Raw genomic sequence first — 51,721 nt, 5'->3', positions numbered from 1 at the left:
CATACGCTTTAAATTCACCAAAATACTTTGTAATCGCTGCCGTCAATGAGGTCTTCCCATGATCAACGTGACCAATCGTACCTATATTAACATGCGGCTTCGTACGTTCAAATTTGCTCTTTGCCATTTGAGCTCTCCATTTTCTGTCCAAAAAAAGGACTAAGTTAAAAATTAATTACACAATCCCAAATTATGCGTATTTCTTTTGAATCTCCAAAGCAACAGCCGAAGGAACAGGCTCATAATGATCAAACTGCATTGTATACTGAGCACGCCCTTGACTCATCGAACGAAGAGTATTCACATAACCAAACATATTTGCCAAAGGAACCATAGCATTCACAACTGTCGCAATACCACGCGCCTCAGTTCCTGAAATTTGACCTCGACGAGAATTCAAATCACCAATGATATCACCCACATAATCTTCTGGCGTAACAACCTCCACCTTCATGATAGGCTCAAGAAGTTGCGCACCAGCTTTTTTTGCACCATCGCGAAAAGCTGCACGAGCAGCAATTTCAAAAGCTAAAACAGAAGAGTCAACATCGTGATAAGCACCATCAACCAAAGTAGCTTTCACACCTAACATAGGGAACCCCGCAAGAGGACCAGACCCCATAACACTTTCAATACCTTTTTGAACACCTGGAATATATTCTTTTGGAACAGAGCCACCAACAACTTTCGATTCAAAAATAAAATCATCACCATCATGAGGCTCAAAAATAATTTTCACACGAGCAAATTGCCCTGCACCACCAGATTGTTTTTTATGAGTATAATCAATTTCTGCAGTCTTTGTAATTGATTCACGATAAGCAACTTGAGGCTGCCCAATATTAGCCTCAACTTTAAATTCACGTCGCATACGATCAACAATAATATCAAGATGAAGCTCACCCATACCAGCTATAATTGTCTGACCTGACTCTTCATCTGACTTAACACGAAATGAAGGATCTTCCGCAGCTAAACGATTAAGAGCTATACCCATCTTCTCTTGATCCGCTTTCGTTTTTGGCTCAATCGCAATCTCGATAACAGGCTCAGGAAATTCCATTCGCTCCAAAATAACAGGCTTTAAAGGATCACAAAGAGTATCACCTGTTGTCGTCTCTTTAAGACCTGCAAGAGCAACAATATCCCCTGCAAACGCTTCCTCAATATCTTCACGAGAATTTGAGTGCATTTGAAGCATTCGCCCCAAACGCTCTTTTTTCTTTTTTACAGTATTTTCAAGAGAAATACCTTTTTGAACCTTCCCAGAATAAACCCGACAGAAAGTTAACGAGCCAACAAAAGGATCATTCATAATTTTAAAAGCGAGCATAGAAAGTGGAGCATCATCTGAAGATTCACGCGTCGTCTCACTTTCAGTTTTTACATCAAGACCACTAATCGCCGCAACATCAACTGGAGAAGGAAGATAAGAAACAACAGCATCCAAAAGAGGCTGAATTCCCTTATTTTTAAAAGCAGTCCCACAAAAAACAGGATGAAATTGAACCCCTATAGTCCCTCTGCGAATAAGAGAAACAAGCTGCTCATTAGTTGGCATAACACCTTCCAAATAAGCCTCTGTTGCAGCTTCATCAACTTCAACTGCCATCTCAATTAATTTTTCGCGATACTCTTCCGCTTTTTCCTGTAGATCAGAAGGAATCTCACTCACTACCGCTGAAGCACCAATAGAACCATCCCACCTCAACGCCTTCATTTCAATAAGATCAACAACACCTTCAAAATCATTTTCAGCACCGATCGGCAACTGTAAAACCAACGCTTTAGCACCCAATCGCGAGCCAACCATCTCCACACTACGATAAAAATCAGCGCCTATTTTATCCATCTTATTAACAAAAACCATACGTGGCACATGATATTTCTCAGCTTGCCGCCAAACAGTCTCTGTCTGAGGTTCTACACCAGCATTTGCATCTAGCAACGCTATCGCACCATCAAGGACACGCAAAGAACGCTCAACCTCAATTGTAAAATCAACGTGCCCAGGCGTATCAATAATATTAAAACGCCGCTTTCTACCATCACGCCCTTCCCAAAAGGTTGTCGTCGCAGCAGATGTAATCGTAATACCGCGCTCCTGCTCTTGCTCCATCCAGTCCATGGTAGAAGCACCATCGTGCGTCTCACCAATTTTATGATTTTTACCAGTATAGAACAAAATACGCTCAGTCATAGTGGTCTTACCAGCATCAATATGTGCCATAATCCCAAAATTACGATAATCTTCAATTTTATATTCGCGAGCCATTGTACTTGCCTTAATCTTTTTAAATACATCTACCAGCGATAGTGAGAGAACGCACGATTAGCTTCCGCCATGCGATGAACATCCTCACGCTTCTTCACTGCAGAACCGCGATTATTAGCCGCATCTACCAATTCACCAGAAAGACGATCAACCATTGTCGTTTCATTACGCCCACGCGCCGCCATAATCAACCAGCGAATAGCAAGAGCTTGACGACGATCTGGACGAACATCAATCGGAACCTGATAAGTAGCACCACCAACGCGACGCGAACGAACCTCAATATGAGGAGCAACATTTTCTAACGCCTGATGAAACAAAGCCACAGGATCTGACTTCACCTTACTCTCTACAGCATCAAGCGCACCATAAACAATACGCTCAGCGACAGATCTTTTACCATCAAACATAATGGCATTCATAAATTTTGTAATAACCAAATCACCGAATTTAGGATCTGGATTAATTTCACGTTTTTCTGCTCTATGGCGACGGGACATCGGCTCTGTCTCTCAATATTATTTTGGACGCTTTGCGCCGTATTTCGAACGACGCTGTTTACGATTCTTGACACCCTGTGTATCAAGCAACCCACGGATAATGTGATAACGAACCCCTGGCAAGTCCTTTACACGACCACCACGAATCATCACAACAGAGTGCTCTTGAAGATTATGCCCCTCTCCAGGGATATAACCAATCACCTCAAATCCATTTGTTAAACGAACCTTAGCAACTTTACGAAGAGCAGAATTCGGCTTCTTCGGTGTCGTTGTATAAACACGCGTACAAACACCACGTTTTTGCGGATTTGCCTGAAGAGCAGGAACCTTATTGCGCTTAACTGGCATCACACGCGGTTTGCGAATTAACTGGTTTACGGTAGGCATACAACCTTCCTCTTTTCGATATACATTCGTCTTACCCACTTGGGCTTTTATTATCTACTCCAAAAATAAACTGGAATAGGCACTTAATTTACACACGAAATCGGGCACCACTGCTACAAACAGCTTACCCGACTACAAGCAGAGAAGGCAACAGCCTCTTGCACTAGCATTTGCTTTTAATCTTCTAAGTAACAACCCCTGCTCAAGATGACCACTAGGATCCCCTTAAATCTAATCACCCTTACGCTGGCTGTGATAGCTTCTAATAGCGAGAACATCTACATTCGTCAAGAACTAAACATCAGAAAATTTATAAAAATGAGAATAAATTAATAAACTTTAAATTTAGCTTTAACAGAAGATCTTGATAAACCAAATTACCATAGTAATATCTCTCATACAATAGAGAGAGCCACTATATATCATAGGTACTACATCTCTTTCGCCAGAGGCACTTAAACGTACGTGCTAATTTACCAATTGTATATATAATATTTTAAGATAAATGATATGAAAATAGCAACGTGGAATATCGCTGGAATAAAAGCACGACACGAAACATTATGTAAATGGCTACAACAAAATCAACCTGATATAGTTTGTCTACAAGAAGTTAAAAGTATCGATGAAAATTTCCCACGCGATGCAATCGAAAGCTTAGGTTATCACATAGAAACGCACGGACAAAAAAGTTTTAACGGAGTTGCGATTCTTTCTAAAAAAACACCAGATGAAGTTATCCGTCGATTACCAGGCAATGATAACGATGAACAAGCGCGTTATATTGAAGCGGTTTATTCAACAAACAAAAAAGTTATTCGTGTTGCATCCCTCTATCTTCCAAATGGAAATCCCGTCAACAGCGAGAAATATCCTTACAAAATGGAATGGATGGAAAGGCTGTACACACATGCAAAATCATTGCTTACATATGAAGAACCCCTTATCTTAGCTGGTGATTACAATGTCATCCCTACCCCATTGGATGCTAAGAATCCTCAAGAATGGAGTAACGATGCTTTATTTCTTTTACAAACAAGACAAGCATTTCAACGCATTGTGCATTTAGGTTTTTATGATGCTATCCGTAGCGTCACAGACGCCCCTTCATTCAGCTTTTGGGATTTTCAGGCAAATGCATGGCGCAAAAATAATGGTATTCGCATTGATCATTTATTATTATCACCAGAAGCTGTTGATCAACTTATCTGTGCATATAGTCAAACAGAAATAAGAGGATATACAAAACCATCAGATCATACTCCTGTTTGGATTCACCTTAATTTCAATGAATAACATTCTTTATTGGGGTAACAAAAGTGCCTCTTCTAAGATAATAAATATGTTACACAGATAATAAATATGTTACACAGCGCATAATAGTATATCTTAAATAACAAAAATAAGAAGTCATCACTAAATGGAGGAAAGAATGAACAAATCATTGTTAATGTTTATTGCAGCAATCGTTATTGCGCAGACAAACGTCGCGTTAGCTGAAAATGACACGCTTGAAAAAATTAAAAAAACAGGAGAAATTACCTTAGGTGTTCGCGAATCATCAGGGCTAGCTTATGCCCTTGGAAATAATCAATATGTAGGATTTCATACAGAGATGGCTATGCATATTATTGATGACATTTCAAAAAAAATTGGAAAACCAATTAAAGTTCACTATATCCCCATCACATCGCAAAATAGAATCCCTCTCTTAAAAAATAAGACCTACGATTTTGAATGTGGCTCAACAACAAACGATATTTTTCGCAGTAAAGAAGCAACATTTGCTTATACTACCTATGTCGAAGAAGTTAAGATTGCCGTAAAGAAAGATTCTAATATCAAGTCCTTTGAAGATTTAAATGGAAAAGTAGTCGCTACCACTACGGGAACAACACCTGTTCAACTTATCCGCAAAAGAAAACGTGCAAAAAATATTAATTTTGATGTCATAAAAGGGAAAGATCATGGAGACAGCTTTCTATTATTAGAATCTGGTCGTGCAGACGCATTTGTTATGGATGCCTCAATTCTTGCTGGACATATTGCTAAATCAAAAAATCCATCTGACTATATCATTCTTGATACTGTACTTTCAGTCGAACCTATCGCCTGTATGCTTCGACTCAATGATAAAAACTTTGAAAAAATAATTAATGATAGTATTGTGCGCCAAATCAAAGACGAATCACTTGAAAAACTTTATGATAAGTGGTTTATGAAACCAATTCCACCTGCCAATACTGTTCTCAACCTTCCTTTGTCTGAATCAACAAAATATGCTTGGGAACATCCAAATAATAAACCTCGCGAAGACTACGCAGAAAATAATTTATAAATAAGCGCAACCACGTTCTTTAAAAATTGAGTATGGTTATATTTTAGTGCGTTTTTCAATAAATTCAGCCATTATAAATATGGCTAGCTTATTGCCCTTTTGCGAATGACTAAAAATTTAGGAAATATCAATCAATGGACTTTTCTTTCCTTTGTACCGATGACCTTAACCAAACACTAGTGGCTGGATGCCTTGGAACTCCTGGTGTGAGTCATACCTATTTAGATACGTTGCTCGATAGCTTAAAAAATACAGTTATATTATCCATTTCTTCACTGACCTTAGCTATAGTTACCGGCATTATTATAGGAACAATGCGCACTCTCCCAAATACTTCCATAACTCGTTGCATATTTCGAACTATTGGTAGTATCTGGGTAGAGGTTATGCGTAATATCCCTCTCCTTGTGCAAGTATTTTTATGGTATTTTGTCGTACCTAAAATTTACCCACCAGCGATGAAACTTTCATCCATTCTCTTAATAACATGTGCCTTGGGTTTCTTTACATCTGCACGCATCGCAGAGCAGATTCGCTCAGGTATTGAAGCTATCCCTTCTGGACAACGCCACGCAGCTATGGCAATGGGCTTTACTACCTATCAAAGTTATCGCTATATCATACTGCCACGTGCTATACGCACGGTCATTCCTCCCCTTACTTCAGAGGCAATGGGCATTGTAAAAAATTCATCTATAGCATTCGCTGTTTCAATAAATGAACTTATGCAATTTCAATATCAGACAATTGAAGAAGTCAGTCATGTTTACGAAAACTATCTGCTTGTTACGATTCTTTATATTTTGATAGCTTTATTTGTATTCATTATTATGACAATAATCGAAAAAATGCTTAAAATTCCTAACTCTCAAACAAAGGGATGTTGAATATGACAAATTTCATAAGCTCTTGGTTTGAATTTCATTCTCCTTTCAATTTTTCAGATTTTGATTTTTCATTTTTTACTTTTGACATATTTTATTCTTATATTCTGTCAGGGTTGCTTTTTAGTATTTTTTTAACCTTTTTTGCAGCAATATTGGGATTTATTTTTGGCACATTATTAGCAATGATGCGGCTTTCTTCTATCAAACTACTCTCTTGGCTCGCAATAATTTACATAACTGCTATGCGCTCAATACCGCTTGTCATGGTTATTTTATGGTTTTTTGTACTTCTCCCGTTCCTGACTGGTACATCAATCGGTGCAAACAAATCAGCATTAATTACTTTTACTGCATTTGAAACCGCTTATTTTGCTGAAATTATCCGTGCCGGCATAAATTCAATTTCACAGGGACAAAAATATGCAGGGCAAGCTCTTGGAATGACATATTGGCAAAATATGTATATTATAATTCTTCCCCAAGCTTTTAGAGACATGATCCCAGTTTTTTTAACCCAAGTCATTATTCTCTTTCAAGATACAACTCTTGTTTATGCAATCAGTGGCAATAGCCTTCTAAATGGTTTTGATATTGTTGCAAACAATTTCGGTGCAAAGCAAGAAGCTTATATCTTGGCAGCCATTTTTTACTTTGTTATTTGCTTTACGCTGTCGCAGATAGTTTTGTATTTACAGAAAAAAATATCCATAATCCGCTAAAGGGGAAAAAATGTCTACTCATATGATCGAAATAAAAAACGTTTCTAACTGGTATGGCGAAATTAATGTTCTTAAAAACTGCACAACCAACATCAACAAAGGGGAAGTTGTCGTAGTTTGCGGACCATCAGGCTCAGGTAAATCAACGTTCATTAAAACCATCAACGCTTTGGTACCTTTCCAGAAAGGTGAAATTTGGATTGATGGAACACCTGTTCATTCAAAACAAACAAACCTCCCTAAACTGCGTAGCCGCGTAGGAATGGTATTTCAACACTTCGAGCTTTTTCCACATTTATCCGTTACAGAAAATTTAACAATTGCACAAATCAAAGTTTTAAAGCGCAGCAAAAAAGAAGCGCTTGAGCGCGGTTTATTATATCTTGAACGCGTTGGACTTACTGAACATAAAGACAAATACCCTGGTCAGCTTTCTGGAGGTCAACAACAACGTGTTGCTATTGCACGCGCCTTAACAATGGATCCACTTGTAATGCTTTTTGATGAGCCTACATCTGCTTTAGATCCTGAAATGGTAGGGGAAGTATTGGATGTCATGATCAGCCTAGCAGAAGAAGGTATGACAATGATTTGCGTAACGCATGAAATGGGGTTTGCTCAAAAAGTATCTAAGCGTGTTATTTTCATGGATCAAGGAAAAATCCTTGAAGATTGTTCATCTAAAGAGTTTTTTTCTTACCCACAAGCCAGAACACCGCGTGCACAAGAGTTTTTGTCTAAAATCCTCAACCATTAGCTATGATATTATGACAAAAATCCCCTCTTGCAGAATCAAACATAAAAGCAAAAGTTTTAAATATCGCACAAACATTGCAATAAAATATGTAAGAATTATTTTTTTATCGGTGCGTTATCATATGTCATCAATCACAAGTGGCAAAAGCGTATTTTTGCATAAACGGATTTAATTTTAATCTGCTTATATTGGCTTTTCATAGGTTGCAGTTAACATCATCGCACTGCTATTATCTTCTTAACCAAAATAAATATTGTATTTCCTGTGCACAATTTTCTCTCTCCTTCCCTTTAAAAATATTTTACTAGATACTTCAAAACTTGATGATTTTCATAAATTATCGCAGCCTACAATAAAGAATATCCATATAAAAAGAATTAGATTGTACAGGTATTGGAAATACTTTTTTATGTCTGTAAGCTTAATCATGTATCAGAAATATAGCTCTAAACAAAAACCAGAAACTTTTTTTAAAGCTATATGCGAAAAATTATACGCCTTATAATTATCTTTAAAGACATCATCATAATCTATGTAAACACAGCCCAGATTCTCACTGACACTATTGCTTTTCATATTAACAGCACAAAAGAATACTAAAATAGCCTAATCTATTTACCCACTTTTATAGGCAAGAAAATCCTCCCCAATAATCATGACTTTCTTCATGCATTAGTTCACTTGTCATCTAAAGTATTTCTTTATCTTATTTCTTATCACTATATTTGCCACAAATTTCTTTATGCGTATCTAAAAGACTCTTTGTTTATAGGAAAAACGAGATATTATGAATATCATCAACTAAATGAAACAGAATAAAAACTATAAATTAAGTCAACCGCTCTAAAGCTATAGATATTTTTGTCTTTGCAGCACGCAACTCAATAATCCTGTTGCGCTCACCCTCGACAACTTCTGGTTTTGCATTTTTTATAAATTTGGGATTATTTAATTTAATTGATATTTTTTCAATATCTTGTTCAATTTTATTGACGTCTTTCATCAAACGAGCATGTTCAGCTTCCAAATCAATCAACTGCCCTAATGGCAAACAAAAAATCGCCTCTCCTAAAATTATTTGCGCTGATACAGCTGGAACTTTATCAGAGAACTCAATTGTCTCAATACGTGCTAATTTTTTAAGAACCGCATCATAACGCTGTACACGATCTCGCGTTACGTCCCCTCCCTCTACAATAACAAGAGGTGCTAACTTAGCCACCGGAATGTTCATTTCAAAGCGTACAGAACGAATCCCTGTAATAACATCAATAAGCCAATTAATATCACAAGCAGCTTCTTCATCTGCAAATGTCACTTCTGGCCATTGTGTCAACGCTAGCATATCTTCACGCTCCATGCCTAACGTTTCTGTAAGGAACCACAACTCTTCTGTCATATGAGGCATAAAAGGGTGAAGAAGCTTATAAACTTCATCCAGAACCCAAGCAGTACATGCCTGAGCTTCACTTTTAGCGCCCTCATCTGAACCTTGAAAGACAGGCTTGAGAAGTTCCAAATACCAATCACATAAGGTATTCCAAATGAAACGATAAAGTGCACTAGCCGATTCATTAAACTTATAATTTTCAATACCCGTAGTTACTACTGCAACAGTTTTAGATAACTCTGTTAAAATCCAACGATTAAGCGCAAGCTTTGCTTTTTCTGGCTTAAAAGTAGGATCGTGCTTAACACCATTCATCTTTGCAAATCGAGTAGCATTCCATAATTTCGTAGCAAAATTGCGGTAGCCTGCAATACGAGAAGGATCAAGTTTTACATCACGACCTTGTGCTGCCATGATAGCCAAAGTAAAACGGAGCGCATCCGCGCTATATTGATCAACGAGCTCCAATGGATCAATAACATTCCCCTTTGACTTTGACATTTTTGCTCCCTTCTGATCACGTACAAGAGCATGTACATAAACAGTAGGAAAAGGAACCTCTCCCATAAAATGAAGCCCCATCATCATCATACGAGCAATCCAGAAGAAAATAATATCAAACCCTGTAACTGAAAGAGATGTTGGATAAAAGGTCGTTAATGCATCTGTTTTATCTGGCCAACCTAATGTTGAAAAAGGCCAAAGCGCTGATGAAAACCAAGTATCTAAAACATCTTGATCACGAGTTAACTTAACCTCTTCACCATAATGAGATAAAGCAGAAGCTAAAGCCTCTTCTTCACTTTTTTCAACAAAAACTGCACCATCTGGACCATACCAAGCTGGAATTTGATGTCCCCACCATAATTGACGAGAAATACACCAAGGTTGAATATTTTGCATCCAATTGAAATAAGTTTTTTTCCAACTATCTGGAACAAATTGCGTTTTCCCTTGACGAACAGCCTCTATCGCTGGTTTAGCTAATTCTGCAGCATTAACATACCATTGATCTGTTAAGAATGGTTCAATAGGCACCCCACTTCGATCACCATGAGGAACAGTATGTGGATGATCATCAACAGTTACTAGATATCCCGCCTCTTTCATCAAAGACACAATCTGATTCCGTGCAACAAAACGATCAGATTGATCTAAACTTTCTACTAATATTTTCAATTCATCTGATAAAGTCAAACCATCAAAAAATGCTTCATTTTCACGTAAAAAAATCTCTGCCTTCTGTGTAAAAATATTGATTAAGCGTAAATTGTTGCGCTGTCCTACTTCAAAATCATTAAAGTCATGTGCCGGTGTAATTTTTACAGCACCACTTCCTTCTTCAGGGTTGGCATAAGTATCACCAACAATTAACAATCTACGACCAACAAGCGGCAAAAGAGCATTTTTACCTATAAGATTTTTATAACGATCATCTTCGGGATTAACCGCAATTCCTGTATCACCAAGCATTGTTTCTGGTCGCGTTGTTGCCACTGTTATAAAAGTTGTATCGTCGCTTGGATCAAAAACTTTACCTTCAAGAGGATACCTAAAATGCCATAAATGCCCTTTAATTTCTTTTTGCTCAACTTCAAGATCAGAAATAGCTGTCAATAATTTAGGATCCCAATTAACTAGACGCTTATCCTTATATATTAATCCTTGTTTATAAAGTGTAACAAACACTTCACGAACAGCCTGAGATAATCCTTCATCCATTGTGAACCGCTCGCGCGACCAGTCACATGAAACACCAAGACGTCGTAGCTGACTAGTAATAACCCCACCAGCCTCATGACGCCATTCCCAAATACGCTCAACAAATTTTTCCCTACCCATTTCTTGACGCGTTGACTCTTGACGCTCTGCGAGTTGACGTTCAACAACCATTTGCGTTGCAATTCCCGCATGATCCATGCCAGGTTGCCATAGCACATTTTTGCCACACATTCGCTGGAATCGAACCACAATATCTTGAATTGTTGTATTGAGCGCGTGCCCCATATGAAGTGAGCCTGTAACATTGGGAGGCGGAAGCATAACACAAAAAGGCTCTGCGCCTATTTTTGAACCAGCTCCCGCTTTAAAAGCTCCACGATCTTCCCACTTTTTCGCAACCTGTTGCTCTACAAAAGCAGCGTCATAGTTCTTCTCTAACATTCTCACCCACTCATTCATAACGCTACTGAAAATACAAGGACAATCATGCTATCTGCAACTTTCATTATCTATAACGATCTCTCAAAACTGTTAACGATCGCTTTATAAAAACAAAATGCAAAATAAAAAATAATGATAAAACAAAGAGTTAAGACATTTTTTTAATCGCCTTGACAATTTCTTCACGTAAAATGTCTTCAAGCAAAACAGGCAACTTACCCTGTAACCATTCTGTTATAGCTGGACGCAATACGTCCTTAGCAATCTTTTCTGCAGAAGAGACACAATACGCAGACAACTTTACGCGATCATCAGTCACATTCTCTGATTGCGATACCAACACTTCATCACTGCACTCGTTTGTTTTATGAATAGAACGCTGTTCTTCAGGGGAAGATTTTATTTTCTGCACATCCATACCTGCTGTATTATTTTCTGTTTCTATGTTTTTTTCCATTTGCGCTAAAGAAAAATCTTTATTCTCAGAAGAAAGACCAATACGGTCAGCCAAAGCTCTCATCGCATCATCAACCGATAAAGTTGTGTCATAGATATCCTCCGACGATGACAATCCTGAACTCTCTGTAACAGTATCCATCGCAACGCCTTCATTTGAAAAGTGATCAGGCTGAATTGCATTCTCTTCGATTATTTCGCGAATAGATGTCAAAATCTCATCCATACTTGGCTCACGTAACACGCTTGAACTCTGTACCATACTAAAAAACCTCTCAAAGATGCAACAAACAGAATCACCATTTCAGTGTAGGCAAAAGAACTATAAGATCAACATACCTCTTTGTCATGAAAATGGTGCTACACACAACTTTCTTCATTTATAAAATAACACCTACTGCTACATTCTCCAACATGTTTAATAACTAACTTGTTGACCTTTGAAATATTGAAACTACTTAGCAATATGGAGGGTTATTTTAAACTCTTAGCGGGTATATTTAATAGTTTTCAAGCCCAAATAACTTGCAGTTAATCGACCAACAGCAGACTGAACACTATAACTCGCAATAACAGCATTGCACTCTGCCATTGCAAGTGCAATTTGAGCGTTAATCAATTGAGTTCGAGAATTTAAGACATCTAATGTAGTTGCTTGCCCTACACGATTTTCTTGAATCCGACCTTTAAGAGCAATTTCAGCAGCACGAACACTTTCACGATAAGCAACGACAGATGCACGTGCACCCTCTAACTGAAACCAAGCAGTAGTAAGCGCCTGTCTTATATTACTACGAGCCAAATCAAGCTGGAGACGAGCATGCCCAAGTTGTTCCCTTGATTGGCGAATCTGTGCAGACGTACGCCCACCTTCAAATACTGGAATACTCACAGACAATCCCACTGATTTAGAAACACCGTCTTCTCCATGACCACTGTAAATCCGATTATAGGAGGTTGTTGCAGAAAAATCCACTTTAGGAAGTAATGCTCCTTCTTTTGCCTTTACATTATAAGAGCTAGCATCGACTAAATATTTTGCATAAAGAATCGCTGGATGCATAACAACACTAACTTTGTAAGCAGCATCAAGATTTATTGGCAAACCTTTTGCCACCAATGGACGTACTAATTTTTCAGGATCAGAACCAATAACTTGCCTATAAGCTGCCTCCGCTGTCTTCACATTAGCACGCGCAAAACTGAGCTCTGAAACAGCAACAGAACGCGCAGCTTGCGCCTGAGAAAGATCAACACGAGCACCCTCTCCCACATCAAGTTTGGCTTGATTGGAACGCACTTGCTCTTCAAGAGCAGCCAAATTTTCTCTACGAAGATCAGCAATACGACGTGCTTGATACACATTGGTATACGCTGTTACAGTATCCAAAAATATATTTTGTTCAGTATTCCGAAGATATTCACGCTGAGCCTGTAGCCTAACCTGAGCTGAAGAAAACATATTTTGCGTAATAAAACCGTCAAATAATCTTTGATTTAATTTTATTCCTATAGATCCAGAAGTACTATAAGAACCTATCATAGGTTTATTGCGCCCATAATTTCCAATTCCTTCAATTTGCGGCAATAACCCCGAACGTGCAATGATCACATCATCACCTAATATACGCACAACTGCACGTTCACTATTCAACTTAGCATTGTGTATATAAGCTTTAGCAAAAGCATCCATCAATGTCTCAGCATAAACCAATCTTGATATAAAAACACTCAAAATTAGCAATAAAAACACCTGAAACTTTTTGTTTATTTTGAACATAATATACACGATAAAAAACCCCACACTAACTCTATAATTATTTTTACTCATAAAATGAGACAAGCACTAAAATACAAAATCAGGCGCTCTTAAAAAACTAGGAAGACATTTGACAGCAAGATTAAAAGCACGACGAGTCGAAATAATTCCATCTGTTTTCATATAAATGCGCGCAACACCAGTATTACCGTGCCCCTCAACCACAACAAGGCGACCCCCATCTTTCATTTGGTCAAAAATATTTTCAGGGACAAAATCGACAGCACCTTCAATAAAAATAAGATCATAAGGACCTTTAGCAGCATGTCCGTGTTCTAAGGGCCCATGCACCACAATCACATTATCACATCGATTACGCTCTAAAATCTTGGACGCTTGTTCAGAAAGAGTTTGGTTACTTTCCAACGCAATCACAGACTCCGCAAGCTTTGAAAGCAATGCCGCACAGTAGCCACTCTTTGCACCAATATCTAAAACGACATCTGATGGCTTTACAGCTGCAAGCTGTAGTAATTTTGCTAAAGACGCAGGCCCCATTAAATAATTCGCAAGCCCCCCCTTTTGCTCTGAACATAAAGCAACATCAGTATCAAGATAACTCAAAGCCTTAACATCTTCTGGGACAAAATCTTCACGCGGAACCGTTAAAAACGCTTCAAGAACTGATAAATCCGTCACATCCCTTGTGCGAATTTGATTGTCAACCATTTTGCGGCGAAGCTCAGCAAAACTTGCAACCATAACCAACCTTTTCCCCCATATATCACAATAATAACTTTACCAAAGCAGCAACAATTAGGATCTAAAATCTTCTACTATAAATGTTACAAAAAAGCGCTCGGCAGTCAACAATTAGATTTTTACCACACCATTAGATTTTAACAGATTTTAATTGCATAATTTTTCACATAAAAAGCATTTTTAATAGGGAAAAAAATAACTTACTTGGGCACATTAACTCTGAAGACATTCTTAGTTAAAATCAGCTGGAGGCCTCGCCCGGAATCGAACCGGGATACAAGGATTTGCAGTCCTCTGCGTAACCATTCCGCCACGAGGCCTTACCAACAAACATAAAGCTGTCAATAAGGGAAGGCAACACATCCGTCAAGGTAAGAAATCTTTTCTGATCTTTTTTCCCCTTCTTATATAACTTTTGACATTTTTTTAAAAAAAAGTAATTTTACTCTTTGCAAATCGGTATCGCTTTGCTATAGCCTTATCAGTTGAATGATTGAGCGCTATTCCTCGGTAGCTCAGTGGTAGAGCAACCGGCTGTTAACCGGTTGGTCGCTGGTTCGAATCCGGCCCGGGGAGCCACTTGTAGCTTGCCATTAGGTTTTGCATAATTTGACACTAGGTTTTGCATCAATTCATTTTTTTCAAAGGATTTTTAAAGGCCTTCAAAGGGGTTTTTTAAGCCCCCCTCAAAGAGAATTGTTTTCTTCTGTTTAAAAATCTACAATTGGTGATGATTAGTTTTTTAGCTACAGTATTATTTGAAGAGCCAAATGTATAAGATGTCGTTACTTCTTTTATATGAAATTGGCTGAAGGTTTTTTGAATCTCTGGCACACCATTTAAAGAAAGAAGGAATTTCCCTTTCAATTGGGAAAGAATCGTTGCCATCACCTGATAATCTTCCCTCTTAAACAAATCCTTTCCGTAACAATCCTCAACACTCCAATAAGGCAGATCAAGATAAAATAAAACATTTGGTCGATCATAGCAAAGCATAAAGTCTGACCAGTTTAACTGTTCAATGGTAACACTTGGCAAGGAGAAATTCTTAAATCATTACCGCTATTATCAAACTTTACCTAGAATGTATCACATTCATTCCCTTCATGATCAATGATGATGGCAGATAAAAACCGATTCGACAATAAAACACCCCATCAAAGCGCTGATGCTGCCCTCATAACCAAAGCTAACCTGTAGATCGCTCTTACTTTGGGGAAATTCTTAAATCATTGCCGCTATCACTAAACTTCTGCCTCAAATGTATCACATTCATTCCCCGCATGATCAATGATGGTGGCAGATAAAAGACGCTGGTAAAAAACCTCATGAACAGGTTGTCACCCACTTTTACCACAATAAAAGGGCGTGTATACCTTAATCCTATAAGCGCCTCACCGTGCTTTTCTTATCAAGCATTGTAAATTCAGACAGGAGAACATGCAAACCACGCGGCAAAAAACTATATCAGGATAGCATAATAACTCTGTTCTTAAATTACAATGAATCCCGCACGGATAACAAATTCATTCGATATTATTTCCAAAACTAGAATGTGGCACCAGCTTTGTAGGTATAAAAAGAGAACTTTGACCAATCATAATTTTTTCTCCATTACTTAAGGGGACATACGTGATAATATTGTTTTAAAAAAAGCGTTATTCTATTTTTGTTGTCCTAAATTCAAAATTGCAAAAAACGAAAAAAGCTCTCTCCTGTATAGCTTTTAAATATTTGACTCAAGCTGCCTTTTTTACTGACTTGCGAGAACGAAAAGATTTTGTACCTCTTACCACTGTTTTTTCTTTTTCGTATCCTTCGCTTGAAGATGAAGAGTTTTTATTCTGTGACTGTGTAGCACTATCTTGGAGACTCAAAAATCGCTTCTGACGTTTAGATTTTTTAAAACGACGCCCCTTACTACTTCCTTTACCATTTTCTTTCTCTTTATTTTTTAGTATAAATGGCTTCTGAGGAAACGCTGCAAACTGCACTGGAATGGATTCACGTACTATTTTCATACGAATCAACTTCTCTACGGCATGCAAGCGCACCCTCTCTACTTTTTCATCAAAAAGTGTGATGGCATTACCAGATGCACCATTGCGTCCCGTGCGACCAATGCGATGCACGTAACTGTCAGCTTCATCTGGCAAGTCGTAATTAATAACATGGCTTATTTCTGGTATATCAATGCCGCGCGCTGCAATATCTGTCGCAACAAGAATTCGCACTGATCCTTCACGAAAAGCTTTCAGCGCACACTGCCGAGCATTTTGTGATTTATTCCCATGAATCGTCGCAACAGAATATCCTACCTTTTCTAAACTACGTGTAACAGAATCAGCTCCATGTTTGGTTCGGGTAAAAACAATAACTGAAGCGAAAACTGGATTTGTCAAAAGTTTCGCTAAAACACTCTTTTTTTCACCCGTAGGAACACAATATATTTTTTGAGCGATGTCTGCAGCTGTAGTTCCTTGTGGAGCAACCTCTATTTTTACAGGATCATTGAGCAGAGTATTTGCAAGTGCTGAAATTTCTTTCGGCATTGTTGCAGAAAAAAGCGCCGTTTGACGCTCCTTATGTAAAAATTTTACAATTTTCTGTACATCATTAATAAAGCCCATATCTAACATACGATCTGCTTCATCCAAAACCAAAAAACGAGACTGAGAAAGATCAATGCACCTTTCACGAACAAGATCTATTAAACGACCTGGCGTTGCTACTAAAATATCCACACCTGCTTCCATGCGTTTAATTTGTTTTAAACGTGACACCCCACCAAAAATGAGACATGTTGAAAGATGCGTTCCTTTTGCAACAATACGAATTGTTTCATCAATCTGCACAGCCAATTCACGCGTAGGCGCCAAAATTAAAGCTCGAGCAGTTCTCGGGCAGCGCTTATTACCCAAAGTCAAAATCTGACTCAAGACAGGTAAACTAAATGCCAAGGTCTTTCCAGAACCTGTCTGTGCAATCCCTAAAATATCGCGCCCTTTCAGCATCATTGGAATAGCTTGCTCTTGAATAAGTTTAGGTTTATTCATACCAGAAATGGATAAGTTCTTAATCAAAAGAGTAGACAAACCCAATTTTATGAAACCATTTTCTCTATCTATATTCAAAATAAAACCTCTCTTCAGTTCAACAACTACTAAAAAAATAATAAATTGAACTCTACCTCAAGAATCCACATAATGGAGAGCTTGACATTTTAAACTTGCGGAGCAAAGCTTGAAATAGCAACTATGCAACCTCAAAATAACTGAAAATAAGGACAAAGGTGCATAAACTTCATCTTACAAAGAACCAGTCATCCAACCCAAACATCTTCACATGTACTATCGTCAGATTACAATAAAAAAGCAAGTACCTTGCAAGATATATTTATCACAGACAAGAAAAACAATATTTTAATCATTTATTTATTATCGTTTCCTTTGGTAAATGTACTTTATCAAAATCAGAGTAAATCTCAAGAAAAACTGGATTATGTATAGTTTTTTGACCCCCATAAATTAAATACCATTGCGTTTGATCAAAAATCGCTAAAGTCTTATATTGAATGATGCGATCTTTCGTCTCAAGCGTAGTTGGAATCAAAGCATAAAAAGTACCGTTATCGGTTTGCAAATAATTTATATTGGTTTCACCTAAAGAATAAGCACCAGCAGGCAAATTCTCAAATTGAACACTCAGCTGTTTAAGAAAATTATTTCGTAAATCATTTTCTGTAGTATTTAATCGGCGAGCCATTTCTTTATAAAGCCGACTGGGCATGTAAGAAAAAATAGATGAAAAATTTTTATTTTTCACAGCATTATTAACATCAATAATTAAATTCAAAAGTTCAGCTTTTTGTATTGCTGTTGGCTCAATTGCTAAGCTCTGTGTGCCAAAATTAAAAAACAAAAACAAACTCAGCATGCAATAAAAAACAGATTTCATCGCTGTATCTCTTATTTCAACTGTTTCTATCAAAATTTTAACTGCTCAGATAACAAAATCAAATAATGTTTGATCATCAGTAATATCACGATAACGCCAACCTAATTCTTGAAACTTTTTTTCTAAAGAATAAAAATTATCGTATTTTTTTGTTTCAATTGCAACCAACACAGAGCCAAAACTTCTAGTTGATTTTTTGAGATATTCAAAACGCACAATATCATCATCTGGAGATAATTGAGCAAGAAAACTACGTAACGCACCAGGATGTTGCGGAAAACTAAAAATAAAATACTTTCTCAAGCCCTGAAACCGCAGAGAACGCTCTTTAATATCTGGCAAACGCTCAAAATCAAAATTACCACCTGAAATAACGAGAATAATTTTTTTTCCCTTTAATTCCTGAGAAGAAATACTGTTAAGAGAATCAAGTGATAAAGCACCAGCTGGCTCAAGCACTATACCTTCAACATTGAGCATCTCAAGCATTGTAGAACAAACCCGATTTTCAGGAACTGTAATAACAGAATCTGGTGAAAACTGTTTCAACATTGTGTAATTTAGCGTGCCAATTTCCGCCACCGCAGCACCATCTACAAATGTATCAATATTTTCAAGTTTGACGCGCTTTCCATTCTTTAAACAAGCAAACAAACTTGCAGCACCTTGCGGCTCAACAAATTGAAGTTTTGTTTTCCAACCATATTCACGTAAAAATTTGCTCACACCACTAGCTAAGCCACCTCCACCTACAGGTACAATCATTAAATCTGGCTCAGTATCTCCATTGAGTTTTTTCCATTGTACAACAGCTTCGCATAAGACTGTCGCCTGCCCCGTAATAATGCGAATATCATCAAATGGTGGTGCCATCACACCACCACCCTCAGCAACAAAGGATTGCGCAGCTGCATAACATTGATCAAACGTATTTCCAGTTAAACGGATATCAATAAACTCTTTACCAAAAATGCGCGTCTTATCAATTTTTTGTTGCGGAGTTGTCACAGGCATAAAAATCACGCCTTTACGTTTAAAATAGCGACAAACAAAAGAAACCCCTTGTGCATGATTTCCTGCTGACGCGCAAACAAATGCAGCATCTTGAGGAATCTTAGCAAGCATTTCTGAAACAAAATTGAAAGCACCACGAATTTTATATGATCGTACTGGTGTTAAATCTTCACGTTTCAGATAAATTTCTGCATCATATTTTTGACTGAGAAAATCATTTTTTTGAAGCGGTGTTTCAGCAAACACATTATGCAAAGCTGTCGTAGCCTTAGTTACGTCATGGATAAATTTGCTCATAACACCAGTCATTTCATGCTACGTTAATATTATACAAATTTCTTCTAGCTATAAAAACAATCATTAGCAATCATTGTCAGTCAAAAAATTATCAAAGAATGAAAAATTTTTCTCTCATTCATTAATTCTTGATTCAATGAAAGATATAGCTTATGAGAGAACTTTCATCGCGGACGTGATGAAATCGGTAAACATAGCAGACTTAAAATCTGCCGGTCTAAGACCTTGCGGGTTCAAGTCCCGCCGTCCGCACCATTTATATGCAAATTTTTTCTTATTTTCTAATAATTCAAGTGACAAGTGAAGCACATTTAGCGCCGTGTTGTGTAATATTGTTACAATGCTGTGATTATGTGAGACGCGAATCATTCATTCTTTTTGAATCAGTGTTTTAGTTACGCTAATAATCCAAAAAGTTTTCATTTTTTAGAATAGAAGTTTTAGTAATTATCCCTCACTTTATCATAATCATTAAAAAATTAATGATCTCTTCTCCACCATAAAATACTATTTTATAGTATAAAAAAAATAAAGGCTCCATTAAAGATGGAACCTCTTAACAATTTAATTTTGCAAAAATTAGAATTTGTAAGCTACACCAACACGAAAATCATTAGTCTTGTAGCCAATCTCCATTTCGTCTCCAAATTTCTTCTTACCAAAATCTGAATAACGATATTCTGCACGCACAATAACATCATTTGTTATCGAAAAATCAACACCACCACCAATAGTATAACCAATCATAGTCTTTGTATCATCTAATGTGCTACTAAAGCTCTCCTCTCCTGTAACTGATACAGACAAGGTATCCTGAAACTGCCCATAAGCAACACCACCAGAAACATAAGGCATAATACGACCAGCAGAAAAACCAACACGTCCCCGTGTAGCACCAGTCCATTTTTGTTTTAAAGTATGACCAAAAGTTATACGATCTTCTGCCTCTCTCTGATCTCCTACAGCTGGAAGAGAAACTTTGCTCGCTCCACTGTTTTCATTCGATTCATCCTTTACAATCTTACTTCCATCAGATTCGCTGGTAATGGTGATCGTTTTTGTATTTTTTCGTCCAGACAAAAGCACATCCGTCTCAACCCCCAAGATAAAACCATTGCCAGAATCAACATTAGCACCTGCATAAAAACCACCTATAAAACCGGAAAGCTCAGGTACATATTTCTTCTCAAGCGGAATCCACTTTTTATTTTTACTATCCTCATTAGGCAAAAGAGGAATTTCCTTATCAGGAACAAATGCAGAAACTTTACTCGAAAAGCCACCAATTTGACCTCCGAAATAAAATCCTGCCCAAGAAAAACTAGGAGAAACAGCGTCTGTTGAAACTGGTAAAGCAACGCGTTCCGGCTGATGAGAAAGCACAACATCTGCTGCCTGCACCACAGACGCTGAGAGAAAAACAGATGCTGTTATTAAATATTTTAACTTCATAATTATACCCCATTGTTGTTATTAAAACACTTATAAAACACATTACAAGTTAATATAAAGTATATTATTTTTTTTAAAACACATAAAAAAATATAAAGTAAAATACAGTTATCAACATATATATTACATAAATTATCAAAATAAAATTTTGGTTAGTTTTTTTATGTTAAGTAATGCCTTAAAATAACACAATTTAATTTTAGCATATTGATACTTATCAAATAGGTTATAAATACACTCTATAAAATATTAGAAAATAAGTTAGCGTGAACGCGTACATTTTTGCTCGCATATGAGTGTTCCTACACCCATTTTTTAAATTTTATTGTAACCTTGGATGCAACTAAAGTTGTGCACAAAAACCAATACATGGATAATGACAATAGCGCCTTTAACCTGCAACACGCTCATCTCATTAATCAATTTGTTTAATTAATATATATAAAAAACTAATAATAAATATTATTTTTTATATAATTATAAAAACTGTTTTTTAAAGAATAATCATATTTATTAAAAAAGTTTATTCAAAAAATAGAATGTATTATGATATCAAAAAGTAAATTATCAATAATAAAGTACTTTAATTATAAAAATAATTCATAATTTAAATAAAAAACTTTATTTAAAAAGTGCTTTACCATTGTTTATTTCTATATTATCCTCTGGCTTTATTGCAAAACGATCCTTATTTGGAAAAGTAATAAAACATCCCTTCGTACAAACTGTAGCAGTTTGATCATTATTGAGAGAAATATTTGATAATGTACTTCCTTCAGCAATGATAAGTGATTGTGCTTTTAAATCAGTATTCTTCACGGTTGCCGCAAAAACAACCACAGTTAAAATATTTAAAAACATAACTGCAACAAAAACATGAACATATTTTAGCATGCTAAGATTCCTTCCTCAGCGAAACGTTTATATAATACAAAGCGAAGAGCATTAGCTACCTTAGAAGTAGAAGTAATATTGGGCACATAAATAGCCAACGTAAATGAAAATTTCTTACTATCAAACGTAGTAAAATTTACCTGTGGTGCTGGATTTTTTAAAACACCCTCTGTCGCTGAAGCAATCTCTAATAAAATTTCCACAACGCGCTCTGGAGAAATATTGGATGAGACATCAACAGGAATATCAATCCGCCCTATTTTGGTACGTCGGGTCCAATTTGTTACATTATTATTGATGAGGCTTGAATTAGGAATAATAACCGTCTTGTGTTGGAATGTTTCAAGTTCAGTTGCACGCACACTAATCTGCTTGACAATACCACCTACAGATCCAGATTCCACGTAATCACCTAATTTAAACGGTCTCCCAACCAAAATAATAAGACCAGATACAAAGTTTTGAACAATATTTTGTAAACCAAAACCTATACCAAGCGAGAGCCCACCAGCAATCAGCGCAAAATTTCTAAGATCCAAACCTGCTGTTGATAATCCTATCAAAGCAGACACAACAACACCACCATAGCTAACCACTGTTTTGATAGAGTTACGCGCACCAGAATCAAATTCTTCACGCACTAATACTATACCATCCAGCCAACTGATAAATCGACGAACAAGGAACAAACAAGCAAGGAAAACAACAATTCCTGCCGCAATAGAAATCAAAGAAATATACACATTTCCAATTTGAAAACCAGTAATTAACTGCCACAACACTGCTCTCAAATCAGAATACGAAAACCCAAACTGAACAACAATCGGCATTGCACAAAACACAACAACAGCTAAATTGAGAAAAACGCTAATAATAATTCCCAATCGATCCATAGTTTTCTTTCCTAAATGCAACCACTGCATTAAAGCTTGACCAACGATTGTTTTCATAAATTGGCCTTTAGATCCAATAGCTTGAGAACTTTTTATTCCCAAATACATTAAAACCAAAAATGCACCACCAATCACAATTTGTTGCATTATAAAACGTGCCAAACCGATATAACCCAAAAAGTCCATTACAATAAGCAACATCCCCAATACAATAAGGGGTGCACGTATATAAAATGGCCAAAATAGTGACTCTCTTTCTTCACTTTGAGAACCTCTACGTCTAAACTGCAGCGGCACAAATGAAATTATAAACAGCAATACCGCCACAACAAAAACAGCAATGAAACTTTTAAAAACTGTCAAAGAGAAAGAAGCAGAAACAACTTGATAAATACTATCGAAAACAGCATCAAATGCCAAAACCCCACCTAAAAAAGTAAGCAATATTACCAATTGTTTTGCTGCTAATGGCGCAATATTGATGAGGCGCACATGTGTCATATTCGATGATAAAAGAACAACAGCTAAACGATTTATAAAAAAGATAAAAATAATTTGATTCCCAATCGCATAAAATACCGTTGTGAGTTTCCCTAAATCCAAACCAAAGCTGCGAAACAAAAAAAACATGAAATAAACGCAAATGATACACACAAGCGAAGGAAAAAGAATTGAAATAAAAGCGACCAATAAGCGCTGTAAATAAGATATTTTCTCATTACCAATACTGTTGGTAACACGACGATGTATACGTATAAGAGCCTTACGAGAAAAGTAAGAAAGACCACAAGCAATAACAATCGGAATCAAAAAAGTAAGAAATAGTTGTAGTAGTTTGAAATGAAAGACAAAGTTCCACCAAGATTTTAACAAAAATACAAAATTAGAGGAAGCTTCTTTGGTCTTTTCAATGAGGCGCTTGAGCATTGATGGCGAAAACTCAAACTTATATGTAAGTGTGCGTTTTAAAAGTTCCCGAGATTGAGCGCTAGCAAATTCGGCCATTCTATTTGTAGCTAGAAACACTTCTTCAAACCGAAGCATTGTATTATTAATCTTAGCCCTTTGCTCTATCAGATTAGAGTGCTCCTGACTTTGATCTTTCAAGTTTTTTTGGTTATCACGAAGCTCTGTTACTTGATCCAGAAGTGCATTAATATCATTAAGGGGAGTACGTAAAACAAATGCTGCTTCTATTGCACGTTTACTTATATCTCTTGCTCGTAACCGCAACTCTGCTAAAGCACGCTCATCTTCTAACTTACGCTCAAAATCTTTTTTTAAAGTCTCTGTATCTTGTTCAAGAGTCTTAGCAATTGACTGCTGTTGTTGAATAACTTTATCAATTGAATACGTAGTGAGTGATTGTCTAGTTATTACTTGTGGTATTAAATGCCCCCATGCACAAGAGCTAAACACAACAATAATCTTAAAAACGAAGAAAAGAATGCGTAATTTTTTTTTAAAAAATGAATACATATCTGCCTTACATAAATATGAGCAATTCCCTCCTGTTTAAAAATATGGCATGAAACAAATATTTTCAACTTCCATAAAATGATCTATAATGGATAATACTAAATTATAAAGCTTTCCCTCATCCTATAATACTGATAAAAGGAAGAATAATAGTAAGCTAAAATAATAAAATAAAGAAAGCATTCTCGTATGTTTTTTTTGCACCTGTATTGCAAAAAAGGAAATTTTCTCTCTTTCACGAATGGGCTTCTTTTGTCCTGCTTTGGCATGTTGCTGAAGAGTGCTCTAGGAGCGAGGAGCAACTTGATCAATCAGCCACATGCCAACGATATTAAAGCTAATACACTTCATCAAGAAAACAAGCGTAATCAATTTAATGTTACAATGGCTGCAAATAAAAAGTTCGTAACACTTCATATAAAATACGTTTTGCCTATTAGTGCTTTTCAAAGCATTCTAATATTGAATACATTTTTAATAACCACTGTAGTTACTTGCGCACAACTTCGTTATCTTCAAATGCAATATTTTTCAAACAAACGCGCTCCTCCCATTGTGTGAGCTATAAAACATTATTCTATTTTATTCCTGCCTTTAACCTTGATAACCATTAGATTACCTATTAGCGGAATATATCATGCGCACACCTATTTGGTTGACTACTCTTTATTGTTTTATCATTTTAAGCAGCATCTACATTGCTTTGCCCAATTTATTTTCGCAAGAACAAATTGAAAATTCAAAATTCTTACCGAACACTCATGTAACACTTGGGCTTGATCTTCAAGGAGGCTCTTCTCTCTTACTCGAAGTCGATACCAAAACATTAAAGCGTGATCAACTACACATAATTTTGGGCAATGTGCGTAATAAACTACGTGAAGAACAAATCCGTACATCAAGTGTCCGCATCATTGACAATAGCGTAGTTGCTATCATTTCTGATCCAACACAAAGTGAAAAAGCTCTTTCTGCTTTAAAGACTTTGATTACACCCATACACAGCAGCTTTGGCACTACAGCCGATGATATTGCTATCAGTGCTCAAAATGAAACTATCCGTGTAATATTAACTGAAGCGAGTATTAAAGACCGTATAAACAATGCTATTGAGCAAAGCTTAGAAATCATCCGTCGTCGTATAGATCAAGTTGGTGTGACTGAGCCTGCCATCCAAAAGGTAGGCACTGATCGTATTATGGTTCAACTGCCTGGTTTACAAGATCCAAAACAATTGCGTGATCTTTTAGGAACTACTGCTAAGATGACCTTTCATCTTGTTCCCCTCAATGTAGATATAAATAATCCACCTGTAGGGGTTTCAGTCCTTCCCGGATATATTGATGATGGACAACGCTATGCAGTTTATGACCAAATCGCTTTGGATGGAAATGTGCTCAAAGATGCTCGTGCAGGCTTCGACCCGCAAATGCCAGGACGTTCTATTATATCATTCACCATGAATTCCACTGGCTCAAAAATATTTGCAGATATAACCCGACAGAACATTAACCGCCCCTTTGCAATTGTTCTTGATAACAAAGTTTTAACCGCTCCCATTATTAATGGTGTTATTCCTAACGGGCAAGGCCAAATTACAGGGAATTTTGACCCCAAAGAAGCATCAACTTTGGCAGCTCTCCTGCGAGCTGGCTCTTTGCCCGCACCACTAACCGTAATTGAAGAGAGGACTGTAGGTCCCAACCTTGGTGCCGATGCCATTCAAATGGGACTTTACACAGGCATTATAGGCTTTGTTCTCGTTACAATTTTTATTTTTCTTCTTTATGGGATGTGGGGTATCATTGCGAACATAGCGTTGGCACTACATACCGTTTTAACACTTGCAGCTCTAAGTCTTCTTGGTGCTACACTTACATTACCAGGAATCGCTGGGATTATTCTAGGTATCGGAATTTCTGTTGATGCCAATATTTTAATCAATGAACGAATCCGCGAAGAAAGCCGAAAAGGGATTAGCGCCTTTGCTGCTTTGGATCGTGGCTTCAAACAAGCTTTTGCGACCATCGTTGATGCTAATGTTACTGCAATTATTGCAACTATTTTGCTATTTTGGTTTGGCACTGGCCCTGTTCGCGGTTTTGCTGTGACAATGTTGCTTGGTATTATCATCTCCATGTTTACAAATATCACCATTGTACGCATCATCATGATTTGGGCCGTGCGTAAGTGGAAAATTAAAACTCTCCATTTTCGCTCTGTTTTCAACATTATCCCCCAAAATACGACTTTTCGTTTTATGAAAGCTCGTTTTATTGGTATCGGTGTATCAATTGTTTTATCACTTGCTTCAGTTTTTTTATTTTTTAAACCTGGCTTAAACTTGGGCATTGATTTTATTGGTGGCAGCCAAATAAGTATTACCACAAAAGCACCTGCAAATTTGGCAACCTTACGCTCAAAGCTTTCCACCCTTAACATCGGTGAAGTGACACTGCAAAATGTTGATAGCGCAAACAATGTTCTGATTCGCATTCAGAAACAAAATGGCAGCGAAGCACAACAAACTATCGCTATTGATAAAGTCAAAAAAGCTATACACAATATCTATCCAGATACTATATTCGATCAAATAGAGGTCGTTGGTCCTAAAATTTCAGGTGAACTTGCCACAGCTGCTTTTACTGCTGTTATTTTAGCAGCGATTGCCATGTCGCTCTATATATGGTTACGCTTTGAATGGTTTTTTGCAATTGGAGCGATCGTTACACTCATCTTAGATACCACAAAAATGATTGGTTTTTTTGCTTTATTTAAACTCGATTTTAATTTAACAGCCATTGCTGCCCTTTTAACAATTGTTGGCTATTCCATAAATGATAAAGTTGTTGTCTATGATCGAATGCGTGAAAATATGCGTCTTTATAAAAAAATGCCACTGCGTGAATTGATTGATTCTTCAATTAATCAAGTTCTTATACGCTGTATCTTTACATCAGCCACCACGGTTTTAGCTATGCTCCCTATGGCGATATGGGGGGGAAGCGCTGTGCATAATTTTGCATTTCCCATGGTCTTTGGAATTATTATTGCAACATCATCTTCAATCTTCATTGCAGCTCCTATTTTATTACTGTTAGGGGATTGGTGGAATAAACGAAATAATCATACAAAAACGCTAAACTAAAATGAAAATACCATGCTAATCCACATGACATGTCACCTTCTTTTTTTCATAAAAAATTATAATCGCTTCAATTAGTTCACTTTTTTGAAAAGAATCGTAGATAATTATGCTCCATGATACGCCACTTATTACAACTATTGTTGCGGGTTTATGTTTAGCATTTCTTTTGGGAATGATTGCTAATCGTTTGCGCATCTCACCACTTGTGGGATACTTATTAGCGGGTGTTATTGTGGGGCCCAATACAGGCGGATTTGAAATAGATTCCATTATTATCAACCAACTTGCTGAAATTGGTATAATTTTGCTAATGTTTGGTGTTGGACTACATTTTTCATTAAAAGATCTTTTATCTGTCAAAGCTATTGCTATCCCTGCTGCTATTGCACAGATGGCATTTTCTACTTTTTTAGGTTTGTTGCTCAGCCTGATTATGGGGTGGGGATTTAGCAGCGGCATCGTTTTCGGTTTAGCTTTATCAACAGCAAGTACTGTTATCCTGCTGCGCGCTTTGCAAGAACGCCATCTTATTGAAACAGAAAAAGGACGTATTGCTGTAGGTTGGTTGATTATTGAAGATCTTGCTATGGTTCTTATACTTGTTCTCATACCGTCACTAGCAGCCATCTTTGGTAATACAAAAAAAGAAGCTATTGATCCTCTTGTTCAATGGCTAGACTTAGATATTAAAGGAATTTTTGGTCTTACCATCTTAAAAGTTATTGTATTTATCGCTCTCATGCTTGTTATTGGGAGACGCGTTATTCCATGGCTACTAAAAGTAAGTGCACAATCAGGGTCACGTGAATTATTTCGTCTCAGTGTCTTTGCAATTGCACTAGGAGTAGCTTTTGGAGCTGCTCATTTATTTGGTGTTTCTCTTTCTCTTGGTGCCTTTTTTGCAGGTATGGTTATGAGTGAATCAGAACTCAGTCATCGTGCAGCAGAAGAATCTTTACCATTGCGAGATGCATTTTCTGTTCTCTTTTTTGTTTCTGTAGGCATGTTATTTGATCCAGGAAAAATATTGACCAACTTTTTTCCTCTCCTCGCAACGTTATTAATTATCATACTAGGAAAATCTATTGTTTCCTTCTTCATCGTTAAAGCTTTTGGTTACTCTAATAAAACTGCTTTAACCATCTCTGCTAGCCTCGCACAAATCGGAGAGTTTTCTTTTATTCTTGCAGGACTGAGTTTGAATTTTGGGCTCTTAAATAACGATGCTCATGACTTAATTCTTGGAGGCGCAATTCTCTCTATCTTATTCAATCCTTTTGTTTTCACCGTCTGTGACAAAATTAAAAAATATCTAGAAAATTTTTCTGCAAATTTACAAGATACACAAACAATTATTAATATTGATCCAGAGGATTCTGACCAAGAATTCGTGCCAATTACTTCAAAAATCAATCATATTGTCGTTATTGGTTATGGTCGTATTGGTAAATATGTTGCACTATCCTTAATGAAGAAAGGTGAACCTGTAATAGTAGTGGAAGAATCAAGACGCCTTGCTGATAAAGCAATTACAGATGGAATCGAGGCAATTTGCGGCAATATCATACAACAAGAAATAATAAACGCAGCCAATATTAATAACGCATGCAAAGTTGTTATTACAATGCGCAACAGTATTGAAGTAGGGCAATGTATAACAAATATACGTGATATTAAGAAAGATATCCCAATCATCACTCACGCACTATCCAATACAGAAACAGCCTATCTCATTGATTTAGGTGCAGATATTGTAGTAACTGATGATGATGAAATCGCTAATGGTGTTATTGAACATGTAACTGGACAACGATCTTTATCACATACAAGTAACCATGAATTAAGTTTATAAAAAGCATAAATACAAACAAAAAGCGGATGACAAAGCATGAAAATAAAGCAATTTATATGGCCATTTATTGGTATTTTAGCAATGCTAATATCTATCCGTATTCTTTATATCAAGTTATCTGCTATTTCTTTCAATGATGTACTAGAACGCCTAAGTAATTTGAATGCACAGCACTGGCTATTAGCCTGTTTATGTTCTCTGATAGCTTATGCTGCTCTCGCTGGGTATGACAGAATTGCCTTGCAACATCTCGGTCATAAAATTTCTTGGGTTTTCATCGCTATATGTTCGTTTACCACTTATGCACTTTCACACAATATCGGTGCTTCAGTTTTTTCCGGTGCAATTGTGCGCTATCGCGCCTATAAAATGAAAGGATTAAGTGGGACAGAAATCGCAATATTAGTAGGATTTTGCTCTTTTACTTTTATAATAGGCACAATCTTACTTTTTGGTATCGTTTTGATTCTGCAGCCTGAAATTATCACTCTCATTCATAAAGATCTTCCTGAATGGCTTGGTACGATGGCTGGTGCAATTTTACTCATCTGCATAGCACTTTACATTTTTGGCAGCTGGCTTCAGTTAAAACCTTTACGTTTAGGCAAGAAAATTCAACTTTCTTACCCCCAGCTGAAAATTGTTATTCAGCAGCTGCTCATTAGCCCGCTAGAACTTTTAGGAGCAGCAGGAATTATATACGCTGTACTTCCGCATAACGCAGATATTCATTTTATTTCTGTTCTTGGTGTTTTTCTTGCATCGTTTACTATAACCATTCTTTCTAATGCCCCTGCAGGAGGGGTTGGTGTTCTTGAAGCCCTATTCATAACAGGTATGCCCAATACAGATCCAACTGATATTATCGCAGCGCTTATTGTATTTAGAATGCTTTATTTGATTATACCGTTTATCCTCTCATTATTCGTTGTAGCAATTTTTGAATTTCAGCAATATCGGAAACGAATACAAAAGGCATCACCTAAATAAAAAAGGACATATCTCCATTATTCTTTTTGCACACACAAATAATAAATAATGGTATCATCTTCGATTTTACATGGAAATTAATGCAATTATTATCCTCACCGTGATCTTCTTTAGCTTTAGTATAAATTTTATACTTGCAATACCTTTATTTCTACAAAAACTCCCTTTTAAAAATATGTAGCAATATTTAATATTTTAATTTTTCTTTAAAAATCTATCCATAAACTTACCTAATAAAAACTATGCGGAAAAGTAACAACTTCTATAACCTTCATTGGATTTTAAATGCAGATATTTAATCACTATTTTGTAGTATAATACACATTGTAACGCTTTTAGCTAAAGAAGGAATAAAAATAAGCTTCGTAAACAATCACACAAAATACAAACAATAATTTCAGAAAATTTGTTATATTAAAAAAACACAAAAAAGTATACACGTGATTATTATTTCATTTACAAATGACTCTGCATTATTTTTCCTCAAATTCCCATGCTGACTATCGATTAAAGCTCTTTTTTATCATAAAAAAAACCACTAAACTTAAATGCTTTCGCATATTTATCACTACGCACTTTAAAATCTTTCATTAAAAATAGTTTTTAAAATAATAACCAAACAGCCACTCCCTCATCAGCTTCCAACTTTCTATAATAATAGTGATAAATTTTTCTCTTTTATTTAGCGCGAATTACTAGTTTTTTTCCTGCAAAACAAGTCGAGAAATAAGAATTTTAGATATATTTCGGCGATCCATTTCTATAACTTTAAAACGCAAACCATCAGATTCAAAGCTTTCACCTTCGTTGGGCAAATGACCAAAACGCCAAAGCATAAATCCTGCTAGAGTAGTATAACGATCTGCTTCATCAACAAGATTACGCTCAAGGTAACCACTTAAACGACGAATATCCGCATATCCCTCAACAAGAAAACTTCCATCTTCAAGCTGTTCTGCTACCACAGGTTGTTCTTCATCATCATCAGGAAAATCCCCTGCAATAGCTTCAAGAATATCTGTCGGCGTTGCAATTCCTTCAAAAGATCCATGCTCGTCAACAATAATTGCAAGCTGAATCGAAGAACGCCGTAATTGCTCCATCAATCGTAAAACGCTTGTATTTTCATGAACAACGAGTGGTTCACGCATAGCTTTTTTCCAATTGATCTTTTTGCCCTCAGCCAAACTCAAAAGAAGATCTTTGGTCAAAGCAACACCAACAAATTCGTCCACTTTTTCACGTGCAAGAATTAAGCGACTATGTTTAACTTGTTGCAACTCTTCACGCATTTCATTTTCATCACTATTTAAATCTAACCACTCAATCTCATTACGTGGCGACATAATAGAGCGGACAGGACGATCTGCCAAATCAAGAACACCACGAATCATCTCCTTTTCTTCTGGTCGAAAAATTTCAGAAGCTGCAGCCTGCTCAACAATCACATCCACAGTTTCACTAAGATTGCCGTCCTTTTTTCCACCCCCTAAAAGCCTCAAAACAGCATCAGCTGTTCGGTTACGTAAATCATTTGTTGTAATCATTTTTTCACGATTATGACGTCCAATTTGATTAAAAGCTTCAATGAGAACAGAAAAGCCTATAGCCGCATACAAATACCCTTTTGGAATATGGAAGCCAAATCCTTCAACAATCAAAGTAAAGCCAATCATCATCAAAAAACCAAGACAAAGAATGACAATAGTATTATGACGATTAATAAAACGCATAAGAGTGCCAGATCCATACATCATCACACCCATAGCAACGATCACTGCTACATACATAACCATTGCTTGCTCTTTGGCAATCATACCTGTTGCAGTGATAATACTATCAAGGGAAAACACTGCATCAAGTACAACGATTTGAACAATTACCTGCCAAAAAACGGCATAAGTAACACCTGTCTCTTTTTCATGCGTGGCACCTTCTAACCTTTCATGTAATTCTAGTGTTCCTTTTGCCAGCAAAAAAGCTCCACCACCAATCAAGATGAAACTATGCCAACTAAACATAAAGGACGAGATAGAAAGAATCATTGTCTCGAGATTCATCACCCATCCAATAACCGTCAAAAGAAAAAGTCGCATAACTAATGCTAAGGTTAAACCTATCAAGCGTGCGCGATCACGCAAATGCAAAGGCAGTTTTTCGGCTAAAATCGCAATAAAAACAAGGTTATCTATTCCCAAAACAATTTCGAGAAAAATTAACGTAACCAAGCCAAACCACGCATTGGGATCAGCGATCCATTCCATCATAGTTCACCCTTTAAAAGCGTCTTGAAAAGCTTAAATGCGTGCGGCTGAGAAAACAAATTCATGAGCTTTCATTCGCACAATTGATCAAAAACATTGAACATCAGATTAAGTTTAGAAGCAGAAAAACACATGGCATTACGTAATAAATGCACATGACTATTGATAAAACTTATAAAATAGAACGGCAAATTATACCGCTTGCAACCACAAGAAGGTTTTTCTGAATTTTGCTCGGGCATTACGCTCGACGATCCTCCAACTACAGTTCCAACTTATAATCAGAACATTTATTTATAGAGACCTCTATAATGGTTCTGTTTTTGTATAAGATCAAGAGGCAGTAGCATATTTTAACTGTACAACCAATTGAGCTATAATTTCTACTGTTTTATACAAAAAATAACGAAACCATCTAGACATCTTTCCTCAAGAGCGTTATAGAGCCACTCGTTCCTATCTTTTAAGAATGAGTGGGTGATTAGCTCAGTTGGTAGAGCAGCTGACTCTTAATCAGCGGGTCGTGGGTTCGATCCCCTCATCACCCACCAATAAAATCAATAAATTAGCAATTTTCCTTCAACCATAAAAAAGTGTTTTTACCTGCTGAATGCTCTATCGCGCCACCCAAATGAAACTATGGGGAGGCTTATAAAGGCAATAATATTTGAATGGCTAACACAATAAAATATCAGTTTGATATCCAATTTTAGACAGGAATATAGGGATGAACTATTAATAGCTGATAATACTGATTCGTGATAATTGATAGATTATCTTTAAAGAAATTTTTTCTATACAGCTATAGCATCAATCTGTTATCCATCGTCACGGTAGAGATTTCATGGATCTTACCTCTTAAGAAAATGTAAACAATGTCTCAAAATAAAATATCTATCTTAAATTCTAAAATACTAAAATTATATTCCTCAATTCAGTAGATGAACGCACAAAATTGTAAAAACTATATCTTTAAAGATATTAAACTGCATATTGAATGAAATTGAAAGAAAATTATACATTAGCTTCAAATTTTAAAAAATGTTTAGCGTTATTTGATAACCAAATGTTTCTTTATTTTACCATAAATGATTTATGTTCCACATTTGAAAATGAGCTAAACTATATTGCTCTGTCATAGTTCGTTTACAATCAAACCAATTTAATCAGTGACATAGCTACTCATGACGTTTTTTATAGATTCTCAGCATTATTTTCACACCTATTTTGGTGTATTAACAGATAAATAATCCTAAAATGCAGATTATCATTTCAAATCTTGTTAGAGGTTTGATTATCACGAATTGGGAAATATTAGGGCATTTAAACATAGCAATAAAATTGACGTTGTTGTGTGCTTTCTTAAATATTTTTATCTCTTTTTATATACCATCGACTATCTTTTTACATCCAAAACATCATTTCGAAGAAACACCTGATCAATGCGAGCACAACAATCAATATGATTTATGAGCTTAGCACCATCATAGGGACATCGGATTAAGTAGAATTTATACTCTCATATGCAAAAACAAAAGGAACTTTTTTGATAGGTATAGTATATTTTTTGCAGTTTTTTTTAGTCTTCTAATGAAAATACCTAAAACTGTACAAAATGAAAGCCAAAACTAACAAAGCTGGTGGAATAGCTATATCTCATCATTCAGCTATTTTAGACAAAACCCAGCACTTTTTATACCTTACCTCATCCAGACGATAACTATGACAACCCCTATAGTTCTCGTTTCTTATACACGAGAAATATTGAATACTGATACCAAAGCTATTGCGATATTTGAAGCACTATAATTCATTGGGCATATTTACGGGCACACTTTTTGCTCCGATACTTTATCAAGCTTTATCAAGAAAAAGCCGCTAGCTACTTTATTCGCTATTATGGCTATAGAGCTTATCATGCTATCAGAAAATGCAAATATTTTAATTGTTGCACCTGTTTATTTCATGATTGGATTCGAGCTTTCAAATTGAACTTTTTCTATTTTTTTGTTTCAACTGTATTGTAATCCTGAACATTAAGGAAAACTTTAAGCAACTTTTAATGGGATCTCTTATCGCCTCATCCTTGATCTATATCTATCTATAAGAATAGATGTTCATGATATATCATTTTAAGTCTATATACCTATCCAGAATATACTTGCTACTATTGTAGTTTTCTTCATCTTGCTTTACAAAAAAGAAAAACAAGCAAAAGAATAAGCTTAATTTAAATACTGTAAATACGCACTACTCTACAAATATCTACAGCACTATCCCAATGTGAGCATATGTTTTTGTCATTCAATTAATTAACCTTTCTTAAAAAAAGAAATTAAACAAATATCAAAATTGGAGATTTCAGTGAATAAAGCATAGATCCATAGAATCTTCTGTATATCATTAAATGCCGGTAGCTTTTTTGCTAAATTACCAAAAAATATTAACGCATCTTTTTAATCAAGCTTCTATTGTAAGAAAGCAATAACATAGTATTTTAAAATTTTTTAATTTGCTGAATCAAAGCTTCTTTACCCAACAAATATAAATTGCTTTTTCGGATTACATAGAAAAAATATGTGATTTTTTTTGCCAGCGAATTGTTTGTTCAACAAACTCATCATTAATAAATAAAATCAATAAGTTAAATTTTTTTCCATCATAAAAAGTATGTTGCTTTCCTGTAGCTTATCAGAAAATTTTGTACCTTTTGATACTAAATTATATTTTTTAGCTTGAAAGAAACTCTTAAAAATCACCACAAAAATGGCAAATCATTTTTGAACTGGATCAATATTTGAGTAAAAATAGTGGCTTTATAATTGATAAAGCTTTGAGTTATAAATGCCACCACTGTACTCAAACCATACAGACTAATCTTAGTATCAATTAGATTCTTGCTGATAGTTGACATGATGCACTAACTCCGTTAGGCTTTTCAGAAAGTAAATCAAGTAAAAATGAGCAAATATTTTCTGACTTTAGTTGCCTCGAGAATGACCGTATATATTTTCTAGGTTATCCCGTATTGGAAATCAGGAAAAGTTTTCTTATCAGTAATTAAGATGTCTATGACATTCAAATAGCCAGCAGGTGGATTTGCAGAAAATTATTGATCGTGCCTAAATAAAAAGAAAAGTGCTAATCACAAAAATGATTTCTTCTGATCCATCTACCGATTTTAAGGATTTACTGCATAGAGATACAAATCTGTATGTTGATGAAAATATCATGTTAACAGTAGCATCTGAAAAGTTTTCTCCCACTCTTTATGAGATTATCAACTTCAACAGAGAATATTTCAGCCAATTTATGGCTTGGCCAAGCTTCGTAAACCATGAAAACGATACATCCAATTTTCTTAACTCATGTCTACGCGCACATAAAAATAATGAGAGTAAAACATACGTTATTTTGTTTAATAACAACCCAGTGGGTTTGCTTTCTTTTAATAGCATCGATAAAGGAAATAAAACCGCATATATTGGATACTGGCTCGATATAAGAGCGCAGGGTAAAGGAATTATCAGACGTGCGATTAAAACATTAATTGATTACTATGCATCACATTGTATTATAAAGCGCTTTGTAATCAAATGCTCCACTGTAAATCAGAAAAGCAATAAAGTTGCTCAGCATTGTGGCTTTATATATGAAGGAACACTTAGAAAGGCGGAATATTTAAATGGAATTTTTCATGATCAAAATATTTACAGCTGGATTTCACCAAATATGTGATAAATTGACCGTAAGCGATTATAACTAAAGTATATTTATAAATATCATGATTATAAATTTGATTAATAAACACTTAAAAAATTAAGTTATAGAAATCTTCAATGTTCACAAAAATTTGCAATAATCAGTTTTATATCTAAAAGATTACGATATCATACCGTTATTTTGCACCTTAAGACAACAATATGTCCATCAGTCATATACAAAGTACTGGAGATAAACTGTTTACAGAATTAAATCTTAGATCTTAGCTATCTTCACACATTCAATAAAAGATGCTCTTTGTTCTGCATAGTAAATTAAACAGTATTAATAGGGTAGCTTTATCTTGCACCATAAGAGTTATAAAAACTTTAACTCACTTCACTAACAAACAAAACGCTTGAATAGCTTGACTCGCTATACACCGAATTTCTTTTAGAATTCATACTTGAAACACACATTGAATGATCGCAATAATTTCTTCTACACAAAATTGCATTTTGCTATAATATATTATGCAATACATAATATTATATTCTCTAAAGTTTGTACCCTAGATTCAATTAATTTGTAATACCTTGTTTGTTCCAAAAACCTTGTAAAATCAGAAGAATAATCTCTATCTTTGTTATGATTTTGCTTTTTAGAAAAATTTTTATCTATTTCCTCAACGTCAACTCCCATAATTTTGGGAAACAACACTGCATAAACAGCTAAATGAGTAGACGAAACATCCCTTTTGTAGTTACTTTATTGTACCACATGATTATTGCGTTCTAAAGGTTTCAAAAATAATTTATTTGAAATCATAAGAATTATTAAAATATTTTTCTCCTTTACGACTCACTCTTAACATGCTTCCATAGAAGGAATTACCTTTTTTTGAGTAATTTTAGTTTTAATAATTAAAGGGAACCTCCCAAAAATGGATTATAAACAAAATTCCAACGAAAATCATCGCAGCAAACTACAACGTGGATTAGATACTCGCCATGTGCAACTCATCGCCATTGGTGGCGCTATTGGAACAGGTCTTTTCATGGGATCAGGAAAAACAATTAGTGTTGCAGGTCCTTCAATTATATTAGTTTACGCTATTATCGGCTGTGTTCTCTATTTTGTGATGCGCGCTATGGGAGAATTACTGCTTTCCAATATACAATACCGCTCCTTTATTGATTTTTCCGCTGATCTGCTAGGACCAGGAGTTGGTTTTTTTATTGGCTGGACTTATTGGTTATGCTGGGTTGTAACTGGAACTGCAGAGATTATTGCTATCATAAATTATACACATTTTTGGTGGCCTTCACTCAATGCATGGGGAATTGCTTTCATTTGTGTTATTTTCTTTTTAATGTTTAATCTTTTAGCAGTAAAACTATTCGGTGAACTTGAATTCTGGTTTGGTCTCATAAAAATCATAGCAATATTAGCATTAATTATTGTTGGATGTTTTATGATTTGTACAGGCTTTACCTCTCCAAATGGCACTGTTGCCTCTCTCAGTAACGTTTGGAACGACGGAAATATTTTTCCTAGAGGGCTTACAGGTTTTTTTGCTGGGTTTCAAATTGCTCTTTTTTCTTTTGTCGGCATCGAGCTTACTGGAACAACTGCAGCTGAAGTCAAAGAACCTAAAAAAATTCTACCAATGGCAATTAACTCAATACCTCTTCGTATTGTACTATTTTATATATTTTCTCTCATTGTGATTATGTCAGTTACACCTTGGGACCAAGTTATTCCAGACAAAAGCCCATTTGTTGCAATGTTTTGGCTTATTGGCATTCCAATAGCTGCTAGCTTGGTAAATTTTGTTGTTCTTACATCAGCAGCATCTTCCGCCAATAGTGGTATTTTTTCTACCAGCCGCATGGTGTATGGGCTTGCAACTAAACGAGGAGCACCTCGTCTTTTTGAAAAACTTTCCAGTAACCGTGTTCCAGCCAATGCGTTACTCTTTTCTTGCATATGTATTTTATTAGGATACACAGTCTCATCGCTATCTTCGAGTGTTATACATGCGTTTACAATTGTAACCACTATCGCATCGATCTTATTTATATTTGTATGGTCTGTAATTTTAATTAGTTATATTATGTATCGTCATAATCGTCCTGCACAACACGCAACTTCCATCTATAAAATGCCAGGAGGCGTTATCGTATGTTGGGCAATTTTAGCGTTCTTTGCTTTCATAATCTTCTTGTTGACGTTAGAAACTGATACTCTAATAGCCTTAAAATATATTCCATTATGGTTTATCTTCTTAGGCGCGATGTATTTAATATTTGCAAAAAAGAACTTTATCAAAGATAAAAAATAAAATTTGTATATAAAAATATACTAATAAAGGGTAACTTTTGTTACCCTTTATTATTTAGTATATACGTTTAAAAATAAAAAATTTAATTACGCTCTTTATTAACCAAAGCGTTAGATTTAATCCAAGGCATCATTGCACGAAGTTTTTTTCCAACTTCTTCAATAGGATGACGGTCATTTAAACGTCGCATAGTTTTAAAATGAGCAGCACCAGCCTTGTATTCTTGAATCCAATTCGATGTAAACCTACCCGTTTGAATATCTTTCAAAATACGCTTCATTTCTGCTTTAGTTTCATTAGTAATTACACGTGGACCAGACATATATTCGCCCCATTCAGCTGTATTGGAAATCGAATAATTCATGTTTGCAATGCCACCTTCATACATAAGGTCAACAACAAGTTTAACCTCATGCAAACACTCAAAATAAGCCATTTCTGGCGCATACCCTGCTTCTGTTAATGTTTCAAAACCTGCACGAACAAGTTCAACAAGCCCCCCACAAAGAACAGCTTGTTCACCAAAAAGGTCTGTTTCACATTCTTCTCTAAAGGTTGTTCCGATGATACCAGCGCGCCCACCACCAATACCACACGCATAAGATAACGCTATATCATGAGCATGTCCCGAAGCATCTTGCGCAACCGCAATCAAGCAAGGAATGCCACCACCATGTTGATATTCATTGCGAAGTGTATGACCTGGACCTTTGGGAGCAATCATTACAACATCAACTGTTTTCTTAGCTTCAATTAAGCCGAAATGAATACTTAAACCATGAGCAAAAGCAATCACTGCCCCATCACGTAAATGGTCATGAATATGCTCTTTATAAATATCAGCCTGCAACTCATCAGGTGTTGCCATCATAATCAGATCTGCCCACTTTGCCGCTTCAGCAACACTGACAACCTCAAAGCCATCTGCAATAGCTTTTTTAGCTGTCACCGAATCTGGACGCAAAGCAATCTGCACATTTTGAACACCAGAATCTCTTAAGTTTAAGGCATGCGCACGCCCCTGTGAACCATAACCAACAATAGCTACTTTTTGTTCTTTAATTAAATTAATGTCCGCATCATGATCATAATAAATATCCATGAAAACACTTCCTTATATTTATATTTAAGCTAAATTTTAGATATTTTTATTGAATAAAAGTCAAACTTCTCATCATCACTTCGTGCATAATAAATAACAAAGTCAATTATTCATAACACTACCGCAATTGAATAGTCTTTACATATTGCATAAAAAAATACGACCCCCCCCAAACCTTGCAAAAACGTATCTAAATCTAAAAGGATAGATTTTACCCGCTGTTCAAAATGATGTATCATACAAGATAAAATTGTGAAGAAGAATATATACTTTATACTCTTCGCTCTACGTAATAAACCCTTATATCCCTAAAATTAAAATACACCATGCAGTCCCTCGAGCATGAACCAAATTAAAGCGGATAGCAAGAAAAATATCATTCACACAATCTTGCGCACTATTTTAAATAAAAACAATATTTTTAAAACTTTATCTTTATTTCTTTTTAAAGACCATATAAGAAGATCTCATTAACCATCTTCACAACTAAGAGCATCTCTACAAAAATATTTAATGCACTAAACCACACAAAAGAATAAAGATTTTAAATAAATAATCAGCCAAATAGTACCACAATGTCATTTATCTTAAGCATATGCAAAACTGTTCTTAAAAAAGATTATGACAATAACCGGATGAACCGCTGAACAGTCTCACGCATTCCATATTCCAATGCGTCGGCAATAAGCCCATGACCAATGGAAACTTCATTAAGCCAAGGAATATGATTAACAAGAGCAGGAAGATTAGTAATTGTCAAATCATGACCTGCATTAACACCTAATTGCAGCTCTTTGGCTTTTGTTGCCGCTAAAATAAGTTTATTCAATTCCTGCTCTTGTTTTGTCTTATCTTTAAACGCACCACCATAAGGTCCAGTATAAAATTCTACACGATCAGCACCAATCGCTTTAGCAATATCAAGACCATCTGTAACAGGATTAGCAAATAACGATACACGAATTTTTTTTTCTTTCAAGCGCTGAACAATGGGCATCAAAAATTCCGCATTATGAATAAAATCCCAACCATGATCAGAAGTTGATTGAGCTGGATCATCAGGGACAAGAGTAATCTGATCGGCATACTTTTCTGCCAAATCCAAAAACGTATCACTTGGATAACCTTCAATATTAAACTCTGCAGTAGGAAAAGCACTAGTAATTAAACAATGTATGTCTGGTAAATCAGCAAAACGAATATGTCGTTCATCTGGTCGTGGATGAACCGTCAAACCTGCTGCGCCAGCTGTGAGCGCTATATGCCCAATATTTTTGATATTAGGCCATGGAAGATTACGCCGATTACGCAAAACAGCAACAGCATTGAGATTAACCGAGAGTTTGACCATCATGCACATTCCCATATATAATTTTAAAGGCAGAAAAAAGATACATACCCCAGCATAATCTTAAACAATAAAAATATTTTTTTCTATCGAACAATTGTCAAATGCTCTGCCGCACGTGTAATTCCAGTATAAAGCCAGCGTGCATACATGTCACGAAATGCAAAACTTTCGTCAAATAAAACCACATTATCCCATTGAGATCCTTGCGCTTTATGAACAGTTAATGCATATCCATAATCAAAATCATCATATCTTTTTTTCAATTGCCATGAAATTTCATTATCAGGATTTTCAAACACTGCTTTTAAAAGCTTAATCTTCACCACTCCACGCTCACTCTCTTCTGGCTTAATGAGAAGATTAATACCCGGTTTCACAGTTTCCTTCTGTGAAGTCATGACTTTCCATAAAGAACCATTCAACAAGCCCTTAGCGGGATCATTGCGCAAACACACAAGTTTATCACCCGCTTGTGGATAATCTGCCGTAAATCCCTTCAACTCACGCAAACGCTTATTATAAAGGTGACGTGTTCGGTTAACTCCTACCAAAAGCTGATCAGCATCCAAAACCAATTGTTGATCCACTTCTTTACGCGTAACAACACGAGCTCTCCCATAGTCACCATAAGCAACATCACGCCCTTCACGCACATCCATTGCTAAACGAACAATCGGATTATCACGCGCTTGTCGGTGAATTTCTGAAAGAAGGAAATCTGGCGTACCATTGGAAAAAAAACCACCTCCTGATATCGGAGGCAACTGACCTGGATCACCAAGAACAAGTATTGGCGTCCGAAAGCTCATTAAATCACGCCCTAATTGCTCATCCACCATTGAACACTCATCGATAATAATAAGCTTAGCCTGTGCTGCCGAACTTCTTCGATTTAGTGCAAATGTAGGCGCAACAGATTTCTTCCCTGTAACCTCATCGGCAACTTCTTCCTCTCCACGTGGACAATAAATCAATGAATGAATAGTACAGGCATTGCTCGCACCTTTAGAACGCAAAACCTGTGCTGCCTTACCTGTAAACGCAGCAAACTGAACAGAGCCATCAACTGTTTCCGCAAAATAGCGAGCAAGTGTTGTCTTCCCCGTTCCCGCATAGCCAAAGAGACGAAAAATAGGAGAACGCCCATCCTTTAACCATGCAGCAACAGCCTTCAATGCATTATCTTGTTCCGGTGAAAACTGCATAATTTATCAAAATAAGATTCGCATAAAAAGAGCAAGTATTTTGAAAACAAAGCAAATACCAACAAAAATCTTTGTCATTAAAATTTTTTGGTACATGGACATCCAACCACTCTTACAATGCTTCCATAATTTAAAAATTTGCACCCACGTAAACTTGTGCAACCATCTGGATCAAATTTCATTTTTATTGATCAAAATATTTTATTCTACAACAACATACAAACAGCAAAACTGATACACACAGTAAACTTAAAAAATTTGCATATAAGCTGCCGCTAAATCATATACGTAACTACAAATACCTTATACACAACACTGTCCTTCAATAGGAATAGCATTCGCAACTGCTTCACCGTTAGCCTCATCAGGCAACAACATATCATTATGCGCACACCCAGACGGAATCATTGGAAAACAATTTTCTAAATTATGAACACGACAATCAAAAAAAACTGGCTTATCACAGTTAATCATCTGCTGTATTTTATCATCAAGCTCATCTGGTTTGGAACAATGAATACCAACCGCTCCGTAAGCTTCCGCCAGCTTAACAAAATCAGGCATTGATTCTGTATAAGAATGAGAAAGACGATTGCCATGCAGTAATTGCTGCCATTGGCGAACCATGCCCATATACTGATTATTTAAAATAAAAATTTTCACAGGTGCATTATGCTGAACTGCTGTTGCAAGCTCTTGAATATTCATCTGAATTGAAGCATCACCAGAAACACATAAAACAAGCGCATCAGGATGTGCGATTTGCACACCAATAGCAGCAGGCAAGCCATAACCCATAGTTCCAAGACCACCAGAAGTCATCCAATGATTGGGTTGATTAAAATGATAATATTGTGCAGCCCACATCTGATGCTGCCCAACATCAGTTGTGATATAAGCGTTCGCATCTTTAGTAAGAGTATAAAGTCGTTCAAGAGCATATTGTGGCATAATAACATCTTTTTTCTTTGCATATGCTAATGAATTCCGAGATTTCCAGCGATTAATTTGTGCCCACCATACATCACGGCTTTCGTTCTTAAATATTGGTTGGCGCATACACAAACGCTGCATCATATCTCCTAAGATATAAGCCACATCGCCCACAATAGGAACCTCCACTTTCACTATCTTATTGATGACAGAAGGATCAATATCAATATGAATAATACGTGCATAAGGCGCAAACGCATCAAGTCTCCCAGTGATACGATCATCAAACCGTGCACCAACAGCCAACATAACATCACAATCGTGCATAGCCATATTCGCTTCATAAGTTCCATGCATCCCAAGCATTCCAAGCCAATTTTTCCCAGAAGCGGGATAAGCGCCAAGTCCCATTAATGTTGAAGTAATCGGAAAGTCCCCTAATTGAACCAACTCACGCAAAAGCTGCACAGCTTCAAGACCTGATGAAATAACACCACCACCAGAGTAAATAACAGGACGTTTTGCTTCTACCAAAAGAGAAACAGCACATTCGATAGCCTTCGTATTTTCTTTCGGTTGCGGATAAGAACGCATAGATGTTAGTATTTGAGGCGCTCTATAAATACCCGAAGCAAATTGAACATCTTTAGGAATATCAACCAAAACTGGTCCTGGACGCCCTGATTGAGCAATATAGAAAGCTTCATGAATGACTGCCGCAAGATCATTTACATCTTCAACAAGACAATTGTGTTTAGTGCAGGATTTTGTAATACTAACCGTATTCGCCTCTTGAAAAGCATTTGTTCCAATCACCGTTGTTGGCACTTGACCAGAAAAACAAACAATAGGAATAGAATCCATTAATGCATCTTGCAGGGGTGTTACAGCGTTAGTTGCACCTGGACCCGAAGTTACAAGCATAACGCCTACCTTCCCTGTGCTGCGTGCATAACCTTCAGCAGCATGACCTGCTGCCTGTTCATGACGCACCAAAATATGCTGAAGTGAATCTTGTTGATAAATGACATCAAAAATAGGAAGGACAGCCCCACCAGGATAACCGAAGAGATGTTTAACCCCTTGATCAATAAGAGCTTGAATTACCATTTCAGCTCCCGACATTCTTGTGCCGTCCGCACTCTCTTTTACTCTTAGATGATCTGTCATTTTTCCCACTCGTATTTTATAGTATAATAAAAAAGGCTCCTAATGGAGCCTATTACACGCAAAAAGCATATATCGTATACCCCCCAATTTTCAATGCATAACGCATCATGAGAAAGATATTCCCTATGGTAAAAACTTTAATTCCATCAATATAAATCGTCAATCAAAAACTACCATTCTAAAAATTTTCCATTTAAAGTGCTCTCTCTTTCTTGAACTACCTTTTAATTTTCTGCAATTCTTTATACGAAGAAATGAGTGTCCATTTCTCATCAAACTGATTGCGAAACCACGTCATCTGCCTCTTTGCATATCGCCTCGTTTGTGTTTTCGCTATTTCAACAGCATCCTCAAAACTTTTATATCCGTCTAAATAAGCCATCAGCTCACGTATACCAATAGCTTTCATCGCCGGCAATAAAGGAGAAAGCATGAACTTTTTCATAGCAAAAACCTCTTCTAAAGCCCCTTTCTCAATCATGCAATGAAATCGTTGATTAATGCGCTCATAAAGCAACTGACGCGGTGGAATAAGAAGAATTTTTTCTGAACAATCTGACGCAATCAAGGGTGTTGTTTTTTTCTTTTGCCACCAACTCAACCTTTTTCCAGTCGCTTCATAAACTTCCAAAGCGCGTATAATACGTTGACCATCTTGCGAGGAAATTTTTTCCGATAAAGGAGTATCAACCTGTAATAACTGGCGATAAAGACTTTCAGCCCCCTCTTCATTAAGCCGAAGTCGCCATTTTTGCCGCACAACATCTGGAACATGAGGAATTTCTGAAATCCCTTCTAAAAGAGCACGAAAATAAAGTCCTGTTCCTCCAACAAAAATAAGTGACTTCGACGTAAATGTAGTTACAATTTTATCAACATCACGTAACCACTGCCCTACTGAATAGTGAAAAGCAGGATTGACATAACCATAAAGATAGTGCGGAACGATTGTCGTATCTGCTTTTGTTGGTCGCGCCGTTAAAATATTCAAAACATCATAAATTTGCATAGAATCAGTATTAATAATGATAGCATCTTTTTCTTGCGCTACTTTCAACGCTAGCGCTGATTTACCGCTTGCAGTGGGACCTGCTATCAATGTGACTGTTCTTTGTGTCATGAATGGAAACCTTTTATGCCCATTAATCAACAATCTATCGTAATACCCATGACTTCTCCAAAATCTAGCACTACACTCAGTATTAGGAATGGTTAAATCCTCAAAGTGAAAATATAAGCGATATCTGCCCACTTAAGTGAGGAGGATATATGGAAGCGACCCTTTTTTTGGCATGATAAAAATTAGCACAACAAAGATTCCCCAAAAAACATAAAAGCAATCCATTTATTTTGAGGTCATCAATTTATAATAAACATTTGCCACAAAAAACTACCCCGCAACTGCTAAAATAAATACCACTTGCAAAATTATTATACAAAATAACGCTAGCTCATCACTTATATCAGGTAATTTTCTCTTTTTATATAAAAAGGGAAGATATCTTTTAACCACGGCATAACATCATATAAATCATCTTAATGATGAAGAGAACAATTTCTAAAAGCTAAATGATTCCGTTTATAAAAACACACAAAAAAATAAAGTGTGAAAACTTTATTAAAACTTTCAAACTCTTTTTGTAAACTTTTTTCTCTTAACAAGAGAGCAAAATAGAGTAAACAATACCTCTAAATTACTGATCTTACATCATCGTTCCGTATAATGAAACTTTCCCAAATCGAAGAGCACTAATCTATTTGGATCGTTACAACTCGTAATTCTCCATCTGAACGAGCAACAACAAATGAGGCGTATTTGCGCCCAGCTTCACGTAATTTGTAAAGCCGTTTTTTTACTTCATCAATCGTTGTAACTGCACTCTGATTGATATCAACAATTACCTCACCAACGCGAATATGTTTTTTATCCGCTACACTATTTTGCGCAACAGATGTCACAACCAACCCACTAAGCTTATCAACAATTGAATAATGCTTGCGCACATCATCCGTCAACTCAGATAATGTCATTCCCATAAATTGCATTACCGTACTTTTTAATACAGCATCACTTTTTTTATCATCAGATCCTTCCAGTGTATTTTCATTTATATCTGTCTCAACCAAACGACCAAGCTTAACTTTTACTGTTTTTTCTTGTCCATTACGAAAAACTGTGACCTCCACCACCTTTCCTGCTGGACTTTCCGCGACTAAACGCGGCAAATCATGCGCGCTTTTAATCTTAACACTCCCAAAACGAAGGATAACATCTCCAACATGCAACTGGCTATTATCTACCTCTGTATGTTTCATTTTTCCTGCAACTAAAGCACCCATAGCATCATCTAGTTTCAAATTTTTTGCAATATCCTCTGTCACTGGTTGAATACGAACAGCCAACCAACCACGCCTTATTTCTCCAAAATCACGCAACTGATTGATAACAGAAAGTGCCAGATCAGATGGTATGGCAAAACCAATACCAATCGATCCTCCAGAGGGGGAAACAATTGCCGTATTAATCCCAATTACCTCACCATTTCTATCAAATAATGGACCTCCAGAATTACCCCTATTAATCGCGGCATCCGTCTGAATAAAATTATCATAAGGACCAGCATTAAGATCACGATTGCGCGCAGAAACAATACCAACTGTTACACTTCCACCAAAACCATAAGGATTTCCGATAGCCATAACCCATTCACCAATGCGCACTTTTTCTGAATCACCAAAACGCACAGCTGTTAATTTTTTTCTTCCTGCTTCCACTTGAAGTAACGCCAAATCAGTTTTACTATCTTTGCCGAGCAACTTTGCTTTTAGCTTTGTACCATCAGTAAAATTAACTACAATATCATCAGCCTCAACAATGACGTGGTAATTGGTAACGATAAGCCCCTTTTGCGCATCAATCACAAAACCAGACCCTAAAGAACGTACCTTTTGAAGTTGGCTACCTTTTTGTCCTTCTTTTGGAGAAAAAAAATCACTAAAATATTCCTGCAATAACGAATCTTGTGGAATAACAGGTACAGAAGTATTTTCATCCTGTTCAGTTCCTTCAATTATCTGCACTGTAGAAATATTCACCACTGTCTTCAAAAGTTCAGCAGCTAAATCAGGAATAGAGGGGGGCATATTGGTGGGTGGAACAGCAGCAGACCAATTCGTTGCTCCTGATAAAAATAAAACAACACAGATAATAACTTTTGTGACAAAATGCTTCAGAGACGTATTTTTATCCATGATATATTTTTAACCAATACTGCAGATAGAACCACTAAATCCATTAATGCGAAATCAGAATAGCCTTATAACATACACTATATCTTCACCATACAAAAACACACACTAAGTCTTTCATGAACAGCTTACAGTCGCAATCCATTGCCCCATTTATTTTTCCACGGATTTTGAACCAATATTACTGAAGCCAGTATTCACTGCTGGAGAAAACGCTCTGTTTTCTTGCGGCGGATTACGAAAATAAAAAAAGAAAGTCTCATTTGGTGAAATCACCATTGGTGTACGCTCCAAATTCCTATACTGTTCCATTGCTAACCAAAAGTCGTAAAAAGATGGATTAGTTTCCCGTGCATTTAATAAAATGCGAATACTTTCAGCCTGACCTTCACCACGAGTAATTTCTGCATCGCGCTTTGCCGCCGCTACAATTTCTTCATATTCACGATTAGCTTCTGCCACGATACGATCCCGCTCTTGCTGACCACGCGCACGAATATTTTCTGCTGCAGCCTCACGTTCAGCTGCCATTTGCCGATATACGTCTTCTGAAACAGCATCCGTCAAATCGGTTTTGCGAATACGCACATCAACAATGGTAATACCTAATGAACCAGCATCTACAGAAAACTGCCTCTGGACTTCAGCCATCATCGCACCCCGTTCATCCGATAAAGCTGCTTTAAATTCTCGCTTACCATAAACGGCACGCAAAGCGTCAATAAAACGTGGCGCAAGATTTTCACGCGCTGCAATGTGTGGACGCCCTGATGCAATACGCTGTAAAAATAACTTAGGATCTGCAATACGATAAATAAAGAACGCATCCACTTCATAATAAGCACCACCACGAACCTGTACAGATTGTGTCGGCACGTCGTAGCGCAACAACCGATTATCGACAATAACCTTCTTATCCAAAAATGGCACCTTCAAATAAATACCAGGGTCAGACTCTACCTTAACGATTTGTCCAAAACGCTTAATTGCCACCTGCTGACGAGGATAGACAATAAAAATGGACATCCACAAAGCCATCAAAACAAGCAATACGGCACTCAATATAAACAAGAAACGAGATTGCTGCATAATTTAGCGTCCTCCAGAAATGCTAAAATCCAATGGCGATACGGGATGCGTTGATGTTGTCTTCGCTTGTTCTGATAAATTTCTCTGTAGTAATTCATTCAGAGGTAAATAAGGTACCACTGGAGAATCTGTTTGATCAAAAACTAACTTATTCGGTGAAGAAAGAAGACGCCCCATCATCTCCATATAAAGACGATAACGAACAGCCTCTGGTGAAATCGCAGCTTCACGAGCTATAGCCTGAAAACGCTCAGCGCGTCCTGTTGCTTCTTCAACCATTTGTGCCTTTTTACCTTTTGCAATTTCCCGTGTGCGCGACGCTTCTCCATTCGCTAAACCAATCTTAGTAAAACGCACACGATTCCCCTCTTCAATCATCCGCCCACGTTCTTGCTCTGCCTGCTGCACAGAATTAAATGCAGCAGCAACCTTAGTGGGAGGAGCAGCTTCACTAATCGATACACGGTTTATCTCAACACCAAGTTGATATTTATCCACTGTCAACTGAATAATCTTTCTAACGTCATCAGCAACTTCTTCTTTTTTATCACGTAAAACATCATCAACAGGACGAGAGCCAATGACTTCACGCATCGCACTCTCAGCAACTTGACGCACCGTCCCCTCTTGATCATTCACATTGAATAAAAATTGACTAGGATGTGAAATTCGATAATAAACAGAAAAGTTAACATTAACAATATTCTGATCACTCGAAAGCATCAAACCTTCACTTTGTTGCATCTGACCAGACTGACCACCAATCGCGATTGTTTTTTCTGTTAAAGGTACCTTCATATAGGTCTCAATTGGCCAAAAATGGAAATGCAAACCATCACCAATAACTTCTGCTTTAGGCACACCAAAACGCAATTCCACAGCTTGTTCATTTTGCTGAACAATATAAATAGACTGGTACAACCAAAAAAATACAGCAAACAAAAACAATAAAACAAAAAGACCACCACCACCAAATTGCTTGAGCTGATCCTGTCCTTTACGCAAAATATCATCAAGGTTGGAATTATTGTCACCACCATTGTTACCACTAGAGCCAAAAAGATTTTTAGATGATGCCTTTTTGTCACCACCAAATCTACTTTTATCGCTATTCCATGGGCCACCGCCATTTTGATTTGTCCAGGGCATCATTACCTCTTTAACTTAGTACCATTAATACCAATCATTTATCTGATCTTATAGGGCGCCTCTTATCTGATTACAATACAATCATTAGTCTTTTCATTCATTAGTCTTTTCATTTAACGATGAATGATTCCCTCGCTCATAGACCACAAAGCGTGTTTGATGACTATCTTTATCTCCGTCTGGAATATATTGTGTCTGCACAATAGTCCATTTTTCTTTATCGAACACAGGAAAAAAACTATCACCTTCAATGGAAGCCAAAATCTCTGTAAGAAATATTTTATCAGCAATATTCAACCCTTGTTGAAAAATTTCACCTCCACCAATAATAAAAATTGCATCTGCACCATTTTGGATAGCTGCATCTTTTGCTATAGAGCAAGCTTGAGCCAAAGAGTGAGCGATAATAGCGCCTTCTGCTGTAAATGTACAATCGCGAGTAATCACAATATTTGTGCGCTTTGGCAAAGGGCGCCCAAGAGAATCCCAAGTTTTTCGCCCCATAATGATGGGTTTACCCAAAGTTAAAGCCTTAAAGCGCTGCAAATCCGTTGATAAGTGCCAAGGCATCGTACCATCACGACCGATAACACCATTTTCTGTAACAGCTGCAATTAAACAAATTGGAAAAGTCATATCGCTACTGATGCCTTTATGTGCGGCTGTGCTTCATAATTAAGCAATTCAAAATCCTCAAATTTAAAAGAAAAAAGATCTTTCACCTCTGAATTTATACGCATCAGTGGCAAAGTATTTGGCACACGAGACAACTGTAATCTAGCCTGTTCAAAATGATTAGAATAGAGATGAGCATCACCGAGAGTATGAATAAAATCACATGCTGTAAGACCGCTTACTTGCGCAATCATCATCGTTAATAAAGCGTAGGAAGCAATATTGAATGGAACACCTAAAAAAATATCCGCTGAACGCTGATAAAGTTGGCAAGATAATTTACCATCAGCAACATAAAATTGAAAAAAACAATGACACGGCGGTAAAGCCATTTCTTCTATTAATGCAGGATTCCATGCAGATACAATCAATCGGCGAGAATGAGGCATTTCCTTAATCATAGTCAAAAGATTACTGATTTGATCAATATGACGCCCATCAGGAGTTGGCCAAGAGCGCCATTGATAGCCATAAATAGGGCCAAGATTCCCCTTTTCATCAGCCCATTCATTCCAAATTGATACACCATGTTCTTTTAACCATGCAATATTTGTGTCACCTTTAAGAAACCACAAAAGTTCATAAATGATCGAACGTAGATGCAATTTTTTCGTTGTCAACAAAGGAAACCCAGCCTGTAAATTAAACCGCATCTGATACCCAAAAACTGATCGCGTCCCCACACCAGTTCGATCTATGCGGTCAGTACCATAATTTAAAACATGGGATAAAAGATCAAGATAAGTTTTCATAGTAAGTATTATGACCGATTCTATTGATTACAGAAAATAAAAATTACAAATTTCATAAAAATACAATTTTAAACATCCCACACAAGAAATTATCATGATATGATTAAAACTTTGACGCAAGTCATAAAATACTGTAATCAGCTTTTTCAGTTTTTAAAGAGTATAATGAAAATTTTGGCGCGATAAATACTGTAATCATCTTCTTTTTTAAAAGGTAAACATACATAAAAGTACAAGAGGGGAAATAATTTTATGGGAAGTCAAACAGCTTTAGCACCAAATGATACAAGAAAACGTGTTTTGTCCATCGTATCTAGCGCATCAGGCAATCTGGTAGAGTGGTATGATTTTTATGTCTATTCTT

General features: G+C 36.4%; 35 protein-coding genes, 4 tRNA genes and 2 pseudogenes. 13 read left to right on the top strand and 28 right to left on the bottom strand.

What is annotated here, in order from left to right; translation table 11 throughout:
- The 4 genes from ACMFKV_RS04685 to rpsL all read right to left on the bottom strand — a co-directional run.
- A partial coding sequence (locus ACMFKV_RS04685) for a GTP-binding protein (protein WP_234924853.1) occupies nucleotides 1-127 on the bottom strand: 127 nt, incomplete at its 3' end.
- A gap of 63 nt (nucleotides 128-190) precedes the next feature.
- A complete protein-coding gene (gene fusA / locus ACMFKV_RS04680; RefSeq protein ID WP_336288299.1) occupies nucleotides 191-2,275 on the bottom strand; it encodes an elongation factor G in 2,085 nt (694 codons plus the stop codon).
- A gap of 29 nt (nucleotides 2,276-2,304) precedes the next feature.
- On the bottom strand, nucleotides 2,305-2,775 hold the full coding sequence (gene rpsG / locus ACMFKV_RS04675) for a 30S ribosomal protein S7 (protein ID WP_336288298.1): 471 nt from the start codon (nucleotides 2,773-2,775) through the stop codon (nucleotides 2,305-2,307).
- 18 nt (nucleotides 2,776-2,793) lie between these two features.
- Nucleotides 2,794-3,165 carry a 30S ribosomal protein S12 gene (rpsL, locus tag ACMFKV_RS04670; protein WP_336288297.1) on the bottom strand — a complete coding sequence of 124 codons (372 nt, stop codon included), beginning with the start codon at nucleotides 3,163-3,165 and terminating at the stop codon, nucleotides 2,794-2,796.
- 510 nt (nucleotides 3,166-3,675) lie between these two features.
- Between rpsL and xth the strand changes: the two genes are divergently transcribed.
- The 5 genes from xth to ACMFKV_RS04645 all read left to right on the top strand — a co-directional run bounded on the left by xth (nucleotide 3,676) and on the right by ACMFKV_RS04645 (nucleotide 7,866).
- Entirely contained in the window at nucleotides 3,676-4,461 is a 786-nt protein-coding gene (gene xth / locus ACMFKV_RS04665) for an exodeoxyribonuclease III (RefSeq protein WP_336288296.1), read from the top strand.
- A gap of 136 nt (nucleotides 4,462-4,597) precedes the next feature.
- A complete protein-coding gene (locus ACMFKV_RS04660; protein WP_336288295.1) occupies nucleotides 4,598-5,503 on the top strand; it encodes a transporter substrate-binding domain-containing protein in 906 nt (301 codons plus the stop codon).
- Nucleotides 5,504-5,637: 134 nt separating this feature from the next.
- Complete coding sequence (locus tag ACMFKV_RS04655; RefSeq protein WP_336288294.1) at nucleotides 5,638-6,390, top strand: amino acid ABC transporter permease; 753 nt, start codon at nucleotides 5,638-5,640, stop codon at nucleotides 6,388-6,390.
- Between the two features lie 2 nt (nucleotides 6,391-6,392).
- Nucleotides 6,393-7,109 carry an amino acid ABC transporter permease gene (locus ACMFKV_RS04650; RefSeq protein ID WP_413154618.1) on the top strand — a complete coding sequence of 239 codons (717 nt, stop codon included), beginning with the start codon at nucleotides 6,393-6,395 and terminating at the stop codon, nucleotides 7,107-7,109.
- 10 nt (nucleotides 7,110-7,119) lie between these two features.
- Entirely contained in the window at nucleotides 7,120-7,866 is a 747-nt protein-coding gene (locus ACMFKV_RS04645) for an amino acid ABC transporter ATP-binding protein (RefSeq protein WP_336288292.1), read from the top strand.
- A gap of 829 nt (nucleotides 7,867-8,695) precedes the next feature.
- Here ACMFKV_RS04645 and ACMFKV_RS04640 read toward each other — a convergent pair.
- The 5 genes from ACMFKV_RS04640 to ACMFKV_RS04620 form a co-directional block, all read right to left on the bottom strand.
- On the bottom strand, nucleotides 8,696-11,419 hold the full coding sequence (locus ACMFKV_RS04640; RefSeq protein ID WP_413154617.1) for a valine--tRNA ligase: 2,724 nt from the start codon (nucleotides 11,417-11,419) through the stop codon (nucleotides 8,696-8,698).
- Nucleotides 11,420-11,567: 148 nt separating this feature from the next.
- Entirely contained in the window at nucleotides 11,568-12,137 is a 570-nt protein-coding gene (locus ACMFKV_RS04635) for a DUF2497 domain-containing protein (protein ID WP_413154616.1), read from the bottom strand.
- Between the two features lie 225 nt (nucleotides 12,138-12,362).
- The gene (locus ACMFKV_RS04630) at nucleotides 12,363-13,706 is read right to left on the bottom strand and encodes a TolC family outer membrane protein (RefSeq protein ID WP_336288289.1); all 1,344 of its coding nucleotides are present in this window, start codon (nucleotides 13,704-13,706) and stop codon (nucleotides 12,363-12,365) included.
- Nucleotides 13,707-13,721: 15 nt separating this feature from the next.
- Nucleotides 13,722-14,396 carry a protein-L-isoaspartate O-methyltransferase family protein gene (locus tag ACMFKV_RS04625; RefSeq protein ID WP_413154615.1) on the bottom strand — a complete coding sequence of 225 codons (675 nt, stop codon included), beginning with the start codon at nucleotides 14,394-14,396 and terminating at the stop codon, nucleotides 13,722-13,724.
- 246 nt (nucleotides 14,397-14,642) lie between these two features.
- Nucleotides 14,643-14,716 (bottom strand) — tRNA-Cys (locus ACMFKV_RS04620).
- Between the two features lie 184 nt (nucleotides 14,717-14,900).
- Between ACMFKV_RS04620 and ACMFKV_RS04615 the strand changes: the two genes are divergently transcribed.
- Nucleotides 14,901-14,975: transfer RNA gene (locus ACMFKV_RS04615), tRNA-Asn, on the top strand.
- A 96-nt stretch (nucleotides 14,976-15,071) separates the two neighbouring features.
- Here ACMFKV_RS04615 and ACMFKV_RS04610 read toward each other — a convergent pair.
- The 5 genes and pseudogenes from ACMFKV_RS04610 to ilvA form a co-directional block, all read right to left on the bottom strand.
- Nucleotides 15,072-15,434 (bottom strand): annotated as a pseudogene (locus ACMFKV_RS04610) (DNA adenine methylase); the annotation flags it as partial.
- A 93-nt stretch (nucleotides 15,435-15,527) separates the two neighbouring features.
- Nucleotides 15,528-15,783 (bottom strand): annotated as a pseudogene (locus ACMFKV_RS04605) (late control protein); the annotation flags it as partial.
- 352 nt (nucleotides 15,784-16,135) lie between these two features.
- The gene (locus tag ACMFKV_RS04600) at nucleotides 16,136-17,530 is read right to left on the bottom strand and encodes a DEAD/DEAH box helicase (RefSeq protein WP_413154614.1); all 1,395 of its coding nucleotides are present in this window, start codon (nucleotides 17,528-17,530) and stop codon (nucleotides 16,136-16,138) included.
- A gap of 292 nt (nucleotides 17,531-17,822) precedes the next feature.
- A complete protein-coding gene (locus ACMFKV_RS04595) occupies nucleotides 17,823-18,353 on the bottom strand; it encodes a hypothetical protein (RefSeq protein ID WP_336288307.1) in 531 nt (176 codons plus the stop codon).
- 45 nt (nucleotides 18,354-18,398) lie between these two features.
- Nucleotides 18,399-19,664, bottom strand: coding sequence for a threonine ammonia-lyase IlvA (ilvA, locus tag ACMFKV_RS04590; protein ID WP_336288286.1), 1,266 nt, complete (start codon nucleotides 19,662-19,664; stop codon nucleotides 18,399-18,401).
- A 169-nt stretch (nucleotides 19,665-19,833) separates the two neighbouring features.
- Between ilvA and ACMFKV_RS04585 the strand changes: the two genes are divergently transcribed.
- Nucleotides 19,834-19,919 (top strand) — tRNA-Leu (locus ACMFKV_RS04585).
- 324 nt (nucleotides 19,920-20,243) lie between these two features.
- On the opposite strand, the gene ACMFKV_RS04580 is transcribed toward ACMFKV_RS04585, so the two are convergent.
- From ACMFKV_RS04580 to ACMFKV_RS04570, 3 genes are all read right to left on the bottom strand, one after another.
- A complete protein-coding gene (locus tag ACMFKV_RS04580) occupies nucleotides 20,244-21,116 on the bottom strand; it encodes an outer membrane protein (protein ID WP_336288285.1) in 873 nt (290 codons plus the stop codon).
- Between the two features lie 621 nt (nucleotides 21,117-21,737).
- Nucleotides 21,738-22,010 carry a hypothetical protein gene (locus ACMFKV_RS04575; protein WP_336288284.1) on the bottom strand — a complete coding sequence of 91 codons (273 nt, stop codon included), beginning with the start codon at nucleotides 22,008-22,010 and terminating at the stop codon, nucleotides 21,738-21,740.
- Nucleotides 22,004-24,382 (bottom strand): mechanosensitive ion channel domain-containing protein, encoded by a 2,379-nt coding sequence (locus tag ACMFKV_RS04570; protein WP_413154613.1) that lies wholly within the window; start codon nucleotides 24,380-24,382, stop codon nucleotides 22,004-22,006. Before ACMFKV_RS04570 ends, ACMFKV_RS04575 begins: the two co-directional genes overlap by 7 nt.
- 637 nt (nucleotides 24,383-25,019) lie before the next feature.
- Here ACMFKV_RS04570 and secD point away from each other — a divergent pair.
- The 3 genes from secD (at nucleotide 25,020) to ACMFKV_RS04555 (ending at nucleotide 30,372) form a co-directional block, all read left to right on the top strand.
- Nucleotides 25,020-27,530, top strand: coding sequence for a protein translocase subunit SecD (gene secD / locus ACMFKV_RS04565; RefSeq protein ID WP_413154612.1), 2,511 nt, complete (start codon nucleotides 25,020-25,022; stop codon nucleotides 27,528-27,530).
- 106 nt (nucleotides 27,531-27,636) lie between these two features.
- Nucleotides 27,637-29,382 carry a cation:proton antiporter domain-containing protein gene (locus ACMFKV_RS04560; protein WP_413154611.1) on the top strand — a complete coding sequence of 582 codons (1,746 nt, stop codon included), beginning with the start codon at nucleotides 27,637-27,639 and terminating at the stop codon, nucleotides 29,380-29,382.
- A 36-nt stretch (nucleotides 29,383-29,418) separates the two neighbouring features.
- Nucleotides 29,419-30,372: a lysylphosphatidylglycerol synthase transmembrane domain-containing protein gene (locus tag ACMFKV_RS04555; protein ID WP_413154610.1), complete on the top strand. Its 954-nt coding sequence runs from the start codon at nucleotides 29,419-29,421 to the stop codon at nucleotides 30,370-30,372.
- A gap of 695 nt (nucleotides 30,373-31,067) precedes the next feature.
- Here the strand turns inward: ACMFKV_RS04555 and ACMFKV_RS04550 are convergent.
- Nucleotides 31,068-32,639, bottom strand: coding sequence for a TerC family protein (locus ACMFKV_RS04550; protein ID WP_413154609.1), 1,572 nt, complete (start codon nucleotides 32,637-32,639; stop codon nucleotides 31,068-31,070).
- A gap of 472 nt (nucleotides 32,640-33,111) precedes the next feature.
- Between ACMFKV_RS04550 and ACMFKV_RS04545 the strand changes: the two genes are divergently transcribed.
- The 3 genes from ACMFKV_RS04545 (at nucleotide 33,112) to ACMFKV_RS04535 (ending at nucleotide 38,682) form a co-directional block, all read left to right on the top strand.
- A tRNA-Lys gene (locus ACMFKV_RS04545) sits at nucleotides 33,112-33,187 on the top strand.
- A 2,602-nt stretch (nucleotides 33,188-35,789) separates the two neighbouring features.
- Nucleotides 35,790-36,374: a 50S ribosomal protein L7/L12-serine acetyltransferase gene (gene rimL, locus ACMFKV_RS04540; protein WP_413154608.1), complete on the top strand. Its 585-nt coding sequence runs from the start codon at nucleotides 35,790-35,792 to the stop codon at nucleotides 36,372-36,374.
- 907 nt (nucleotides 36,375-37,281) lie between these two features.
- Nucleotides 37,282-38,682 (top strand): amino acid permease, encoded by a 1,401-nt coding sequence (locus tag ACMFKV_RS04535; protein ID WP_336288277.1) that lies wholly within the window; start codon nucleotides 37,282-37,284, stop codon nucleotides 38,680-38,682.
- Between the two features lie 82 nt (nucleotides 38,683-38,764).
- Here the strand turns inward: ACMFKV_RS04535 and ilvC are convergent, their stop codons facing one another.
- The 10 genes from ilvC to ACMFKV_RS04485 all read right to left on the bottom strand — a co-directional run bounded on the left by ilvC (nucleotide 38,765) and on the right by ACMFKV_RS04485 (nucleotide 51,357).
- The gene (gene ilvC, locus ACMFKV_RS04530) at nucleotides 38,765-39,784 is read right to left on the bottom strand and encodes a ketol-acid reductoisomerase (protein ID WP_336288276.1); all 1,020 of its coding nucleotides are present in this window, start codon (nucleotides 39,782-39,784) and stop codon (nucleotides 38,765-38,767) included.
- A gap of 619 nt (nucleotides 39,785-40,403) precedes the next feature.
- Nucleotides 40,404-41,138, bottom strand: coding sequence for a pyridoxine 5'-phosphate synthase (locus tag ACMFKV_RS04525; protein ID WP_413154607.1), 735 nt, complete (start codon nucleotides 41,136-41,138; stop codon nucleotides 40,404-40,406).
- 80 nt (nucleotides 41,139-41,218) lie between these two features.
- On the bottom strand, nucleotides 41,219-42,340 hold the full coding sequence (locus ACMFKV_RS04520; protein ID WP_413154606.1) for an ATP-dependent DNA helicase: 1,122 nt from the start codon (nucleotides 42,338-42,340) through the stop codon (nucleotides 41,219-41,221).
- 303 nt (nucleotides 42,341-42,643) lie between these two features.
- The gene (locus tag ACMFKV_RS04515; protein WP_413154605.1) at nucleotides 42,644-44,443 is read right to left on the bottom strand and encodes an acetolactate synthase 3 large subunit; all 1,800 of its coding nucleotides are present in this window, start codon (nucleotides 44,441-44,443) and stop codon (nucleotides 42,644-42,646) included.
- Nucleotides 44,444-44,660: 217 nt separating this feature from the next.
- Nucleotides 44,661-45,563, bottom strand: coding sequence for a tRNA (adenosine(37)-N6)-dimethylallyltransferase MiaA (gene miaA, locus ACMFKV_RS04510; RefSeq protein WP_413154604.1), 903 nt, complete (start codon nucleotides 45,561-45,563; stop codon nucleotides 44,661-44,663).
- 629 nt (nucleotides 45,564-46,192) lie between these two features.
- Nucleotides 46,193-47,695, bottom strand: a complete 1,503-nt coding sequence (locus ACMFKV_RS04505) for a Do family serine endopeptidase (protein ID WP_336288271.1) — start codon at nucleotides 47,693-47,695, stop codon at nucleotides 46,193-46,195.
- A gap of 150 nt (nucleotides 47,696-47,845) precedes the next feature.
- Nucleotides 47,846-48,781, bottom strand: coding sequence for a protease modulator HflC (gene hflC, locus ACMFKV_RS04500; protein ID WP_336288270.1), 936 nt, complete (start codon nucleotides 48,779-48,781; stop codon nucleotides 47,846-47,848).
- A gap of 3 nt (nucleotides 48,782-48,784) precedes the next feature.
- Entirely contained in the window at nucleotides 48,785-49,930 is a 1,146-nt protein-coding gene (hflK, locus tag ACMFKV_RS04495) for an FtsH protease activity modulator HflK (protein ID WP_336288306.1), read from the bottom strand.
- Between the two features lie 93 nt (nucleotides 49,931-50,023).
- A complete protein-coding gene (locus tag ACMFKV_RS04490) occupies nucleotides 50,024-50,566 on the bottom strand; it encodes a dihydrofolate reductase (RefSeq protein WP_413154603.1) in 543 nt (180 codons plus the stop codon).
- Nucleotides 50,563-51,357 carry a thymidylate synthase gene (locus ACMFKV_RS04485; RefSeq protein ID WP_336288268.1) on the bottom strand — a complete coding sequence of 265 codons (795 nt, stop codon included), beginning with the start codon at nucleotides 51,355-51,357 and terminating at the stop codon, nucleotides 50,563-50,565. Before ACMFKV_RS04485 ends, ACMFKV_RS04490 begins: the two co-directional genes overlap by 4 nt.
- Between the last annotated feature and the right edge of the window lie 364 nt (nucleotides 51,358-51,721).

The organism is Bartonella propinqua, from assembly GCF_047263965.1.
Lineage (GTDB): Bacteria > Pseudomonadota > Alphaproteobacteria > Rhizobiales > Rhizobiaceae > Bartonella.
Note: the sequence above shows the minus strand (reverse complement) of the source record. Positions and strands in the feature narration are given on the sequence as shown.

What these genes read in the sequence shown, in the direction of transcription:
- ACMFKV_RS04550 (WP_413154609.1), bottom strand. Translation starts at nt 32,639, where the DNA reads ATGATGGAATGGATCGCTGATCCCAATGCGTGGTTTGGCTTGGTTACG.
- ACMFKV_RS04560 (WP_413154611.1), top strand. Translation starts at nt 27,637, where the DNA reads ATGCTCCATGATACGCCACTTATTACAACTATTGTTGCGGGTTTATGT.
- ACMFKV_RS04520 (WP_413154606.1), bottom strand. Translation starts at nt 42,340, where the DNA reads ATGCAGTTTTCACCGGAACAAGATAATGCATTGAAGGCTGTTGCTGCA.
- ACMFKV_RS04555 (WP_413154610.1), top strand. Translation starts at nt 29,419, where the DNA reads ATGAAAATAAAGCAATTTATATGGCCATTTATTGGTATTTTAGCAATG.
- ACMFKV_RS04570 (WP_413154613.1), bottom strand. Translation starts at nt 24,382, where the DNA reads ATGTATTCATTTTTTAAAAAAAAATTACGCATTCTTTTCTTCGTTTTT.
- ACMFKV_RS04625 (WP_413154615.1), bottom strand. Translation starts at nt 14,396, where the DNA reads ATGGTTGCAAGTTTTGCTGAGCTTCGCCGCAAAATGGTTGACAATCAA.
- ACMFKV_RS04525 (WP_413154607.1), bottom strand. Translation starts at nt 41,138, where the DNA reads ATGATGGTCAAACTCTCGGTTAATCTCAATGCTGTTGCTGTTTTGCGT.
- ACMFKV_RS04575 (WP_336288284.1), bottom strand. Translation starts at nt 22,010, where the DNA reads ATGCTAAAATATGTTCATGTTTTTGTTGCAGTTATGTTTTTAAATATT.
- miaA (WP_413154604.1), bottom strand. Translation starts at nt 45,563, where the DNA reads ATGACACAAAGAACAGTCACATTGATAGCAGGTCCCACTGCAAGCGGT.
- ACMFKV_RS04485 (WP_336288268.1), bottom strand. Translation starts at nt 51,357, where the DNA reads ATGAAAACTTATCTTGATCTTTTATCCCATGTTTTAAATTATGGTACT.
- ACMFKV_RS04660 (WP_336288295.1), top strand. Translation starts at nt 4,598, where the DNA reads ATGAACAAATCATTGTTAATGTTTATTGCAGCAATCGTTATTGCGCAG.
- ACMFKV_RS04635 (WP_413154616.1), bottom strand. Translation starts at nt 12,137, where the DNA reads ATGGTACAGAGTTCAAGCGTGTTACGTGAGCCAAGTATGGATGAGATT.
- ACMFKV_RS04655 (WP_336288294.1), top strand. Translation starts at nt 5,638, where the DNA reads ATGGACTTTTCTTTCCTTTGTACCGATGACCTTAACCAAACACTAGTG.
- ACMFKV_RS04490 (WP_413154603.1), bottom strand. Translation starts at nt 50,566, where the DNA reads ATGACTTTTCCAATTTGTTTAATTGCAGCTGTTACAGAAAATGGTGTT.
- rpsG (WP_336288298.1), bottom strand. Translation starts at nt 2,775, where the DNA reads ATGTCCCGTCGCCATAGAGCAGAAAAACGTGAAATTAATCCAGATCCT.
- ACMFKV_RS04630 (WP_336288289.1), bottom strand. Translation starts at nt 13,706, where the DNA reads ATGAGTAAAAATAATTATAGAGTTAGTGTGGGGTTTTTTATCGTGTAT.
- hflC (WP_336288270.1), bottom strand. Translation starts at nt 48,781, where the DNA reads ATGCAGCAATCTCGTTTCTTGTTTATATTGAGTGCCGTATTGCTTGTT.
- ACMFKV_RS04650 (WP_413154618.1), top strand. Translation starts at nt 6,393, where the DNA reads ATGACAAATTTCATAAGCTCTTGGTTTGAATTTCATTCTCCTTTCAAT.
- rpsL (WP_336288297.1), bottom strand. Translation starts at nt 3,165, where the DNA reads ATGCCTACCGTAAACCAGTTAATTCGCAAACCGCGTGTGATGCCAGTT.
- secD (WP_413154612.1), top strand. Translation starts at nt 25,020, where the DNA reads ATGCGCACACCTATTTGGTTGACTACTCTTTATTGTTTTATCATTTTA.
- ACMFKV_RS04535 (WP_336288277.1), top strand. Translation starts at nt 37,282, where the DNA reads ATGGATTATAAACAAAATTCCAACGAAAATCATCGCAGCAAACTACAA.
- ACMFKV_RS04595 (WP_336288307.1), bottom strand. Translation starts at nt 18,353, where the DNA reads ATGAAATCTGTTTTTTATTGCATGCTGAGTTTGTTTTTGTTTTTTAAT.
- ACMFKV_RS04515 (WP_413154605.1), bottom strand. Translation starts at nt 44,443, where the DNA reads ATGACAGATCATCTAAGAGTAAAAGAGAGTGCGGACGGCACAAGAATG.
- ilvC (WP_336288276.1), bottom strand. Translation starts at nt 39,784, where the DNA reads ATGGATATTTATTATGATCATGATGCGGACATTAATTTAATTAAAGAA.
- ilvA (WP_336288286.1), bottom strand. Translation starts at nt 19,664, where the DNA reads ATGAGCAAATTTATCCATGACGTAACTAAGGCTACGACAGCTTTGCAT.
- ACMFKV_RS04645 (WP_336288292.1), top strand. Translation starts at nt 7,120, where the DNA reads ATGTCTACTCATATGATCGAAATAAAAAACGTTTCTAACTGGTATGGC.
- ACMFKV_RS04505 (WP_336288271.1), bottom strand. Translation starts at nt 47,695, where the DNA reads ATGGATAAAAATACGTCTCTGAAGCATTTTGTCACAAAAGTTATTATC.
- rimL (WP_413154608.1), top strand. Translation starts at nt 35,790, where the DNA reads ATGATTTCTTCTGATCCATCTACCGATTTTAAGGATTTACTGCATAGA.
- hflK (WP_336288306.1), bottom strand. Translation starts at nt 49,930, where the DNA reads ATGCCCTGGACAAATCAAAATGGCGGTGGCCCATGGAATAGCGATAAA.
- xth (WP_336288296.1), top strand. Translation starts at nt 3,676, where the DNA reads ATGAAAATAGCAACGTGGAATATCGCTGGAATAAAAGCACGACACGAA.
- ACMFKV_RS04640 (WP_413154617.1), bottom strand. Translation starts at nt 11,419, where the DNA reads ATGTTAGAGAAGAACTATGACGCTGCTTTTGTAGAGCAACAGGTTGCG.
- fusA (WP_336288299.1), bottom strand. Translation starts at nt 2,275, where the DNA reads ATGGCTCGCGAATATAAAATTGAAGATTATCGTAATTTTGGGATTATG.
- ACMFKV_RS04580 (WP_336288285.1), bottom strand. Translation starts at nt 21,116, where the DNA reads ATGAAGTTAAAATATTTAATAACAGCATCTGTTTTTCTCTCAGCGTCT.